The organism is Bifidobacterium sp., assembly GCF_050874245.1.
Classification (GTDB): Bacteria; Actinomycetota; Actinomycetes; order Actinomycetales; family Bifidobacteriaceae; genus Bifidobacterium.
In genome coordinates, this window is the sequence record NZ_JBNMKH010000008.1 from 1 (window position 1) to 46,674 (window position 46,674).

General features: G+C 59.9%; 38 protein-coding genes and 3 tRNA genes. 20 read left to right on the top strand and 21 right to left on the bottom strand.

Annotated features, from left to right (window positions below; all coding sequences use genetic code 11):
* On the top strand, positions 1-240 hold a 240-nt coding region (locus ACR0P8_RS01770; protein WP_432623086.1), incomplete at its 5' end, for a PASTA domain-containing protein.
* 260 nt (positions 241-500) lie between these two features.
* Here ACR0P8_RS01770 and ACR0P8_RS01775 read toward each other — a convergent pair.
* The 3 genes from ACR0P8_RS01775 to ACR0P8_RS01785 form a co-directional block, all read right to left on the bottom strand.
* Positions 501-1,145 (bottom strand): anthranilate synthase component II, encoded by a 645-nt coding sequence (locus ACR0P8_RS01775; RefSeq protein ID WP_026646678.1) that lies wholly within the window; start codon positions 1,143-1,145, stop codon positions 501-503.
* A gap of 87 nt (positions 1,146-1,232) precedes the next feature.
* Positions 1,233-2,330 (bottom strand): class E sortase, encoded by a 1,098-nt coding sequence (locus ACR0P8_RS01780; protein WP_432623089.1) that lies wholly within the window; start codon positions 2,328-2,330, stop codon positions 1,233-1,235.
* 3 nt (positions 2,331-2,333) lie between these two features.
* Positions 2,334-3,116, bottom strand: a complete 783-nt coding sequence (locus tag ACR0P8_RS01785; RefSeq protein WP_432623091.1) for a DUF881 domain-containing protein — start codon at positions 3,114-3,116, stop codon at positions 2,334-2,336.
* 121 nt (positions 3,117-3,237) lie between these two features.
* On the opposite strand from ACR0P8_RS01785, the gene crgA reads away from it, so the two are divergent.
* Positions 3,238-3,696, top strand: coding sequence for a cell division protein CrgA (gene crgA / locus ACR0P8_RS01790; RefSeq protein ID WP_432623093.1), 459 nt, complete (start codon positions 3,238-3,240; stop codon positions 3,694-3,696).
* Between the two features lie 163 nt (positions 3,697-3,859).
* On the opposite strand, the gene ACR0P8_RS01795 is transcribed toward crgA, so the two are convergent.
* On the bottom strand, positions 3,860-5,116 hold the full coding sequence (locus ACR0P8_RS01795) for a THUMP-like domain-containing protein (RefSeq protein WP_432623149.1): 1,257 nt from the start codon (positions 5,114-5,116) through the stop codon (positions 3,860-3,862).
* A 430-nt stretch (positions 5,117-5,546) separates the two neighbouring features.
* The gene (locus ACR0P8_RS01800) at positions 5,547-6,335 is read right to left on the bottom strand and encodes a rhomboid family intramembrane serine protease (RefSeq protein ID WP_432623095.1); all 789 of its coding nucleotides are present in this window, start codon (positions 6,333-6,335) and stop codon (positions 5,547-5,549) included.
* 141 nt (positions 6,336-6,476) lie between these two features.
* Here ACR0P8_RS01800 and ACR0P8_RS01805 point away from each other — a divergent pair, with 141 nt between their 5' ends.
* Positions 6,477-6,704, top strand: a complete 228-nt coding sequence (locus tag ACR0P8_RS01805) for a hypothetical protein (protein ID WP_432623097.1) — start codon at positions 6,477-6,479, stop codon at positions 6,702-6,704.
* Positions 6,705-7,176: 472 nt separating this feature from the next.
* Here ACR0P8_RS01805 and ACR0P8_RS01810 read toward each other — a convergent pair whose 3' ends face one another.
* The gene (locus ACR0P8_RS01810; RefSeq protein WP_432623099.1) at positions 7,177-9,633 is read right to left on the bottom strand and encodes a glycogen/starch/alpha-glucan phosphorylase; all 2,457 of its coding nucleotides are present in this window, start codon (positions 9,631-9,633) and stop codon (positions 7,177-7,179) included.
* A 310-nt stretch (positions 9,634-9,943) separates the two neighbouring features.
* On the opposite strand from ACR0P8_RS01810, the gene ACR0P8_RS01815 reads away from it, so the two are divergent.
* Positions 9,944-10,381, top strand: a complete 438-nt coding sequence (locus tag ACR0P8_RS01815; RefSeq protein ID WP_432623101.1) for a sterol carrier family protein — start codon at positions 9,944-9,946, stop codon at positions 10,379-10,381.
* A gap of 98 nt (positions 10,382-10,479) precedes the next feature.
* Here ACR0P8_RS01815 and ACR0P8_RS01820 read toward each other — a convergent pair whose 3' ends face one another.
* Positions 10,480-10,851 carry a DUF3073 domain-containing protein gene (locus ACR0P8_RS01820; protein WP_432623103.1) on the bottom strand — a complete coding sequence of 124 codons (372 nt, stop codon included), beginning with the start codon at positions 10,849-10,851 and terminating at the stop codon, positions 10,480-10,482.
* 126 nt (positions 10,852-10,977) lie between these two features.
* Between ACR0P8_RS01820 and trpS the strand changes: the two genes are divergently transcribed.
* Positions 10,978-12,078, top strand: a complete 1,101-nt coding sequence (gene trpS / locus ACR0P8_RS01825) for a tryptophan--tRNA ligase (RefSeq protein WP_432623105.1) — start codon at positions 10,978-10,980, stop codon at positions 12,076-12,078.
* 315 nt (positions 12,079-12,393) lie between these two features.
* On the opposite strand, the gene ACR0P8_RS01830 is transcribed toward trpS, so the two are convergent.
* Positions 12,394-13,989, bottom strand: a complete 1,596-nt coding sequence (locus ACR0P8_RS01830) for a sodium/proline symporter (protein ID WP_432623151.1) — start codon at positions 13,987-13,989, stop codon at positions 12,394-12,396.
* A 157-nt stretch (positions 13,990-14,146) separates the two neighbouring features.
* Positions 14,147-15,910: a threonine/serine ThrE exporter family protein gene (locus tag ACR0P8_RS01835; RefSeq protein ID WP_432623153.1), complete on the bottom strand. Its 1,764-nt coding sequence runs from the start codon at positions 15,908-15,910 to the stop codon at positions 14,147-14,149.
* A 357-nt stretch (positions 15,911-16,267) separates the two neighbouring features.
* Between ACR0P8_RS01835 and ACR0P8_RS01840 the strand changes: the two genes are divergently transcribed.
* The 3 genes from ACR0P8_RS01840 (at position 16,268) to ACR0P8_RS01850 (ending at position 21,408) form a co-directional block, all read left to right on the top strand.
* Entirely contained in the window at positions 16,268-19,024 is a 2,757-nt protein-coding gene (locus ACR0P8_RS01840) for a phosphoenolpyruvate carboxylase (RefSeq protein WP_432623107.1), read from the top strand.
* A gap of 171 nt (positions 19,025-19,195) precedes the next feature.
* Entirely contained in the window at positions 19,196-19,897 is a 702-nt protein-coding gene (locus ACR0P8_RS01845; RefSeq protein ID WP_432623109.1) for a carbonic anhydrase, read from the top strand.
* 146 nt (positions 19,898-20,043) lie between these two features.
* Positions 20,044-21,408 (top strand): hemolysin family protein, encoded by a 1,365-nt coding sequence (locus tag ACR0P8_RS01850; protein ID WP_432623111.1) that lies wholly within the window; start codon positions 20,044-20,046, stop codon positions 21,406-21,408.
* On the opposite strand, the gene ACR0P8_RS01855 is transcribed toward ACR0P8_RS01850, so the two are convergent.
* Positions 21,386-22,045 (bottom strand): M48 family metallopeptidase, encoded by a 660-nt coding sequence (locus ACR0P8_RS01855; protein ID WP_432623155.1) that lies wholly within the window; start codon positions 22,043-22,045, stop codon positions 21,386-21,388. The genes ACR0P8_RS01850 and ACR0P8_RS01855 overlap by 23 nt on opposite strands.
* A 218-nt stretch (positions 22,046-22,263) precedes the next feature.
* Here ACR0P8_RS01855 and ACR0P8_RS01860 point away from each other — a divergent pair.
* From ACR0P8_RS01860 to ACR0P8_RS01870, 3 genes are all read left to right on the top strand, one after another.
* A tRNA-Ile gene (locus tag ACR0P8_RS01860) sits at positions 22,264-22,337 on the top strand.
* Positions 22,338-22,379: 42 nt separating this feature from the next.
* Positions 22,380-22,452 (top strand) — tRNA-Ala (locus ACR0P8_RS01865).
* 1 nt (position 22,453) lies between these two features.
* A tRNA-Ala gene (locus ACR0P8_RS01870) sits at positions 22,454-22,526 on the top strand.
* A gap of 130 nt (positions 22,527-22,656) precedes the next feature.
* Here the strand turns inward: ACR0P8_RS01870 and ACR0P8_RS01875 are convergent.
* The gene (locus tag ACR0P8_RS01875; protein WP_432623113.1) at positions 22,657-23,103 is read right to left on the bottom strand and encodes an MscL family protein; all 447 of its coding nucleotides are present in this window, start codon (positions 23,101-23,103) and stop codon (positions 22,657-22,659) included.
* Between the two features lie 379 nt (positions 23,104-23,482).
* Between ACR0P8_RS01875 and gdhA the strand changes: the two genes are divergently transcribed.
* A complete protein-coding gene (gdhA, locus tag ACR0P8_RS01880) occupies positions 23,483-24,829 on the top strand; it encodes an NADP-specific glutamate dehydrogenase (protein ID WP_432623115.1) in 1,347 nt (448 codons plus the stop codon).
* A 277-nt stretch (positions 24,830-25,106) separates the two neighbouring features.
* On the opposite strand, the gene ACR0P8_RS01885 is transcribed toward gdhA, so the two are convergent.
* From ACR0P8_RS01885 to dnaA, 7 genes are all read right to left on the bottom strand, one after another.
* Positions 25,107-25,649 carry a DUF3566 domain-containing protein gene (locus tag ACR0P8_RS01885; RefSeq protein ID WP_432623117.1) on the bottom strand — a complete coding sequence of 181 codons (543 nt, stop codon included), beginning with the start codon at positions 25,647-25,649 and terminating at the stop codon, positions 25,107-25,109.
* 74 nt (positions 25,650-25,723) lie between these two features.
* Complete coding sequence (gyrA, locus tag ACR0P8_RS01890) at positions 25,724-28,402, bottom strand: DNA gyrase subunit A (RefSeq protein WP_432623119.1); 2,679 nt, start codon at positions 28,400-28,402, stop codon at positions 25,724-25,726.
* Between the two features lie 48 nt (positions 28,403-28,450).
* On the bottom strand, positions 28,451-30,577 hold the full coding sequence (gyrB, locus tag ACR0P8_RS01895) for a DNA topoisomerase (ATP-hydrolyzing) subunit B (RefSeq protein ID WP_432623121.1): 2,127 nt from the start codon (positions 30,575-30,577) through the stop codon (positions 28,451-28,453).
* 239 nt (positions 30,578-30,816) lie between these two features.
* Positions 30,817-31,302, bottom strand: a complete 486-nt coding sequence (locus ACR0P8_RS01900) for a DUF721 domain-containing protein (protein ID WP_432623123.1) — start codon at positions 31,300-31,302, stop codon at positions 30,817-30,819.
* Entirely contained in the window at positions 31,302-32,546 is a 1,245-nt protein-coding gene (gene recF, locus ACR0P8_RS01905) for a DNA replication/repair protein RecF (RefSeq protein WP_432623125.1), read from the bottom strand. Before recF ends, ACR0P8_RS01900 begins: the two co-directional genes overlap by 1 nt.
* A 138-nt stretch (positions 32,547-32,684) precedes the next feature.
* The gene (gene dnaN, locus ACR0P8_RS01910) at positions 32,685-33,809 is read right to left on the bottom strand and encodes a DNA polymerase III subunit beta (RefSeq protein WP_432623127.1); all 1,125 of its coding nucleotides are present in this window, start codon (positions 33,807-33,809) and stop codon (positions 32,685-32,687) included.
* Between the two features lie 523 nt (positions 33,810-34,332).
* Positions 34,333-35,859 (bottom strand): chromosomal replication initiator protein DnaA, encoded by a 1,527-nt coding sequence (gene dnaA, locus ACR0P8_RS01915; protein WP_432623129.1) that lies wholly within the window; start codon positions 35,857-35,859, stop codon positions 34,333-34,335.
* A gap of 317 nt (positions 35,860-36,176) precedes the next feature.
* On the opposite strand from dnaA, the gene rpmH reads away from it, so the two are divergent.
* From rpmH to ACR0P8_RS01955, 8 genes are all read left to right on the top strand, one after another.
* A complete protein-coding gene (gene rpmH, locus ACR0P8_RS01920; RefSeq protein ID WP_003807168.1) occupies positions 36,177-36,311 on the top strand; it encodes a 50S ribosomal protein L34 in 135 nt (44 codons plus the stop codon).
* Positions 36,312-36,331: 20 nt separating this feature from the next.
* Positions 36,332-36,697: a ribonuclease P protein component gene (gene rnpA / locus ACR0P8_RS01925; protein WP_432623133.1), complete on the top strand. Its 366-nt coding sequence runs from the start codon at positions 36,332-36,334 to the stop codon at positions 36,695-36,697.
* The gene (gene yidD / locus ACR0P8_RS01930) at positions 36,694-37,026 is read left to right on the top strand and encodes a membrane protein insertion efficiency factor YidD (protein ID WP_432623135.1); all 333 of its coding nucleotides are present in this window, start codon (positions 36,694-36,696) and stop codon (positions 37,024-37,026) included. Before rnpA ends, yidD begins: the two co-directional genes overlap by 4 nt.
* Complete coding sequence (yidC, locus tag ACR0P8_RS01935; protein WP_432623137.1) at positions 37,026-38,063, top strand: membrane protein insertase YidC; 1,038 nt, start codon at positions 37,026-37,028, stop codon at positions 38,061-38,063. Before yidD ends, yidC begins: the two co-directional genes overlap by 1 nt.
* Before the next feature lie 126 nt (positions 38,064-38,189).
* On the top strand, positions 38,190-38,720 hold the full coding sequence (locus tag ACR0P8_RS01940; RefSeq protein ID WP_026646651.1) for a protein jag: 531 nt from the start codon (positions 38,190-38,192) through the stop codon (positions 38,718-38,720).
* Between the two features lie 524 nt (positions 38,721-39,244).
* Positions 39,245-39,979 carry a 16S rRNA (guanine(527)-N(7))-methyltransferase RsmG gene (gene rsmG, locus ACR0P8_RS01945; RefSeq protein WP_432623139.1) on the top strand — a complete coding sequence of 245 codons (735 nt, stop codon included), beginning with the start codon at positions 39,245-39,247 and terminating at the stop codon, positions 39,977-39,979.
* 277 nt (positions 39,980-40,256) lie between these two features.
* Positions 40,257-41,201, top strand: coding sequence for a ParA family protein (locus tag ACR0P8_RS01950; RefSeq protein ID WP_432623157.1), 945 nt, complete (start codon positions 40,257-40,259; stop codon positions 41,199-41,201).
* Between the two features lie 2 nt (positions 41,202-41,203).
* Positions 41,204-42,556, top strand: coding sequence for a ParB/RepB/Spo0J family partition protein (locus tag ACR0P8_RS01955; protein WP_432623141.1), 1,353 nt, complete (start codon positions 41,204-41,206; stop codon positions 42,554-42,556).
* On the opposite strand, the gene trxB is transcribed toward ACR0P8_RS01955, so the two are convergent.
* The 3 genes from trxB to ACR0P8_RS01970 all read right to left on the bottom strand — a co-directional run.
* Positions 42,537-43,481, bottom strand: a complete 945-nt coding sequence (gene trxB, locus ACR0P8_RS01960) for a thioredoxin-disulfide reductase (RefSeq protein ID WP_432623143.1) — start codon at positions 43,479-43,481, stop codon at positions 42,537-42,539. The genes ACR0P8_RS01955 and trxB overlap by 20 nt on opposite strands.
* A gap of 208 nt (positions 43,482-43,689) precedes the next feature.
* Positions 43,690-45,624 carry a hypothetical protein gene (locus ACR0P8_RS01965; RefSeq protein ID WP_432623145.1) on the bottom strand — a complete coding sequence of 645 codons (1,935 nt, stop codon included), beginning with the start codon at positions 45,622-45,624 and terminating at the stop codon, positions 43,690-43,692.
* A gap of 33 nt (positions 45,625-45,657) precedes the next feature.
* On the bottom strand, positions 45,658-46,674 hold a 1,017-nt coding region (locus ACR0P8_RS01970; protein WP_432623147.1), incomplete at its 5' end, for a lipid II flippase MurJ.

Here is a 46,674-nt window from a genome sequence, read left to right on the forward strand (position 1 = left end):
CTGGAAAGCGTCGGCCTGAAGGTGTCCGTTTCCGGCCCTACGGACGGCCTGGTGACCGGCATGAGCCCGAACGGCGGTAGCAAGGCCGACGCCGGCACCACCATCACGCTGACCACCAAGAGCCAGTCCACCGGCAGCGATACCGACAACGACGACAATGGCGGCAACAGTGGAAACACCGATAACAACGGCAGCGGCAACAGTGGAAACACCGATAACAACGGCAGCAACGGCAATTAGCCAGCCAGCTGACCAGTGATATGAATAAGGGAGCGGCCCAAACACCGCTCCCTTTTCCGTATGCTCTCCCGCAAATCCACGAATCGTCACCAATGAGAATCCATGGATGGCCGGATAGGAAAGGAGCCGGCATATTCCGTTCGAGACCGTAAGCTTGGCCGAACGGCCTTGAGTGTGTCGCAAATGGAATATGCCGGCTCCTTTACGGACCTATTGCCACAGATCTACTGCCGTCCGTACCGTCGCCGAATCGGCGGAAACTACTTGATCACCTTCGGCTGCAATCCGATCGACCGCTCCACCGCCGAGTCCTGTCCGCACACCTTCAGCCAATTCGCCAGCAGACGGTAGCCGTCCTGCGTCATCACGGATTCCGGATGGAACTGGACTGCATACATCGGCTTGCTGCGGTGCTTGATGCCCTGCACGATGTGATCGCCCTGCGTCCACGCGGTCACCACCAACTCGTCCGGCACGGAATCCGGTTCCACGGCCAGGGAATGGTAGCGCGTGGCGGTCATCGGATTGGCCACGCCTTCGAAGATCTCGTCGTCGATATGCTCCACCTGGCTGGTCTTGCCATGCATGATGGTCGGCGCATGGCTCACGGTGGCGCCAAACACCTCGGCGAGCGCCTGCATGCCGAGGCACACGCCGAACATCGGCTTGTTCAGCTTCGCGCACAGACGGATCATGTCCTCGCTGGCGCCCGATTCGGACGGGGCTCCGGGGCCCGGGGAGATCAGCACGCCGTCGTAGTCGTCGATCACGCCCGGCTGGGACGGGTCTATCGCATCGTTGCGTACCACGGTCACGGTGGCGCCGAGCGTCTTCACATAGCCGACGATCGTATAGACGAACGAATCGTAATTGTCTACCACCAAAATGCGTGCGGAATCGGTCATCTTGCTCCAATCAACGTTTGAACAGCAGTGTACGTGCGTGGCGGGGCGCCGCGCCGGCCGCGTCTCACGCAGCAGGCGCGTGCCGGATCACACCGCCGTGTAGTTCGACATCTCCCGCAGCATCGGAATGGTCGACGCGGCCCACGGGAACAGCCATTCGAAGCAGGATGCGGCGGCGGCGAACAGCAGTAGCGTCAGCAGTAGCAGGCGAATCGGCAATACGCCCGGCTGCAGTCGCATAAGGCTGCCGTACAGGCTGAAATCGGGCTTCTTGCGGCATCCTTCGCGCACGTCGGCGATGTACGGCCACCGCCATGCCACGGCAGCGGAGATGAAGATGATCACGTAGGCGGCGAGCACGCCCAGGATCCATGGTTTCAGCGTGCCGATGGACGAGGCGAACGATGGATGCTCGTTGTTGACGAATTTGACTTTGCCGTTCGCGTCCATGGAGGCCAGTTCTTGGGGAATGCCGTCGGACACTTTCGCCCAGTAGGAGAATTCGGCGTAGCTGATCCAGCGATGCGTCGGAGTGGAGTATTTCGGCTCGCACGTGGTCATGGTCAGCATGCGTTTGGTCGGCGTCGCGCCCGGGTTCTCAGGGTTGGGCGCCACGACTTCTATCTGTGTCGGCAGCACGATTTTGTAGCTGGTGTAGCGGTATACGTACCAGTAGTCCTGCGTACGGATGATGATCGGGTCGCCTTCCTGCAGCTTGTCTACGTCGCCGAGCGGCTGTCCGTAGCCGTTGCGGTGTCCGGCGAAAGCGAAGTTGCCGATTTGCCCGGGCATCTGCGAGGTCGTGTAGTGGCCGAGACCGTGCTTGTTGAGCTGGGTCAGGTCCGTGCCTTCCACGAGGTTGCGTTCCCATTGGCCGCCGAATCGCGGTATGTAGACTTGGGCGATGAGTTCGCCTTCCGTGGCGCTTTGCGGCTGCACGGGCGGGTCACCCTCCTGGGCCTTGGCCACGGTGACGTTGCCGGATTGCGACGGATCGGACCATGATACGGATTGGCGGGCTTCGATCTGGTTGTGTTCGGCCTGCACGCCCGTCCACCACATCTGCCATGCGATGTACAGCGCGCACACCACGGCTGCGGTCAGCATGAGTTCGGCGAGGATGCCAAGGACCGTCCACAGCACGCCTTTGGCACGTCCGCCGCTTTTCTGGGCCACATGTTTCATCTGTTATTGTTTCCCCTCTTGCGATTCGTCGCTTGTGCCGTCGTCCATCGCTTTCGCATACTGCAACGGTTGTTGCAAGGCGTCGGTCGCTTCGAAATGCAGCTTGTCCTTCTCCTCGACCTGCCATCCCAGGCCGAACGCGCTGACATACTGCCGGTATATGGACACTTCCGTGGAATCGTCGAGTGCCTTCCTCATCTCGTCCACCGGTCCGATCGCCGAAATCTTGAACGGCGGCGAATACTTCTTGCCTTGCAGCAGCAGCACGTTGCCGGAGCAGCGTACGGCGGAGTTGAACAGCACGCGCTGGTCCATAATCTTCATGGATTCGGCACCGCCCGCCCATAACGCGTTGACCACGGCCTCGACGTCCTGCTGGTGCACCACGTAATCGTTGATGTTGGCGTTGGAGCCATTGGAATCGACCATATTCTCCCATAACGGGGAATCGTCGAGCGTCACCACCAGTCCCGGACCTTCCACTTCGGGAAGCATGGTGCCGTTGCCGGCATTCTCGCTGTCCTGCGAGCCATCGGAGTTCTGGCTGTCGAGCGTTTTGCTCAGATCGTTCACTCTGGAGCTGAGGGCGTCGACTTCGGAACGCAGCGAGTTCACTTTTTTCACGCGTTGTTCCACGAGTTCGGCGGTGTCGTTGCTCACCACCACGGAACGGTTGACGCGCAGATTGGTGGCGAGTAGGAATCCCGAGAACAGCAGTACGAGGAAAGCCGCGACGCCGGCCGCCTTGGACCGTTTCACGCTGTGTTTCCCGGTGTGCTTCGCCATGATGCCTTTCTGGACGATTACGGACGGTTGTCCCGATTGTGAACAGTTTCACGCCGTAGGTTCGCCGCTTTCGCGGCCACCCACTATTATATCTTTTAGCCGATTTAAGGAGACTATGCTGATGGCTGACGAAGAGCTGCACGAAACCACCGCGGACGACCAGAAGGACTGGCAGGCCGAGGCCGAAGCCGAAGCTGGCACGGGTGCGGAAGAGACCACTGGCGACGAGGCTGCCGCCAAGTCCGACGAAAACGATGACGATCTCGACATCCCCATGGACCGCGTGGAAGCGGTGCTGAACGCCACCGCCGACAAGGATTCCCTGTCGCCGCAGATGCAGCGCATGATGAACCGTCAGGCGGAGAACACCCGCCGTGTTGAGGAGACCATCAAGGGCACCAAGTCCAATCCGCGTTGGTTCGTGCCGCTGTTCTGCGCGCTGATGATCATCGGTCTGGTGTGGGCCGTGGTCTACTACCTGACCTCCGACTATCCGATTCCGCACATCGGTGCTTGGAATTTGGCCATCGCGTTCGCGATCATCATGGTCGGTTTCATCATGACCATGTGGTGGCGCTGAGCCGTCTAATGGGTTCTGGATCCGATAGACCAATCCACCCGAACTAAACCCTTCGAAAAAGACGCCCAGGATTTCCTCGGCGTCTTTTTCATTTCCGTTCTGTCTTACTTCTTCTCCGCTCCATCCGGCCGTCTTCGCTCCCTCTGCCGGATGGCCCCATCCGCTAACGGCCGGCGTCGATTTTCGTCGTACGGAACAGCACATGCGCGCCGCCCTGCATGGTGGTGCCGAACAGATAGGCGTCCCCGCCGTCGGCCAGCTTGAGCTTCCGACGCAACTGCGGCGCGTTAAGCGGAAAATTGCGCACGGCGATATTGGCACGGTCCAAGCCGGCAAGCAATCGCCGCAACTCCTTCTTGCCCATGCCGCCGACCGACTCAATCGCAAAACCTCGCCCCGGAAAGCCGGACACGGGCTTGTCCGAAACGAACAGGTGGCTGCCCGGCCCGATCTGCGTCACGCCGTACCGCTCCTCGATCGCGTCGAAACAGCCGGCCTTCATGATCGACGCGTTCGGCTCGTACAGATAATGCGGATGCTCCGGCAGCGGTGTCTCCCCGATGCGCAGACCGCGCGTGTAGGCCGCGGCATCGTAGTCGAGCCGCTGGTCGTCGTTCACGCAGTAGACGTGCGGCGCGCGCGGCCCATCGCTGCCATCCAGCACCAGCAGCAGCTCCTTGCATTCGTTGCCGGTGGACACGATGTGCACTTCCGCCACCGCGCCCGCGAAATCGTCCACCGCCTTGCGCCAATCGAGCATCGGCGACAGTTTGACCATCACGTACCGTGCCTTCGTCAGCAGCTCGTCGCGCAACGCCAGCACGTCGGGCGTGCAGTCCTCGATCGCGTAGGTGCGCGCGCCATGCTCGTCCCGTCGCGCGGGATCGATGTAGATCAGCCACGCGGGCTCCATGGAATGGAGGTATTCCACGCCATCCCCGCATACCACACGCACGTGCGCAAGCCCCAAGGCCGCCATATTGTGCGCCGCGAGCCCGCACAGATGCGGCTGCCGCTCGACGTACGTGGCCTGGCCGAATTCGCGTGCGATATACGAGCAATCGACGCCGAATCCGCCCGTCAAGTCCACCATGCTTGCTTCAGAGACCGCACTTCCTGTCGATTGCTGCGTCGGCTGCGGTGTCGACCGCAGCGTCGATTGCAGCAGACGCCGTGCGATTTCGGCCTTATATCGCGCTGTGAACTGCGATGAGCACTGTTCCATGGAAATATGCGCGGGATAGATGATATCCGCGCACGCGGCCCATTCCGGCAGTTTTTTGCGTGCGATCTGCCAGCCGGCGATCTGGTCGAGCGCCATCGGCAGGTCGAGGCCTTCCTTCCGTTTCGCTTTGAGCGCCAGATCGCGCACATCCTCGTCGCGATGCGTCTCGACGAAGGCGCGCGTCACCTCATTCATCAACGGGTTTTCCAGGATTCCGTCGTCATATCCGTCCTGCGGCCGTTCCTGCGATGGACCATGCGATTCGTCGCGCACCATTCCGCACCACCTTTCGTCCTTTTGATTCAGCTTTTTCGTCATACACCCCAATCAATCCATTCGTCTGTGGATAACAAGTGGACAAATGTGGATGAATGTGGACAACGTCTATATCTCGTGTCCGCAATAACTTCGTGCCACGAAATATCGGCGGCGATTTTCCCCATTTTTGTGGGGAGTGGATAATGGTTATCCACATTTCCCACCCATGAAATTCCATGCATTCCGCCATTTTGTGAATATCCATGTGGACAATTCACCACGTTATCCCCGAGTTACCCACAGCTTTTACCCCAGTTATCCACACAGTTATCCACGATTGTGGATAACTGTGCAATCCGAATACCCCCTAATATTGCCATGCCATCATCTGCAACAACGGATTACACATGTCACAGCACACGACGACCACGGCTATCGCAAGAAACACGGCAACGCCGTACACCGCTGCACGCCAGCCCAGACCCTTGCCACGGAACGCACGCAGACCCGAGACCAGCAGCCACGCGAACAGGCCGCCGATGATGAAACCGCCGATATGCGCCTGCCATGCGATGCCCGGCGTAATCACCGGCATCAGGAAATTGACCAGCATCCAGATCAACATCGACCGGATATCCATGCCGATGCGGCGGTATACCACCAGAATCGCGGCGAACAGGCCAAACAGGGCGCCGGAGGCACCGTATGCCGCGGTCATCCAGCCCGACGGCGAACACACGGCCCAGACCATCAATCCGGCGCCGCCGCCGAGGCCGGACAGCACGTACAGCGCAAGATATGGCCAATGCCCCATCATCCGTTCCAGAACCGGTCCCACGCACCACAGCGTCAGCATGTTGAACAGAATGTGCCACAGCGAGTTCGGCTGATGCAGGAACATCGATGTGATAAAGGTCCACGGATGGCGTACGGCCGTGGCGGGCATCAGCATGCCGGCGCTCACGAACGCATTGCCCGCGGATGGCCAGACCGCGTACAGCACCGCTTCCACGAGCCACACGACGACGCATGCCGCGATGATGATCATGGTGATGACGGGATCGCCGTTGCGCCAGCGGTATCTCAGCGAACGCGCGGAAAACAGGTCCCTGAACGAAGGGGAATCGGGGAACAGACTGAATCGTTGATATGCCATAGCTCAAACACTACCGGCATGCGCCGGAATTCCCGGCGCGTAAATCCACCCAATCGACACATTCCGCGAATTAAAATGGGAAGCGCAGTTGGTTTGAACGAACAGGCCAACCAATGTTTGGAAACCTTGAAAGGAGCCGTCATGGAGAACAAGTCTTCTAACGGTTGGAAGTTCTTCGCGCTGCTCTTCGGAGCTTTGCTTGCCGGCGTCGTCGGTCTGTACATCTACAAGCAGCAGAATCCTGATTACGACCCATGGGAGGAACCGTGGGAGAACAGCTCCTCTCCGGTCGACCTTGGTCTGAACAAGGATGCCGAGCCTGAAACCGAAGCGGCCGAAGCACCTGCGGCCGAGCCTGAAGCCGCCTGATCTTCCTTTTCCTGTCGTACGTTTTCAACAGACGCTGTCGACAGATCAGAAGAAGCCCCGTATCGTGTGATGCGGGGCTTTTTCGTGCGATTCAAGGCTTTTCCCTTGATGGCATGCTGCATCCGTGGCGCACTGCATCCGACCGGGCATGCGAAAGGGCCTCCGGGATTTCCCGGAGGCCCTTCGTCATCACATGTTCGCCCGTCGCGCAATGTGCGGAACCGTCAGGCGGCCACGTGGACCATCAGGCGAGCGGAGCGAAAGCGATCATGCGTGTGTCACCAAGGCGTCCGGGACGAAGGCGTACGAAGGTACGTCGAGTCCCGAACAACGCAGGTGACACTCCATAATCACTTGAGCGGACCGCGGAGCCGTCAAGCGGACAGCCCAGTGGGCTGTCCGTAGGCGACGCCGAACGGCTATGCCGTGAGGCAGAAACCAGCGCGCAGCTGGCATACCGGGACGCGAGCCGTCAGGCGAGCGGACCGGTGTGCCAGATGCGCTCCAAATAATCCTCGATGGAGCGGTCGGAGCTGAAGTAGCCGGAGTTGGCCACATTGAGCACGGCCATGCGGCTCCACTTCATCGGATCGCGGTAGGTCTCCTCGATCTGGGCCTGGATGTCCATGTACGCACGGAAGTCGGCGAGCGTCATGAAGTAATCCTTGTTCAGCCAGTCGTTGACGAGGTCCTTGTAGGTGTCCTTGTCGCCGTTGGAGAAGGTGCCGTCCGCAACCATGTCGATCGCGGCCTTGAGCTGCGGGTCCTTCTCGTAGTATTCGCGGGACAGGCCCTTGGTGTCGTAGCCCTTGGCGTACAGAGCGGAGACTTCCGGCTCGGTCATGCCGAACAGGAAGAAGTTCTCGGCGCCCACGCGCTCACGGATCTCGACGTTGGCGCCATCGAGGGTGCCAACGGTCAGAGCGCCGTTGAGGGCGAACTTCATGTTGCCGGTGCCGGAGGCTTCCTTGCCGGCCTGGGAGATCTGCTCGTCGAGGTCGGTGGCCGGGATGAGGTTCTGGGCCAGCTCGATGTTGTAGTTCCACGGGAAGTAGACGTTCAGCTTGCCCTTGACGTCCGGATCGTTGTTGATGACGCGGGCGACGTTGTTGATCAGCTGGATGGTCTGCTTGGCCAGGTAGTAGCCCGGGGCGGCCTTGGCGCCGAATACGATGGTGCGCGGCATGACGTCGTCGGCGGAGACCTTGCCGGACTTGATGTCGGCGTAGTCGGCGATGACGGACAGGATCTTCAGGGCCTGGCGCTTGTACTCGTGCAGACGCTTGACCATGGTGTTGATCATGGTGTTCGGGTCGATGTCGAAGCCGTACTTGCGCTTGGCGAAGTTGGAGAAGTCGACCTTGTTGGCCTGCTTGACGGCTGCGAACTTCTTGACGAACTCGTCGTCATCGGCCAGCGGGACGAGGCCCTTGAGCAGCTCGAGGTCGCTCAGCCACTTGTCGGTGCCCAGGCCCTCGGTGATGAGGTCGGACAGACGCGGGTTGGCCAGCTTGATGAAGCGGCGAGGGGTCACGCCGTTGGTCACGTTGGTGAACTTGTCCGGATACACGTCGGAGAAGTTCTTCAGGGTGACGTCCTTGAGCAGCTCGGAGTGCAGCTCGGCCACGCCGTTGACGTGAGAGCCGCCGTAGGAGGCCAGGAAGGCCATACGCACGGAGTCGCCGGTGTAGATGGCCATGTCCTTGATGGTAGCGTCGTCGACGCCCTTGGCCTTGAGCTCGGCCTCGAACTGCTCGTTGATCTTCTTGATGATCTCGAGGTGACGCGGCAGCAGCTCGCCGATGAGCTTGGACGGCCACACTTCCAGGGCTTCCGGAAGCAGGGTGTGGCAGGTGTAGTTGAAGGTCTTGTTGGTGATCTTCCAAGCGGTGTCCCAATCGTAGCCGTACTCGTCCATGAGGACGCGCATGAGCTCCGGGATGCCGATGACCGGGTGGGTGTCGTTGAGCTGGAAGGTGATCTTGTCCGCGAAGGTGGTCAGATCCGGCTTGTCCTGGCCCGGGTAGAAGACGCGGATGGCGTCGTGGATGGAGGCGGACACGAAGAAGTACTGCTGCTCGAGACGCAGAGCCTTGCCCTGCGGGGTGGAGTCCTCCGGGTACAGGATCTTGGAGATGTTCTCGGCCTCGACCTGCGGCTTGACGGCGTCGAGGTACTCGGACTTGTTGAAGGTGAGCAGATCGAACTCGTCATAGCTCTTGGCGGTCCACAGACGCAGGGTGTTCACACGGCCGGAGGCGTAGCCCGGAACCATGTAGTCGACCGGGACGGCGCGCACGGACCAAGCCGGCTTCCAGACCTTCTTGCCGTTCTCTTCGACGACTTCGCCGCCGAAGGAGACCTTCTGGTCGCGGTTGTAGTCGATGTGGCCCCACGGCTCCTCGTTGGCCAGCCAGTAATCCGGGGTTTCGACCTGCTTGCCGTCCTTATCGAATTCCTGCTTGAAGATGCCGTACTTGTACTGGATGCCATAGCCGAACGCCGGCACGCCAAGGGAGGCGAGGGAGTCGATGAAGCAGGCGGCCAGACGACCCAGGCCACCATTGCCCAGACCCGGCTCGTATTCGGCGTCGATGACTTCCTGGGCGGAGAATCCGAGGTCCTTGACGGCCTTGTTGAACTGGTCGGTCAGACCGGCGTTGAGCAGCGCGTTCTCCAGCTGCTTGCCCATAAGGAATTCGGCGGACAGGTAGCCGACGGCCTTGGTGTTGCCGTTGACCATGTCGGCCTGGGTCTTCATCCAGGAATCCACGAGATGGCGACGCACTGCGGCGGACGCGGCGACGTACACATCGGCCGGCTTGGCCTGCTCGACGGTGACGCCCTGGGTGTACTTCAGCTGCTCACGGATCTCGTCAGCGAACTGTTCCGCGGTGACCGCGGACTTCGGTGCGGTAATTTCAGTCATTGATTGACTCCCTTTGACGGATACTCTCCAGGAACATTATGCCTTACTCCAGCGTCCTTGCATTTGCGGCCGCATGAACACCAAGTAACATCATGCATACGTTCTCATGTACAGCATACTACGCAATCGCAAAAAGACGAAATCCCAAGTAATCACTTGTCGGCACTCGTTTGCAAAAATTTGCAAAACAATGCAAAAGGCGGTGCAACGGGATGCAGCCGCTCATCGTACGGTCGAAAGAAATCGGCACGAGCACGCCGATAACGTCCTATCGAACAGCGTAGTCGTTTGTGCGCGGCACAATACGGGTATGGCTGTCATACGAGAACAGGACTTGGGTAGGGGGCGCGCCGCCTTCAAGCAATGGCGGGAAGCGGCACACGACATTTTCGAGGAACATATGCCGGCCGACGATGCCGCCGCCCGCGATTTCCGGCTTGACTTCTTTCCGCGGCTGCCGCGCCAGCTATGGGCGATGGCGGTGCGGTATTCGTTGTATCTGCTTGAGAAGAAGGCGCCCGGCGAAGGCGTGGAGGTGCGCGTCGCGCCATGGGGGGCGATCAAGATACTCGACGGGCCAGCGTCCGACCCGCACAATCTCACGCCACCCGACGTCATCGAGCTCGATCCGGACGTGTGGATGCGGCTTGCCACCGGCATCACCAGTTGGCAGGAGGAGAAGGATGCCGGACGTATCACCGCCGTCGGCGAGCGCGACGACCTGAGCGATTTGCTGCCGTTGGCGTGACCGCCACAACACAACATGGCACAACGCGACATAACACGACACAAAAAAATGACCCGCGGCTTGAGCCACGGGTCATTCATGTAAAGATTCATGCAGAACTAGTCCTGCTTCTTCGGCTTCAGCGCGCTGGGCACCGGCATCGGGATGGGCTTGTGCGGCTTCGGCGCGGCCTTCGCTGCCGGAAACTCACCACTGGTGGCCTTCGCAGCGGCTTCCGCGGCCCACTTGGCGTACTCATCGAGGTCGTCAACGGAATCGGAAGATGCCTGACCATCCCCAGTGGTCTCATCTTCGGCGTCCACATCGTGGGCATACTTGGCTTCGATATCGGCAAACGGGTCGAAGGAACCAGAACCAGGCTCCTGCGCACCGAGCTCCTTGGCAAGCTCATCGTAATCGGTGTCGGTGGTCAGGTACTTGAGCTTTCGGGCTATTTTCTGCTGTTTGGCTTTCTGACGTCCGCGGCCCATCTGACCCCCTGAGATTACTGTGCTATCAATTCATCAAACAAGAGAGTACCACTTATTGAGCATTATTTCGTTGTCGGCTCAGACTTTTACGATAAAATCGTTGATTTTCTTAAGAAAAGGACACATATGACGGACGAAACCCAGGAGCAGCAGATCACCGCTGTCGGCAACGAAATGAGCGCCAGCTTCCTCGCCGCAAAGAAGCGTTCGGATGCAACGCTGGCCAAGCTGGAGGAGCATCCGGACAAGTTCACCATGCTCACCGGCGATCGTCCGACCGGTCGTCTGCATCTTGGCCACTACTTCGGCTCCATCCGCGAGCGCGTGGCCATGCAGAACCGCGGCGTGAACTCGAACATCATCATCGCCGACTATCAGGTGATCACCGACCGCGACACCACCGAGCACATCGAGGACAACGTGCTCAACCTGGTGCTCGACTACATGGCTGCCGGCATCGATCCGAACAAGACCATGATCTTCACTCATTCCGCCGTTCCGGCCGAGAACCAGCTCATGCTGCCGTTCCTGTCCCTGGTCACGGAGGCCGAGTTGCACCGCAACCCGACCGTGAAGTCCGAGATGGAGGCCTCCGGCCATGCGCTGACCGGCCTGCTGCTCACCTACCCGGTGCACCAGGCGTGCGACATCCTGTTCTGCAAGGCCAATGTGGTGCCGATCGGTAAGGACAACCTGCCGCACGTGGAGATCACCCGTACCATCGCCCGCCGTTTCAACGAGCGCTACGCGAAGAAGAACCCGGTGTTCCCGGAGCCGAGCGCCATCCTGTCCGAGGCGCCGGAGATTCCGGGCCTTGACGGCCGCAAGATGAGCAAGTCCTACGGCAACTCCATCATGCTGGGCGCCACCGCGGAGGAGACCGCCAAGCTCATCAAGAAGAGCCCGACCGATTCCGAACGCCGCATCACCTTCGATCCGATCGCTCGCCCGCAGGTTTCCGCGCTGCTGACCACCGCCGGTTTGGTGACCGGCCGCGATCCGAAGGACATCGCCGAGGAGATCGGCGACTCCGGCGCAGGCGCGCTGAAGAAGTACGTGATCGAATCCGTGAACGAGTTCCTGGCGCCGCACCGCGAGCGCCGTGCCGAACTGGCCAAGGACATGGATTACATCCGCGACGTGCTGCACGACGGCAACAAGCGCGCGAATGCAATCGCCAACGAGACGCTGGAGCAGGTGCGCGAGGCCATGGGCATGCGCTACTGAGCCGGGGTGCCGGCAGCAGTCGGCACCCCCCGTGGCTTATATGGGCGGGTATCGGAGCAGTTATCTCGCTTACGTGTGGCAGATTTCGACTGCCGGCCATGTCTATTTCGCTTACGTGTGGCACCTCAATCTGAAAAAGCCTGGGGATGGACGTTGGAATTTCAACGTCCATCCCCAGGCTTTCGCATATCACATGCCACACGTAAGCGAAATGCATGCGGTCATGATCGAGATTCTGCCACACGTAAGCGAGATACAGGCTTTCCTCTGCATGCAACGGCATGCAGAGGATCATGCAGCAGCCAATTCACTGGGTCAGATCTGCGCGCGCTTCTCCCCTGCCGCGATTTCGGCGGCGACCAGATCGTCGTCGACGTGGCGGTCGTCTGGGTCGTCGAGGTAATGGTCGAACTCGTGCAGCACCTCGGCGCTCGGCTCCGGCGTGAGCAGCGAGACCACCACGATGAACAGCAGCGAGATGATGAACGCCGGCAGCAGTTCGTAGATGGCGAACACGCCGCCCAGCGGCTTGATGAAGTTGTGCCAGATGAGCACGGTGGCGGTGCCGGACAGCATGCCTGCGATGGCGCCGTACTTGTTGGTCCGTCTCCAATACAGCGAAGTGAGCATCAACGGACCGAAGGACGCGCCAAGGCCCGCCCACGCGTACGAGACGACCTGGAAGATGGAGGAGTTCTGGTCGAAGGCGATCACGATGCCGAACACGAACATGACGAGCAGCGTGATGCGGGCCACCATCATCACCTGACGGTCGGTGGCCTTGCGGTGCAGCAGTCCGTGGAAGATGTTCTCAGCCACGGCCGAGGCGCCGATGATCATGTACGAGGACGAGGAGCTCATGGACGCGGCGAAGATGCCGGATACCACGATGCCGCACATGAAGCTCGGCAGCAACGCCTGCGCGACCACGATGAAGATGTTCTCGGCGGCCGCCTGGGTGGCGAACTGGGTAGGCATCATGGCACGGCCTACCAGACCGATGCACACGCCGCACGCCAGCGAGATCACGCACCACGTGGTGGCGATGATGCGGGACTTCTTGATCTCCTCGGAGCTGCGGATGGACAGGAAGCGCACGAGCACCTGCGGCATGCCGAAGTAGCCGAGGCCCCACGCGAGCATGGAGATGATGGTGATGATGCCGTAATCGGCGGGGGCGCCGAACATGGCCTGTCCGGCCTGAACGATCTGCTCGCCGGCCGCGTTGAGCACCGGAGCCGCCGTATGCGTGCCATCGAGGAAGCCTGGAATGCCTTTGAGGAAGGCCACGGTGTTGTCGATGCCGCCGGCGGACGCGACGGAGCCGACGAATACCACGGCGAGCGCGAAGAACATGAGCAGGCCCTGAATGAAGTCGGTCACGACCACGGACAGGTAGCCGCCGATGATGGTGTAGGCGAACACGATGGCCGCGCCGACCACCATGGTCAGGTGGTAGTCCCAGCCGAAGAGCGTGGAGAACAGCTTGCCCACCGTCACGAAGCAGCTGCCGACGTACACGCAGAAGAACACGAGGATGATGAGCGCGGCGATGGTGGAGACTATGTTCTTCTTGTCATGGAAGCGCTTGGAGAAGAAGTCGGGGATGGTGATGGCGTCGCCGGCGACTACGGAGTAGCGGCGCAGGCGGCGTGCGACGAGTTTCCAGTTGAGGTAGGTGCCGAGGGCCAGGCCGATGGCCGTCCACATCGGGTCGGCGGCACCGGTGAAGTAGGCGACGCCGGGCAGGCCCATGAGCAGCCAGCCGCTCATGTCGGATGCCTCGGCGCTTAACGCCGTCAGCCATGGGCCGACGCCGCGACCACCGGCGAAATACTGTCTCGTGGACGAGTTCGAGCGCTTGGAGTAGATGAATCCAATGGTCAGCATGGCCACGAAGTAGATGACCATGGCCACGAGGACCCAGATGTCTTTGGAAACCACGTCCCATTCCCTCTCTTCAAAAAACGATGATTTGACCCAATGTAACCGTTCGGGATCACGTCGATCCCGAACGTCTCACGTTGAGAGCCGAAATATGGACCGTCAAATGCCGAACGTCAAGACGTCACACGTCGTAACGCCAGGACTTGTCGGTGATCACGCGGGCCATCGCAAGTCCGATGGGCAGGCAGATGATCACCATGAAAGCGCGGAACGCCCAGTCCAAAGCGTTCAGCGTATCGAACTGGCCGAGGTGGAACATGGCCTGGTACATATACAGACCGGGAACCATGATCACAATGGACGGCACGGTCAGGCAGATACGCGGATAGCCCAGATGCGGCGGAAGCCATCCATGACGCACCGCGGAGCGCCAGGCGGAGGCGAGCAGACCGGCAAGCAACGCGCCGATGAACGCACCGGCTTCGGCGGGAACGCCCATGTCGACGATTTCAAGACGCAAGGTGTCGGTGATCAGGCCGATGGTGGCCGCCACCAGGCACATGCGCTGCGGCGAGTTGAACATCACGGAGAAGCCCCACACGCCGATGAACGCGAAGAGCATGCGCAGCAGGCAGTTGACGACGGGATTCAGGCCCAAAGGCTCGAAGCCTTCCGGATTCAGATGCACGACGGACGCCACCATCCATCCGGCCAGCGTGGCCATCAGGATGATGCACAGCACGTAACAGACGCGTTGGATGCCCGACGGGAAGTCGATCTTCGCCATGTCAAGACCGCCCGTGATGAGCGGGAATCCCGGGATGACGAAAAGCATGGCGCCGATGTAGGCAGTGTCGTGCTGCAACGCGACCGGGTTGAACAGGCCGATGAGTCGCAGCGTGCCGGTGCAGGCCAGGGCCGCGACGGCGACGCACACGAAGGTGACGAAGAACTGGTTGAGATGGTGGGCAAACAGCTTGCGGCGCAGCCAATGGCCGAGACCAGCGCCGACGAAGGCTCCGATCATATCGAAGGGGCCGCCGCCCAGCAGGAACACGAAGGATGCGCAGGCACAGGCGGAGGCGAATCCGGCGAACAGCGGCGAGTACAGCGGCTTTCTGCGTTCGATCATGTCGAGCCGCTCATGCGCCTGACGCACGGTGATGCCGGGCTGGTCGCCACGGGTCTTGCCGATGTGGTCGAAATGTTCGGCGTATTCCTTCGGAGGCTTGCCCGCACGCTCCCTAACGAACCTGCGCGCCTGTCCACGACGGCTACGCTTGGCATCGGAGCCCGATACTTCCGCTGTCCGGCCGGAAGCCTTGGAATCGGAAGCCGAATCGGCCTCCACGTCGGAAACCGCGTAATCGGCGCGATACTGCGCTTCTTCAATGTCGCGCAGGTGCAGCGGACGCGCGGTGGAATCATCGTCCTTGGCACGCTCCGTCACCATTTCCAACGCGTCGAGAACGGGATCGTCGGAGCCTTCCTGGTTCTGTTCGACCTTCTGCCGTTCGCGCAGCTGCTTGGACAGGTCGGCGGAGACCTGCGAGGCGTCTTTTTTGTCAAGATGCTGCATCAGCCCTTCGGAAACCTCGGACTGATGGTGGTACATCGAGCCCTTGCCCAGGTTCACGTTGAACCAGTCCGCGAAATGCTCGAGCAGCCAGATGCGCTCGGTGTTCACGCCGGTGGTCGGCAGGTCGATGACTTCGGTGATGCGGTCCTTGCCGTCGGTGCAGGACGCCTCGATATCGGTGAGGTTCACATCGGCACGCACGTGCACGCCCAGCGGATAGGCGATGCGGTGCATCATCTCACGGACGCGGAAGCTTCCCGTTCCGGCGCCGAGGTCGAGCATGCCGACACGTACGATCACACTGGCTTTCGCCGCGATTCCTGCATCGGTGACCGGCTTGTCCCAATCTCGCTCGATGTCTTCCATGTCGAGCGGGATGGAGTGGGTGTGGAATTTGCTGACTGCCTTCGCGCTGCTATTGACGCTTTCAGCATGTTCATCATGTTCATGTAGTGCGCTCACGCTATTCAGGTCTAACGTGTGGGCTGGTCGGGAAATTTTATGGCATTCGATCGATTCCATTTTACGGACATACGATGTCCACGATTCGAACTTTTCCGGTATTTCCGTAACCAAACTGTCGATTTGCCGCGCATACAATGGTCGAGCATTTACCCACCAGACTTAGGGCTGTGGGCTCGCAACAGATGGCCAAAACAATCGCGGAGGTGCCGCGAAGGACCGACAGACCGAGCAACCCGATGGTTTGGAGAAGGAGGTCTGATGACAACTGAAAACGAACAGATCACGCCTGCCGACGCGGCCATAGTCTCGTCCGGCACCGGCACCAAAGGCCCCGAGGAGCGTGATCTTCCCGCTTCCCTCAAAGAGGAAATGGACCTGTGTCTGCAGATCCTTCGTGAGGTGCTCGGCGAATTCGACGAAAAGCTGCTGGCCAAGTTCGATGAGGTGCGCGAGCACGCGCTGAACGCCAGCGCCGAACGTTTCTCCGGCATTCTTTCTGATACGAATCCCGACCAGGACGACCTGCAGAAGGTGGTCGACATCGTCGACAAGATGGATGTCCACGACGCCCAGCTGCTGGCCCGCGCCTTCACCACCTACTTCCATCTGGCCAACCTGTGCGAGGAGAACTACCGCGTCTCCGTGCTGCACCAGCGCGAGGCCGCAGTGGATGAGAACCAGGCCGTCGACCCGGTGAACGAAATGACCTGCGCCTACCACCAGCTCATCAACGAGATGGGTCCGGCCAAGGCCCAGGAACTGCTCAACAAGCTCGAGTTCCATCCGGTGTTCACCGCGCATCCGACCGAAGCCCGCCGCAAGGCCGTGGAAGGCAAGATCCGCCGCATCTCCCAGCTGCTCGAAGCGCACAAGCTGCTCGGCGGCTCGGACAAGAAGGAAAACTCCCGCCGTCTCTTCAACGAGATCGACGCCCTGTTCCGCACCTCCCCGATCGCGCTGAAGAAGCCGACACCGGTCGAGGAAGCGGACACCATCCTCGATATCTTCGACAACACGCTGTTCTACACCATTCCGCAGGTATACCGTCGTTTCGACGACTGGGTCCTCGGAGACAAGGCCGGCCTCGTGCCGCCGGTGTGCCCGGCGTTCTTCCATCCGGGAAGCTGGATCGGCTCCGACCGCGACGGCAACCCGAACGTCACCGCCAAGGTGAGCCGCCAGGTGGCCCGCAAGTTCAGCGACCACGTGCTGGGCGCGCTGGAGATCGAGACCCGCCGCGTCGGCAAGAACCTGACGATGGAAGCCGAGACCACCCCGCCGAGCGCCGAGCTCAAGGCCCTCTGGAGCCATCAGAAGGAAATGAGCGAGCGGCTGACCGACAAGGCCGCCCTAATCTCCACCAAGGAGCTGCATCGCGCCGTCATGCTGGTCATGGCCGATCGTCTGAAGGCCACCATCGAACGCGACGCCGACCTGATGTACCATTCCTGCGACGACTTCATCGCCGATCTGAAGGTGGTGCAGCGTTCCCTCGCTGAAGCCAACGCCAAGCGTTCCGCCTACGGCCCGCTGCAGGACCTGATCTGGCAGGCCGAGACCTTCGGCTTCCACATGGTCGAGATGGAGTTCCGTCAGCACTCCGTCGTGCATTCCCGCGCTCTGGAGGACATCCGCGAGCATGGCCTGCACGGTGAGCGCGGCGAGCTGCAGCCGATGACCCACGAGGTGCTCGACACCTTCCGTGCGCTCGGCGCCATCCAGAAGCGCAACGGCATCAAGGCCGCGCGCCGCTACATCATCTCCTTCACCAAGAGCGCCCAGAACATCAAGGACGTATACGAGCTGAACCGTCTGGCATTCGCCCATCCGGAGGACGTGCCGACCATCGACGTGATCCCGCTGTTCGAACAGCTTGAGGATCTGCAGAACTCAGTGGACGTGCTCGAAGACATGATCAAGATCCCGGAGGTGCAGGCTCGTCTGAAGGCCACCGGCGGCAAGCTCGAGGTCATGCTCGGCTACTCCGATTCCTCGAAGGACGCCGGCCCGACCTCCGCCACCCTGGCCCTGCATTCCGCCCAGGAGCGCATCGCCAAGTGGGCCGAATCGCACAACATCGACCTGACCCTGTTCCATGGCCGTGGCGGCGCCGTCGGTCGTGGCGGCGGCCCGGCCAACCGTGCGGTGCTCGCGCAGCCGGTCGGTTCCGTCAAATGCCGCTTCAAGCTCACCGAGCAGGGCGAGGTCATCTTCGCCCGCTACGGCAACCCGGCGCTGGCCATCCGCCATGTGGAGTCCGTCGCGGCCGCCACGTTGCTGCAGTCCGCACCGAGCGTTGAGAAGCGCAACACGGACATGACCAAGAAGTACGCCGACATGGCCAGCAAGCTCGACGAAGCCGCGCACAACCGCTTCCTCGATCTGCTGAACACCGACGGCTTCGCCCCGTGGTTCTCCACCGTCACGCCGCTGACCGAAATCGGCCTGCTGCCGATTGGCTCCCGCCCGGCCAAGCGTGGTCTCGGCGCCAAGTCCCTTGATGATTTGCGCACGATTCCGTGGATCTTCTCCTGGGCCCAGGCGCGCATCAACCTGGCCGCATGGTACGGTCTCGGCACCGCATGCGAAAAGTTCGGCGACCTCGCCACCCTGCGTCAGGCGTATGAGGAGTGGCCGCTGTTCTCCACGTTCATCGACAACATCGAGATGTCGCTGGCCAAGACCGACGAGCGCATCGCCAAGATGTACCTCGCTCTCGGCGACCGTGAGGACCTCAACAAGAAGGTCCTCGACGAGATGGAGCTCACCCGCAAGTGGGTGCTCAAGATCGTTGGTGATGAATGGCCGCTGCAGCACCGCCACGTGCTCGGCCAGGCCATCCGCATCCGCTCGCCGTATGTGGACGCGCTGTCCGTCACCCAGGTGCTCGCCCTTGGCTCGCTGCGCAAGCGCGTGGACAAGGAAGAGCTCACCCACGGTCAGAAGGAGAATTACACCTATCTGATCCTGTGCACCGTTTCGGGTGTTGCGGCAGGCCTGCAGAACACGGGCTGATTTTTCGGCTGATTGCTTAATAACGTGAACGGGGAGGTCCGTGCCTGCGAACGGCGCGGCCTCCCCGTTCGCGTACTATCTGACCAGATCGCACATCAAACCACGCGTCCAGCAAACGTGCAGACTGAACCGTATGATGAGCGGTAGCCGACACAGCGGAGGGAATTGGCAATGACAGACGATGACGAACTGTTTGTGAACCAGGACGAGGTCGAAGGCACCGCCAGCGGCGTATGGAGCCGTATGCTGGCCGGCAATCGCAGATTCGCGGAAGGCAAGCCGGAACACCCGAACCGTGGCGTGGAGGCCCGGGAAGCGGCCGTCGACATGCATGATCCGGACGCGGCCGTGCTGAGCTGTTCCGACGCGCGCGTCAGCCCCGACATCATCTTCGATTCGGGCATCGGCGACCTGTTCACCGTGCGCACGGCCGGACAGGTCATCGACGACGCCGTGATCGCCAGCTTGGAATACGCGGTGGACGTGCTTGGCGTGCGGCTTCTGGTGGTGCTTGGGCACCAGAATTGCGGTGCGATCAAGCAGGCAAGCAAGGAATACGAGGCGCTGCTTCACGAGCTGACGGCCGACGCGGAGGATTCCCTGATGGCGGCCGACAGCATCGCCGATCTCGACGAACATATCCTCAACGCGGAATCGTTGATGCTGCGCACCGTCGGCTTGTCGATTTGGCAGGCGCATGAATCGGAACTTGAATCGGCGGAGGATTTCGAACGCGTGCACATCGCGCGCACCATCGAAGAGCTGGTGGATCGTTCCGACGTGATCCGCAAGGCGCTGGCCGAGGACCGGCTAATGATCACCGGCGCGCGCTACCAGCTTGATTCCGGCAAGGTCGAGGTCCTGAGCTTCTGACGATTGGCGGTTGGTTGCCGACGCTTGTCAGTTGGTTGCCGACGATTGGCGGTCCGCCGGCAACCGTCGGCCGTACACGCCATCCACACGTCCGCCGTCCGTGGCCTCTCCCCCGCTTTGACATGCCGTTGCCTTAGATTGGAACCATGTCACTTGGTTTGAACATCCTCCTGATTTTCGTATTCCTGCTGCTCGGCTCCGTGTTCGCCGGAACCGAGCTGGCACTGGTCAGCCTGCGCGGATCGCAAATCGACCAGATGGAGCAGGAGGATGCCCGCGGCAAGCGTGTGGCGCAGATCGCCCGCGACCCGAACACCTTCCTGTCCACCGTGCAGATCGGCGTGACGCTGTCCGGCTTCCTGTCCGCATCGTTCGGCGAATCGTCGATCGCACCGTACGTCGTGCCGGTCGTCGAAAGCTGGGGGGTGCCGCGTTCCGTGGCCGCCCCGCTGACCACCATCGCACTGACGCTGATCATCTCGTATTGCTCGATCGTCATCTCCGAACTTGTGCCGAAGCGCATCGCCATGCAGCGCAACGAGCAGATCGCGCGCGCCGTGGTGCCGGCCATTCATGTGTTCGCCAAGGTTTGCAAGCCGATCATCTGGCTGATCGGCAAGAACACCAACGGCATCGTGCGCCTGCTCGGCTTCGATCCGAACGAGACCGACAGCGAGGTGTCCGACGACGAGCTGCGCGTGCTGGTCAACACCAACACCAACCTGAGCAAGGACGAACGTACCATCCTCGACGACGTGTTCGACGCGTCCGAGACCATCGTGGCGGAAGTCATGCGCCCGCGTGCCGACGTCGCGTTCCTGGACGGCTCCATGCCGCTCGCGGAGGCCGCTGAATACGTACGTGAGATGCCGTATTCCCGCTACCCCGTCACCGGCAAGGACTTCGACGACGTGCTCGGCTTCGTGCATGTGCGCGACCTGCTCGATATCCGCGATCCGAAGGCGAAGACCGTCGCCGACGTGACGCGCGAAGGCATCTCCCTGCCGGGCACGTCCAAGCTGCTGCCAAGCCTCGAACTACTGCGCAAGCGCGGCATCCATCTGGCCGTGGTCATCGACGAGTACGGCGGCACCGACGGCATCGTCACATTGGAGGACATGACCGAGGAATTGGTCGGCGATATCCGCGACGAATACGATCTGCCAGAGGAGAAAGGCGGCGAACGCACCGAGCGCACCGCTTTCGTGAATGGCGTGGCCACCATCGAAGGCGGCATGACGATTGAGGATTTCGCGGATTTGACGGGCATCGAGTTGGAGGATGGCCCGTACGAGACCGTCGCCGGCTACTTCCTGGCGCACACCGGCAAGATGGGCGAGGTCGGCGACGTGCTGCCGTCCGATGACGGTTACGACATGATCGTCACCAAGGTGGACGGCCGACGCATCGAGACGTTGGAGGTGCGCCGGCACCAGTCCGGACAGCCTGACGAGACCGATGAGACCGGTCAGTCCGGCAAATCCTCCCCTACAGCACCACGTGCCGATTGATATCCCGACGCAACTGTCTCCATTGCGGCAGATAGGCGCTCATACGCCTCTGGAAGCCCTCTCCGTGCCCGTTCTCCCACAAGTGGGTCATCTCATGCACAAGCACGTATTCAAGGAATCTGGGGGCCATTAAACCAAGCTGCAAGTTGAGCCTGATTCGTCCAGTCCGCGGCGTGCACGATCCCCAACGCGACGTCATGACGCGCAGCGTGATATGCGTCGGCCCACGCCCGATGATCGGCTGCCATTTCGCGAGCAAAGTCGGCAATTGCGATTCGATGTTGCGTCTGGCCCGCGCCTTGTTCGCATCCGTCCAGACGAACGTATGCGGATACGTGCGTGGATCGTCGGACGGGCCATGGAAGCCGGAATCGCCCGTTCCTGCCATTCCAGTACCAGCGGAGCCATCCACGCGCTGGAAGCCGTCTTCTGACGCGTTCTGCGCCGCGATCTGCGCATCCCTGGCCTGCAGCATGGCGCGTCGCGCCCGTTCGATCCATGGCTTGCGTTCCGTCACGAATCGTTCGATGGCGCTCTCCGCCATCCGCTGCGGCGCGGAAACGACGATATTCGCGTTCGGCGGCTTGATGCGCAGATACATGTTTTTGATGGGTTTTCTTACGATGGTCACGCGCATTCCGGCGATGTCCGTCACCGTTGTGGAGATCACGCGATTGCGGCCGTTTCCGCGATGTTCCGCTCCCCTGCCGTTGCGGCCGATTGTTTTTCCGCTGCCGCGCTGTCCGTTCGTCATGCCTCGCATTATGTCACGACACGCCGAAAAACGAGTCGCATTTGACTTTCCATACAGTTCAAGTATTATTTCAATTCGTTGTGTTCAAGACACAGCAAGTTGGGCCCGTAGCTCAGGTGGTTAGAGCGCATCCCTGATAAGGATGAGGTCGGAGGTTCAAGTCCTCCCGGGCCCACGTAGATGGTAAGGAAGCGGCGAGGCCGCTTTTTTCACCTATGGGGCTATAGCGCAGCTGGTAGCGCATCTGCTTTGCAAGCAGAGGGTCGCCGGTTCGAACCCGGCTAGCTCCACGGGGCTATGGCGCAGCTGGTAGCGCATCTCCATGGCATGGAGAGGGTCAGGGGTTCGAATCCCCTTAGCTCCACAGATAAAGGCTTCCGATGATTCGGAAGCCTTTTTTCATACCTGCCAACAAACGTCAACAAGTGCCGGCGAAGCCGGCGGGGGAGAGGCGCCGCTTGATTGCGAGCGCCGCTCCAGACTCTCCAGATTTTCTAGGCGTTCTGAGCGTTCTGTTTGGCAAGCTCGTCCCGAATCTGCTGCAGCAGTATCACGGTCTGCTCTTCGGCGGTGGGCTCCGCCGTCGCGGCCTCCTCATCGGCCTTCTTCTGCTCGGCAAGCTTGGTCTTGGCAAGCAGCGCCTCGGTCATGTCACGGAATTTGTTGATCGGCACCAGAATACAGAAATAGACGGCGACGGCAATGATGAGAAAATTCAGAACCGCACCCAGCACCGCGCCGAACGAGACGGTCGCGCCGTTGAACGTGATCGCCAGCAGTCCATCCATGTTCGGCTTGCCGAAGATCATGGCGATGAATGGGTTGATGACGTTGTTGACGATCGCGTTGACCACGGTGGTAACGGCACCGCCCATGACGACGCCGACGGCCATATCGATCATATTGCCGCGTGCGATGAATTTCTTGAATCCTTCAAACATGGTTTGCTCCTGTTCTGTATTCGCGATTCCGTGAATCGCGTCAATGGACAAGTCTCTCCTTCTTCCGAATCCATCCTATATCCGCCATAACCCGCCCGAATCCATACGCCCAGTGTCCGATTCTGGAGAATCGGACACTCAGGGCTCCTCCGCATACCTCCATATGTCCGATTCTGGAGAAACGGACACTCAAAGCCCCTCCGCGCGCTTCCACGTGTCCGATTCTCCAGAATCGGACGTTCCAAGTGCGGATATTTCCACGGACACGGGTGCCGGCATGCTCCAGCCAAATCCTGAGCAATATCTTGTGTGTCCCTCGACCATGCACATAGAATGAAATCGCCTTATTGATAACCCAACTATCCCGAAGGGGAAAAATATGCTCACTGATGAGTACGTCAAGCGCGTGTATGCGCAGGTCGAAAAGCGCGATGGCGATCAGCCGGAATTCCTGCAGGCCGTTCGCGAAGTCTTCGAAAGCCTTCAGCCCGTGGTTGAGAAGCACCCGGAGTATGAGAAGGCGGGCGTGCTCGAGCGCCTCGTCGAGCCGGAGCGCGTGGTGAAGTTCCGCGTCGCATGGACCGATGACGAGGGCAAGGTCCAGGTGAACCGCGGCTACCGTATCCAGTTCAACTCCGCGATCGGACCGTACAAGGGCGGTCTGCGCTTCCACCCGACCGTGAACGAGGGCGTCATCAAGTTCCTCGGTTTCGAGCAGATTCTCAAGAACTCCCTGACCACGCTGCCGATGGGCGGCGGCAAGGGCGGTTCCGACTTCGATCCGAAGGGCAAGTCCGACGCCGAGGTCATGCGCTTCTGCCAAGCCTTCATGACCGAGCTGTGCCGTCACATCGGCCAGTTCACCGACGTTCCCGCAGGCGACATCAACGTCGGCGCCCGTGAGATCGGCTACTTGTTCGGCCAGTACAAGCGCATCCGCGACGAGTATTCCGGCGTGCTGACCGGCAAGGGCCTTGAATTCGGCGGCTCTCTGGCCCGTACCGAGGCCACCGGCTACGGCCTGTGCTACTACACCCAGGAGGCTCTGCGCGTCCTGAAGAACGATTCCTTCGAAGGCAAGACCGTGGTCATCTCCGGCTCCGGCAACGTGGCCATCTTCGCCACTGAGAAGGCCCAGGCCCTCGGCGCGAAGGTCGTCACCGCCTCCGACTCCAACGGTTACGTCTACGATCCGGACGGCATCAAGCTCGATATCGTCAAGGACATCAAGCTGGGTCACCGCGGACGCATCAAGGAATACGCCGAGCGTGTTCCGGGCGCCGAATATCACGAGGGCTGCAAGGGCGTGTGGACCGTGCCGTGCGACATCGCGCTGCCGTGCGCCACGCAGAACGAGATCGACGGCGAATCCGCCAAGGCTCTGGTCGCCAACGGCTGCAAGGTCGTGTGCGAAGGCGCCAACATGCCGTCCACTCCGGAAGCCATCGCCGTATACCAGGAGAACGGCCTGCTGTACGGCCCGGCGAAGGCTGCCAACGCCGGTGGCGTGGCCGTGTCTGGTCTGGAGATGAGCCAGAACAGCTACCGCCTGAGCTGGACCTTCGAAGAGGTGGACAACAAGCTCAAGTCCATCATGGAGACCATCGTCGCCAACTCCCTGGCAGCGGCCAAGGAATACGGCCATGAGGGCGATCTGATGCTCGGCGCCAATGCCGCCGGCTTCGTCAAGGTCGCCAACGCCATGGTCGCCCAGGGCGTGCTGTGATCGCCGTGATTCGCTGAGCACCGTTTCGGCTTTCCAAGCCGGTTCGCATCGATTCGGGTATCCAGAGTATTCCGATACCCGATTGATGCGGACCGGCTTTTTGCTGCCCGTTATGGCCCGCTGCCGTCCTTTTGCTGCCGTCCTTTTGCCATCCCCAGTGTCCGATTCTGCAGAAACGGACATTCGAGCCACATAAAAACCTGCCCGCGCATACAAAAAACGGCCCGTACCATACCGGTACGGGCCGTTTGCGTCGCAGATTGTGTGGTCAGCCGAATCAGTCGTCGCCGAGCGTCACATGCACGCCGCCGACCAACGTGCTCACCACGTTGTACAGCAACGTCACAATGACCGCCAGCAGGGTAATCAGCACCACTTCGACGATCGAGAAAATGGTGACCGCGCTCAGCACGGTGCTCAGCGAAAGCACGTTGGCAAGATCGAATCCACCCGCGTCAAGGCCGGTAGAGGAGACGATCTGCGTCACCTGGTCGAACACGCCGGCCACGTCCAGAACCGTCCACAGCAAAGCCGCTGCAACGACCTGGATGATGCCGACCGCTATGGACAGCATGAACGCCACCTTGGCTGCGGACCAGGCGTCGATACGGGTCAGGGACAGGCTCATGCGACGGGCACGCGGCGCGCTACGACGAGCCACCTTGTCACGGACCTTCACACCACTGGTCGAAGCCGCAGAAACGCCTTCATGCGCCTTGATCTGCTCTTTGCCGATCAATGGCTGGCTGGAAGCGGAACGAGCCACGCGCGGGGCGCTCTGGCCCTCCTGCGACTGCTCTCTGTTGTTGTTCTCGCTCATCGTTGCTCCTTGCAAAATCTTGCCTGTTTCTAGCTGAGGCTATCAGTTTTCACAGACGATTGGCCGCGTGGCTTTCACGCCGTCGCCGTCTCGCCATCGCCCGGCTCGGCAGCGGCTTGCGCGGCGGCTCCGTCCTGCGATTCCTGCGATTCGGCGACCGCGGTTTCCTGGGATTCCGCGGTTTCGTCCTCGTCCGTCTCCTCGTTGCGTGCGATGGAGATGATCTCGTCGTTCTTGTCCGGCTTGGCGAGCGTCACACCCTGGGTGGTACGTCCGGTGCGCTTGACTTCGGCCACGTTGGAACGGATGACCTTGCCGGACTTCATGATGGCCATGATCTGGTCTTCTTCCTCCACGATCACGGCGCCCACCAGGGAGCCACGGCCTTCGGCGAGCTGCACGGCCTTGACGCCGTAACCGTTACGGCCCTGCAGGCGGTATTCGCTGATGGCGGTGCGCTTGGCGAAGCCCTCGTTGGTGACCACGAGCAGGTCCTTGTCGGAGTCGCCCCACACCACGTCCATGGCCAGCAGTTCGTCGCCGTCGCGGAACTTCATGCCCTGCACGCCGGCGGTCTGACGGCCCATCGGGCGCAGCTGCTCGTCGTTGGCTTCGAACTTCAGGCTCATGCCCTGCTTGGAGACGAGGATGATGTCGTCATCCGCGTTGCACAGCGCGGCGCCGATGAGCTCGTCTGCGTTCTCGCCGTTCTCGTCGGTCATGAGGCGCACAGCGATGAGGCCGCCCTGGCGCGGGGAGTCGTATTCGGCCAGCGCGGTCTTCTTGACCTTGCCGGAACGGGTGGCGAGCACCAGATACTTGGCCACGTCGTAGTTCGGAATCGACAGCACGGTCTGAATGGTCTCATCCGGGCCGAATTGCAGCAGGTTGGCCACATGCTGGCCCTTGGAGTCGCGGGAGCCTTCCGGCAGCTCGTACGCCTTCAGGCGGTACACGCGTCCCTTGTTGGTGAAGAACAGCAGCCAGTTGTGCGTGCTGGTCAGGAAGAAGTGATCGACCACGTCGTCCTCACGCAGCTTGGCGCCCTTGATGCCCTTGCCACCGCGGTGCTGGGCGCGGTATTCGTCGGCCTTGGTGCGCTTGATGAAGCCGGAGTGGGTCACGGTGACCACCACGTTCTCTTCGGCGATCAGGTCTTCGACGTTCATCTCGCCGGAGTACGGCAGGATCTTGGTGCGGCGTTCGTCGCCGTACTTGGCGACGATTTCGTCAAGCTCGTCACCGACGATCTTGCGCTGACGTTCCGGCTTGGCGAGGATGTCGTTGTAGTCGGCGATCTTGCGCATGAGCTCGTTGTGCTCGTCGAGGATCTTCTGGCGTTCCAAGGCGGCCAGGCGGCGCAGCTGCATGGCCAGGATGGCGTCAGCCTGCACCTCGTCCACGTCAAGCAGGTCCATAAGGCCCGTACGGGCGGTCTCAGCGGACTCGGAGGCACGGATGAGGGCGATGACCTCATCGATCATGTCAAGGGCCTTCAGATAGCCCTGCAGGATGTGGTCGCGCTCCTCGGCCTCGCGCTTGAGGTATGCGGTACGGCGTGCGATGACCTCGAGCTGGTGGTTGATCCAATGGCGGATGAACGCGTCGAGGCTCAGCGTGCGCGGCACACCGTCGACCAGAGCCAGCATATTGGCTCCGAAGGTCTGCTGCAGCTGGGAATGCTTGTACAGGTTGTTGAGCACGACCTTCGGCACGGCGTCGCGCTTGAGCACCAGCACGAGGCGCTGGCCGGTACGGCCGGAGGTCTCGTCGCGCATGTCGGCGATGCCCTGGATCTTGCCGTCGCGCACCGCTTCGCGGATGGATACGACCAGACGATCGGGGTTCACCTGGTACGGCAGCTCGGTGATCACCAGGCACATGCGGCCCTTGATCTCCTCGGTGTTCACGACGGCGCGCATGGTGATCAGGCCACGGCCGGTGCGGTAGGCCTGTTCGATGCCCTTGTGGCCGAGGATGGTCGCGCCGGTAGGGAAGTCCGGTCCCTTGATGATGCGGATCAGGTTGTCGAGCAGCTCCTCACGGCTGACGTCCGGATGGTCGAGGGCCCAGTGCACGCCTTCGGCCACCTCGCGCATGTTGTGCGGCGGGATGTTGGTGGCCATGCCGACGGCGATGCCGGACGAGCCGTTGCACAGCAGATTCGGGAAACGGGCCGGCAGCACGGTCGGCTCCTGGGTCTTGCCGTCGTAGTTCGGCAGGAAATCGACGGTGTCCTTGTCGATGTCGCGCACCATTTCCATGGCGAGCGGCGCCATACGGCATTCCGTGTAACGCATTGCAGCTGCCGGATCGTCGCCGGGGGAGCCGAAGTTGCCCTGTCCGTCGACCAGCGTGTACCGCATCGACCACGACTGCGCCATACGCACCAAAGTGCCGTAGATGGCGGAATCGCCGTGCGGATGGTACTTGCCCATGACCTCGCCGACCACGCGAGCGCACTTGGAATAGCCGCGGTCGGGACGATAGCCGCCGTCGTACATCGCGTAGATCACACGGCGATGCACCGGCTTCATGCCGTCGCGCACGTCGGGGAGCGCGCGATCGACGATCACGGACATGGCGTATGCCAGATAGGATTCGCGCATCTCCTGCTGCAGATCCTTCTTCTGGACACGTTCGCCCACCATCAGGCCGTAATCGGTGTTATCGGCCTCCTGCGGGCTCAGCGGCTCCATGGAGCCGTCCGGCACAAACTGGCCGTCTTCGTTGTTGTTGTTTTCGTCTGCCAATTTCTTAATCCTTGCCTAGAAGTCCTCGAAAGAAGTCCTTGGAAGCCCTTACGCGTCGATCCAGCTGACGTTGCGCGCGTTGCGCTGGATGAACAGACGGCGGGGTTCGACTTCGTCGCCCATGAGCATGGAGAAGGTCTCATCAGCCGCCGCGGCGTCCTCGATCTGCACCTGCTTCAGAATGCGGTGATCGGGGTCCATGGTGGTCTCCCACAGCTCCTGGTAGCTCATCTCGCCCAGACCCTTGTACCGCTGGATGCCTTCGCCCTTCGGCAGCTGACGTCCGGCCGCCTTGCCTTCGGCGAGCACGCGGTCGCGTTCGGCGTCGGTGTAGACGAAGTCGTGCGGGCCCTTGGTCCACTTGAGGCGGTACAGCGGCGGCATGGCCACGTACACGTAGCCGGCGGTGATCATCGGACGCATGTAGCGGAAGAACAGCGTCAGGTTCAGGGTTGCGATATGGGCGCCGTCGACATCGGCATCGGCCATGATGATGACTTTGTGGTAGCGCACCTTGTTGAGGTCGAAATCCTCGCCGTAGCCGCCGCCGACGGCGGTGATCAGCGATTCGATGGTGTCGGACTTCATCATGCGGTCGAGGCTTGCGCGTTCGGTGTTGAGGATCTTGCCTCGCAGCGGCAGGATGGCCTGCGTGATCGGGTTGCGTCCCTGGATGGCGGAGCCGCCTGCGGAATCACCCTCCACGATGAACAGCTCGCATTCCTCCGGATTGTTGGACTGGCAGTCCTTCAGCTTGTCCGGCATGCCAGCCGATTCGAAGATCGACTTGCGGCGGGTGTTCTCACGCGCCTTCTTGGCGGCGAGACGCGCGCGAGAGGCTTCGATGGCCTTCTGGATGATGTTCTTGGCCTCGCTCGGGTGGGCGTCGAACCAGTCGCCGAGCTTGTCGGTCATGACGCGCTGCACGAAGGTCTTCGCCTCGGAGTTGCCGAGCTTGGTCTTCGTCTGGCCTTCGAACTGCGGGTTGGTGAGCTTGACGGACACCACTGCGGTCAGACCTTCGCGCACATCGTCGCCGGAGAGGTTCTCGTCCTTGTCCTTGAGGATGTTCTTCTCGCGTGCGTAGCGGTTGACCAGGGAGGTCAGCGCAGCGCGGAAGCCTTCCTCGTGGGTGCCGCCTTCGGTGGTGGAGATGGTGTTGGCGAAGGTGTGCACGGCTTCGGAGTACGCGGTGGTCCACTGCATGGCGATTTCCGCGGAGATGCCGATTTTGAGGTCCTCGGCTTCGAAATCGATGACGTCCGGTTCCACCGGAGTGGCCTTGCGCGACTTCACCAGGTAGTCGACGTAGTCCTTGATGCCGTCGTTGTACTGGTAGGTGACGGTCTGGAACTTGTCCTCGCCGTCGTTGTCCTCGCCGGACACCTCGTCGCCGGCCTGATCGGGTTCGCGCAGGTCGGTGAGTGAGATCTTCAGTCCCTTGTTCAGGAACGCCATCTGCTGGAAACGGTTACGCAGAATCTCGAAATCGTACGTGGTGGTTTCGAAGATCTTGCCGTCCGCCCAGAACGTCACGGAAGTGCCGGTGGATTCGCCTTCCTCCATCGGACGGCCCTTGGCCAGATGCGCTGTCGGCTTCTGGTTGATGTAGGTCTGGGTCCAGTGGAAGCCCTGGCGGCGCACTTCGATGTCCACGCGGGTGGACAGTGCGTTCACCACGGAGATGCCCACGCCGTGCAGACCACCGGAGACCGCGTATCCGCCGCCACCGAACTTGCCGCCGGCGTGAAGCTTGGTCATCACGGTTTCGACGCCGGAGATGCCTTCTCCCGGCACCTCATCGACCGGAATGCCTCGGCCATCGTCCACCACACGCACGCCGCCGTCCGGCAGAATCGTCACTTCGATATGCGAAGCGTAGCCGGCCAGCGCCTCGTCGACGGAATTGTCGACGATCTCGTACACCAGATGGTGCAGGCCGCGGGGACCGGTGGAGCCGATGTACATGCCCGGGCGGATGCGCACCGCCTCAAGGCCTTCCAGAACCCTCAGATCGGATGCGTCGTAATGCTCCGGCGACAACGAGTCGTCGAGCTGCGCGTCTTCGAGCTGATCGTTCTGGATTTGATCCTGAATCTGATCTTCCTGCGTGTTTTCAGCTGATTCGTTCAGCGAATCCGCGTCAAGGTCTGCCACAGAGATTCCTTCCTGCATTTACCCCGCCGTCAGGGTCATTTACGCAGGTGATACCACCTAGAACGCAAATAAAGGCCCCTTCTAGGCGTTTACATACACTGCTTGATATTCTACTCATGGAGGGGGACAGCGGGCGAGAGACTTTATCCTCGGAATATCGCCGTTTTACGCTCCGAAATATCCGGAACGACCATCCGGCGCACGCCGGAAAAGGCACCTATGAAAAGGTGTCTATAAGGCCTATACGAAGGTGCCTGTCAGTACCGAATCTTCTTGGAGATATGCCCACGGCTGAATCCCTGCTGTTGCGGGCCGGTGACCTTCACCTCGTTGATGGTCAGCCCCTCGAGATTCTTGCGGATGGTATCGGTCAGCTCCGGCACCATATATGACAACGTGGTGGTCCATGCGGGACTGTCGCAACGGATCGTCAGCACGCCGTCACGCAGGCTGACGGGGTAGGAGTGCAGCGCGTTCGCATCGCCCACGACCTTATCCCAATGGTTCCGCATCTGGGCCATCTTCAGATGCGGGATCCAGGCGCCGTTCTGCGCCAGAATGTTGAAAAGGCTCCCCATCGTCACCGGATCGCGTCCGGGTTTGCCGAAGCTTTCCCATGCCTTGCGTGCGTTCTCCTCACGCTGTTTGAGGAGTCCGGCGCGCTTGCTGACGTGCTCGAACACCTCGGCCGGCAGCTTGCGTTGGTCGAGTTTCAGGATCTCGCAAATCGGCGGTTCCGGCATCAGTCCTCACCATCCTTGCCCTGCGATTGCTCCGTCCGCGACTGCGCAGCCTGTGTACGTCCTCCACGTCCGGCGGCAAGCAGCGCCGCCATCGCGGCCACATCGCCGTCCATTTCCTGCGATTGCGCGCGCCGCAACGAGGCGACGTCGATGATATGCGCCCCGCTTTGGGGAATGTCGCTCGCCGCGGCGACGGTGATGAGCACCTGATCCTGCCGCTCGGCGAAATCGAGTATCTGCCCGCGTCGGGATTCGTCGAGCTGGGCGAACACATCGTCGAGAATCACGATCGGTTTGGTTTCCCACTGTGCGGAAACCATCTCGTACAGCGCCATTTTCAAAGCCAGAGCCATCGTCCACATCTCGCCGTTCGAGGCGAATTCGCGGGCCGGCATATCGTTGAGCAGCAAGGTCAGGTCGTCCCGCTGCGGGCCGATCAGATTCTGCCCTCGGGCCACTTCGCCGGGGTAGATCCGCTGGAAATGACGGCTGATTTCCGCCGCGGGCTCGTCGTACAGCATCACTTCGTCGAAGGATGGTTCGTATGACAGGTCGGCCACTTCGCCGGCCCCTGCCAGTGCCTCGTAAATCCGTGAGAAGGGCTCGCGTAGCCGTCCGATCACTTCGTTGCGGTCCCGCGTCACCTGCATGCCGATTTCGATGAATTGCCCGGTCCACACCTCCAGGCCGCTCAGCACGGCCTGGCGCCCGTATTCGGGATCGAGTCCGGAACCATCCGAAAGCTGTTTGAGCAGCGCGGCGCGCTGTTTGGCGATATGCGTGAACTGCTGCAACGACTGCATATAGCGGGGGAGCAGCAGCGATGCCGCCTGGTTGAGAAAGTTCCGTCTGGTGGCGGGGTCGCCCGACACCAGACGCTGGTCTTCGGGGGTAAAGGACACGGATGGCACCGTTCCTACGATGTCCCGCATGTACTGCGATTTTCCGCCATCCACACGCGCCCTGTTGGCCCCACGCGCGGCGATGGTGATTTCGTACGAACGCCGTCCGTCCGTGCCTTCCACATTGGCTCGGATAGTGGCGGAGGGGTGTCCCTTTTCGATAAGCGGCAACGACGATGAGGTGCGATGGCTGGATCCGGTGGAAAGCACTTCCACGGCTTCCACGATATTGGTCTTTCCCAGACCGTTGGATCCCTGAAGAATGTTGATTCCCGGCTCGAAATCGATTACGCAATGCTCCCAGGACCGGTAGTGGTCAAGCGCGAGACGGGAAATATGCATGGAACGTCAAAACCTTTGGAGGATTTGGAGATGAAAGTATAAAAGTTCAGTTTGGAGGGGGCAGGATGCGGCGATTGGACTGCCGTTGGTTGGTTGCAAAAACAGTGGACTTTCGCAGCCAACCAACGGGGAACGGACTCAGCTGTTGAAGCGCATCGGCACCAGCAGATACCGGTAGTCCATGGATTCGTCGGAGTCGGCTTCCTTCTGTCCGTTGAATTCCACGGGCTTGACCGCGGTGGTCATCTTCATGCGCACGAACGGTTCGCTGATGGCGCTCAGGCCTTCGACCAGGTAGGACGGGTTGAAGGCCACGGTGATGTCCTCGCCGTCCATGTCGATGTCGAGGACTTCCTTGGCTTGGGCCTCGTCAGCAGCACCTGCGGCCAAAGTCAGCTCCTGGCCGGTGAACATCATGCGAATCGGGGCATTGCGCTCGGCCACCAAGGACACACGTTTGATGGCGTCGACAAGGGCCTGCTTGCTGATGACCGCCTGAATCGGGTATTCGTCGGCATACAGGCGATCCACGGCCGGGAATTCGCCGTCGATGAGCTGCGATGTCGATACGCGGCCGGCGTTTTCGAAACCAAGCAGAGACGGATTTTCGGCATCGAAATCGATGATGACGTCCTGATGCTCGTCCAGGGAGCGGGCCACGTCGCGAAGCAGGGAGCCGCGGACCAAAGCCGTGGTGCTGATGGTTGGATCGGCCGGATTCCAGGCAAAGCTCGAACGGGCCAGACGGAAGCGGTCCGTGGAGCTCATGATGACCTTGTCGCCTTGGAATTGGACGCGGATGCCGGTGAGAACGGGACGATTCTCTTCACGGGAGACGGCGACGGAAGCCTGATTGACGGCCTGCGCGAAGGCGGCGGAGTCGGCCTGTCCAAGCGTCGGCGGAACCACAGGCAGATCCGGATATTCGCTTTCCGGCATGAGCTGCATGGTGAAGGTCGATTTGCCCGAAGTGATGGTCATGGTCGAGCCGTCGGTGGAGAGATAGGCTTTGGCGGCTGGCAGGGATTTGGTGATGTCGGCGAGCAGTTTGCCCAGAACCAGAACGCTTCCGGCTTCGTCGATGCCGGCTTCGATGTGATGGCGGGCGGAGATGGCGTAGTTGAAAGCGGAAAGCTGGAGGGTGCCGTCAATGGCTTCCAGACGGATGCCCGCGAGAATTGGCGCTGCTGGACGGGCATCGATGACGCGTGTGGTCCATGCCACGGCGTCGGCAAGGGCTTGGGAATTGACTTCGACTTTCATGGGGTATTCCTCGTTTCGTTCGTTCCACATGCCATTCTAGCGAAGCGGCATACGGGAGAAAAAGCGTGGGGAATTCCCCGCTTTATGGTTTTGATGATTAGCTTAAGAAAAATCCTACTTCCGTAATAATAAGCCCTGTGGATAGTGTGGATAACCGCTGTTACCCCAGATTCCACAACGGTTCATTGCCAGTAGCTTTCTGTGGATAACTTCGGAACAGAGTGTGGACAAACATGGTACTTATCCACAGGCAAAAGTGCGACGAAAAGTTATCCACATTTTGCGGTGAATAGTCCACGATTTGCCCACCGGCTCCGGCGGCGTTTCCAACGCGTTTTCCACAGATTTTTCCGCGGAAAGTGGATATCCCTGTGGATAACTCGAAATAAAATGCTTCACACGCCGGCGTGTCAAGCGTTAAGTAAAAAGGTTGGTAAATTATTTACTAACCATGAGAAAAACGTTACGGGACAACGCCTGAACGGCTATAAATAGCTATCGATGACTATGCGCAATTACGCGATTACTTGTCGTTCGACCTCTGCTTGAGCTGCAGGGTCAACTCGGTCACGTAGTTGTAGATCTCCTGCTTTTCCTGCATCTCATCGTTGATGCGGGTGTACGCGTGCATCACGGTGGTGTGATCCTTGCCCCCGAACACCAACCCGATGTCGTTGAGGCTCATGCTGGTCAGCTCTCTCACCAGATACATGGCGATCTGACGTGCCAACGCGATCTTCTTGGTGCGGGACCGGCCCACGATGTCATCGAAGGTCAGATAGAAGTACTTCGCCACCTGACTGATGATGTCCGCGGGCTTGATCTCCACATCGGTGGTGAAGAAGTCCTGCAAAGTCTGCTCAGCCAACGCCCGGGTGACCGGCTGGTTGCTCAGCGAGGCCATGGCCGTCACACGATTCAGAGCGCCTTCAAGCTCTCGGATGTTCTCGGTGAAGCGTTCCGCGATGAGATTGAGCACGTCATTGGGGATATCGGACGCGTTCATGGTCGCGATCATGCGCAGAATGGCGATTCGTGTCTCCAAATCCGGCGGTTTAACGTCGACGGTCAGACCGGATTCGAAGCGGGAGATCAGACGTTCGTTGAATCCCTGCAGGTCCTTCGGTGGCACATCGGAGGCGATCACGATGCGCTTGTTGGCCTGGTGCAGGGTATTGAACGTATGGAAGAACTGCTCAAGCGTCGCGTCCTTGCCGCTCAGGAACTGGATGTCGTCGATGAGCAGCACGTCCACCTCACGGTAGCGGCGGTTGAATTCCTTGATCTGTCCGGAGCTCTGGTTGGTGTCCGCCAGGGCCTCGATGAACTCGTTGGTGAACTCCTCGCTGGTCACATAGCGTACCTTGAGGTTGGGGTCCTTGACCAGCGCGTAGTTGCCGATGGCGTTCAGCAGGTGGGTCTTGCCCAGGCCGGAGCCGCCGTAGATACACAAAGGATTGAAATCATGCCCCGATCCTTCGGCCACGGCCAGCGCCACGGTACGCGCGAAACGATTGGAATCGCCTGGCACGAAGGTGTCGAAGGTGGCGTTCTTGTTCAGATGGGTCTCAGGGTCGAGTAAAGGCCTGTTCTGGCCGCTTTGGAAGTTGTTGTGATGTTCCGGCGGCATGGTCGTCGGAATCGGCAGCTGGCCCTGCGTAGTCTCGTTTGCGGGTGCCTTCGTGGGCGTCTTCACCGGCGTTTTTGCCGGAGATTTCACGGGGGAGAAGCGCGGATAGTTTTCGATGGGCGCCGGTTCGGGCTTCGCGGGCTTTTCCACGATTTTGAATGCGGGGAAGATGTCCTGTTCGGCCGATTCGCGCAGCGCCTCCATCAGCGGCTGGTTCAGTTCGGTCTGGAGCGCCTGCTGGGCTGCGGCGGAGGGGACGCACAACATGATGGTGGGACCCCACATGCCTTCCGGATAGACGTTTTCCAGCCAGCTTCTGTCCCGCACGGACAGCGATGGATTCTGATGCAGCAACGCCAGAGCGTCGGACCATACCCCACGAGCCTGTTCGAGAGGGTCTGTTGTCGTATTTTCGGCCACGGATAACCCCTTTCTCGATAGACGTGCCATTACGGTGCAACTGTATATTTGTACTCTTTTTTCCCCAGGTTATCCACCGGGGCGCGTGTTGAAAAACCTGAATTGTGAATAACGTTGATGTGATTTGTGGATAACTTTTGTGGGGAATTCGGCGGAATAGCAACGATTCTGTGGATTATTCTTCGTGGGGAATCCCCATAAAAATGTGAAGGAAACGGTTGGGAATTTCATTCTGTTCAGGGGTCAGAGTAATTTAGTAGAGCTTGACTCATGAGGAGCCGTGCCTTGGCATGGCTAAAACACCGGGAGCATTAATTATGAAGAGGACATTCCAGCCGAACAACCGCCGTCGTCACATGAAGCACGGTTTCCGTCAGCGTATGCGCACCCGCGCGGGCCGCGCTCTGATCAACCGTCGTCGCGCCAAGGGCCGCAAGTCCCTCGCTGCCTGATTTTTTAGTGGCATAGAGCGGTGGAACGGCTGAAAAGCCATCGCGATTTCGTTGCGGTGCTCAAACGCCGTCGTAGGGTATCGCGTGAGGACATCGTCGTGCATTATCTGATGCGCGACGATGCCGTAACGGGCGATACCACGACGGTGCATGGTCGTCGTATAGGCCTGGCCGTTTCCAAAGCCGTTGGCAACGCGGTCACGCGTAATGCTGTGAAAAGGCGTTTCCGCGTGCTTGCGCGGAAATACGAATCTCTATTACCTGAATCCTGCGATATCGTGTTGCGCGCCAAGCCAAGTGCCGCACGTGCCGATTTTTTGTCGCTCGAGCAGCAGATAGCGGCATGTTTTGAAGCGGTGAAGCGTAAAACCGCCCAGCATCAATGAGCGAACATCGCCGTCGTCATTGGACGGTGCAGCTCATCCGCTGGTATCAAAAGCATATTTCCGCCCGTACCGCACCCCGATGCCGGTATTATCCAAGCTGCTCGAATTATGCGATTCAGGCGATTGAACGATTTGGCTGCCTTAAGGGTGGCCTTCTTGCGTTATTGCGCCTTCTTCGCTGCAATCAATGGAACCGTGGTGGGATCGACGATGTTCCGCAGCTCTATTCCTTGTTTTACAGATGTTCGTGGTCGAAGGCACACGAGGAGCCTCGACTCACGCCTCTGGACGTAGAAAAACCTATAGGCGATAAGGAGAATGGCCTGTAATGAATCAAGATCAATTCCTCCTCGACAGTGGTTTCTGGGGCTGGCTGTATAAGCTCCTGTACCCTGTCGAGTGGCTTATGACGCAGATCATGGCCGTATTCCACAAGTTCCTGGTGATGCTGGGCATGAACGAGATCGGTTTCTCGTGGGTCATGTCCATCGTGTTCCTGGTGATTGTGGTCCAGGCGTGCGTGTTCCCGCTCTTCTATAAGTCCATGAAGGGCATGCGCAAGATGCAGTCCCAGATGGCTGTCATGCAGCCCAAGATGCAGCGCATCCAGAACAAGTACAAGGGCAAGAACGATCCGGCCAGCAAAGAGGCCATGCAGCGCGAGCTCATGAAGCTGTATGAGGACAACGACGCGAATCCGATGGGTGGCTGCACATCCATGCTGCCTATGTTCGTGCAGGGCCCCGTGTTCATGTGCATGTTCTACACACTGTCGGCCATCCCGTACATCGCACGCGGCAAATTCAGGAACGGACAGGGCCTTGGCGCCTTCGACATCGCCACGGCCAAGGAATTCACCTCCACCACGGTGTTCGGCGTGAACGTGGCCGAGAACTTCACCACGGCAGCCGTGTACGGCAAGGTGGTCATCGCCATCTTCGTCGCGTTGATGTGCTTCTGCCTGTGGTTCATGCAGTACAACAGCATGAAGCGCAATATGGCGCAGACCGCTGCGAACAAGCAGACCGAAATGATGCAGAAGATGATGCTGTGGCTGTTCCCGATCATGTACATCTTCTCGGGTATCACCATGCCGTTCGCCGTGCTGGTCTACTGGCTCACCAACAACATCTGCAACCTGTTGCGTTCCATCTGGCAGATCCACGTCTTCCCGACCCCGGGCTCGCCCGCGGCCGAAGCGAAGGAGAAGCGCGACCATGCCCATGAGAACGCCCGCCGCGCCAAGGCCGGCCTGCCGTCCCTCGAGGAGGAGGAGCTGCAGAAGGCCAAGGAAGCCGCCGAGAACAAGGAAAAGAACGGCTACCAGCGCGTGCAGCCGAGTCGCAAGAAAAAGAAGAAGAAATAAGTATTGGGTGTGTCCTGTGTTCCACGTGAAACACAGGACACACCGCTTTATATGCGGTCACCAACGTGATACACAACAATCGCTAGACTTGAATAACAAGAACCCCGCTCAAAGGAGTACAGAACCATGGCGCAAGATGATGAGAAGACCATCGATCAGCTCAATGAGGAAGCTGATATCGCTGCCGATTATCTCGAAGGATTGCTCGACATCGCCGATTACGAAGGCGATATAGAAATGGGCGTGCGCAACAATCGTCCGATGGTGCAGATCGTCGCCGACGACGATACCGACATCAAGCATCTGATCGGACGCAACGGGGAAGTGGTCGACGCGTTGCAGCAGCTGACCCGCCTTGCCGTGCAGCAGAAGACCGGCGAACGCTCCCACCTCATCGTGGACGTCGACGGCTTCCTGAAGCGCAAGCGCCAGCGTCTGCACGACCTCGCCTTGGATGCCATCGACGAGGCCCGTGAGACCGGCGAACCGGTGGATTTGAAGCCGATGAATTCCTTCGAGCGCAAGATCGTCCATGATGTCGTGCGCGAAGAGGGTATGAAGTCGCGTTCCCACGGTGAGGAGCCGCATCGTTACGTCACGGTGTACGTCAAGGCCTCCGCGGTCGATGACATCGATGATATTGATGACGAAGGCTGAAAAGCCGCACTGGTTTCACGTGAAACACACTTAAGCGCTGCTCGTTTGAGTGGCGCTTTTTTGTTGGATTTTCCCAGGAAAAGTAAATCTGGCATGTCGGGCTTTTCTGTGGATTCTTTTCCAGGCCGCAATTATTATTTGCTGTTTTAAGTGCGCTGCGGCCGCCATATTTCGTTCCCGACACACTCAAGGCCGTTCGGCCAAGCTTACGGTCGGGAACGGAATATGGCGGCCTTCGCTTTGGGTGGCGATTGACTTGGGGCTTGTAAGCGTTCTTATGGCCGGAGGTATTACAGCTTCGCAACCCTGTTTCTATAAGCGCCTTTGGCTGGAGGTACAAGCTTTCGCTTTGGGAGAGACGTTTACCTGGGGGATCGTAAGTGCCTTTGAGGTTGGAGACATCTTTCTAGACTTTGGGCCTTCGCCGTGTGACGTGGGGCGAGGAGGGAAGGGAATGCAAATAATGGGGCTGGGGTTGTGTGTCACGTGGTGGGAGGGAGGGAATGGGATATAGGATGGTGACCATGAGTGATGTGCATGACGAATTGGACGGATCGCCTATTCTTGAGGAAGTGCTTGGCGATGCGTTGGACAAGCTTAAGGTGTTTCACGTGAAACTCGCCACGGAAGGCGAGCCGCGTGGATTGATTGGGCCGAGGGACGTCGGCATCATCTGGGAGCGTCATATCCTGAATTCCGCCGCCATTGTGCCCTTTGTGCGTGAGGCCACGGCGAAAAGACAGTTCAAGACGGTTGCGGATATCGGCAGCGGTGGTGGTTTCCCAGGCATCGTGGCTGCCGCCTGCCTTCCGGACCATCGATTCACCTTGGTGGAGCCGATGGAGCGCCGTGTCGAATGGCTCCATGAATGCGTCGAGGAGATGGGCTTGGAGAACGTCTCCATCGTGCGTTCCCGTGCCGACGCGGTGATCGATGCCGTCCGAGGTCCGAAGGGAGGACGAAAGGGCAGGGGAGTGGAAGCCGTTGATCTTGACGGCAATCCCATCCACATGACCCATCCTTTCGCCGTGGTGACCTGCCGTGCCGTCGCTCCGATGACCAAGCTGTCCGGATGGACGCTTCCGCTGCTGGACAAAGGCGGACGTCTGGTCGCGTTGAAAGGACGCTCCGCGCAGGATGAGATCGTCAAGGCGGCCAAGGAGATTTCGAAGAACGGCGGAATCCATTCGCGTGTGGTGGATGCTGAAGTCGGGCCCGGACTTGAATCGACGCATGTCCTGATGGTGGATAAGCGATAAGTTATCCACAAAACGGCGCAAGTTATCCACACTATCCACAATCGTTGGAACGCTTCGAAAATGCTTTTAAAAAAGCTTGAATTTGCAACGATTGTTCGGTGGATAACTTTTGGGTGATTGGATGGGTTATCCACCAACTATCCACCATTGTCCACAATGGTGCGAGGGGCTGCGCTCGGACGGGAATCTGTCCACACGAATGATGAAACTTGAGTTTGAATATGCATAGGAAGGCTAGTTCATGACTGGACCTGGTGAACCAGATAATCTGACTTCGATGGAATCCGCAACGGATACCATCAAGCGAATCTTCAAGGGATCGAATTCCCCGGTTGGCGCGCAGATCGCGGATGAATCATCGCGGTACAAGGCGCTGGAACATGCCGTCTGCCCGAAACCGGCGCAGACGCGACTGATTGCCGTGGCCAATCAGAAGGGTGGCGTCGGCAAAACCACATCCGCAGTGAATCTGTCCGCGGCCCTGGCTCATTTCGGCTGCAGGGTGCTGCTCATCGACATGGATCCTCAGGGCAATGCCTCCACCGCCCTGGGCGCTCCGCACGCTTCCGGACAGCCTTCCGTATATGACGTCATCGAAGGACGCAAGCGCATTGCGGAAGTCAAAACCACATGTCCCGACTTTGAGAACCTCGATGTGGTTCCCGCTTCCATCGATCTGAGTGGTGCGGAATTGGAGGTCGCCGATATGGCGGACCGCAATTCTCTGCTGAAGAACGCGGTGGACGAGTTCCTTGAAACCAGCGAGGATCATTATGATTACGTGATCATCGACTGCCCGCCCAGCCTGGGCCTGTTGGTGATCAACGCCATGTGCGCCGTGCATGAGATGCTGATTCCGATCCAGGCCGAATACTATGCGCTGGAAGGTTTGGGGCAGCTCATCAACACCATTGGCCTGGTGCAAGAGCATTACAACCCGTCGTTGCTGGTCTCCACGATGCTCATCACCATGTACGACAAGCGCACGTTGCTGAGCCGCGAGGTGCATGGCGAGGTGAAGAAGCATTATCCGACGATCGTGCTTGACACCACCATTCCGCGTACGGTGAAGATCTCCGAAGCGCCGAGCTTCAATCAGAGCGTTATCGCATACGATCCCAAGGGAATGGGAGCGATTGCGTATTGCGAGGCCGCGTTGGAGCTTTCGCGTCGTTCCGAGACGGTATTGCAGGCGATTGACGCAAGAAGGAATGAGAACTGATTATGACTACGAAGTCTCGTCTTGGCAAAGGTCTCGGCGCACTGTTTCCTTCTCTTCCGGGGGAGCCCGTCTCCACGAAGCAACCCGCAAAGCAGCCCGTGGAGCGAGCCGAGGAGCCGGCGAAAGCCATTTCCAAGAATGTTCCGGATGTCGCCAAAGGCAATGCCAAGAGCGGCACCAAAGTCGATGCGAAGAACGATAGGAACGGTGCTGCCACTGCGCGTGCGTCAGTGGACGCCGTTCGGGATATGAAGAAGAGCGTTTCACGTGAAACGAAGAAGAACGCGCATCACCGTGCCAGCATGCCGTCCATCTCACTGAACGAAAGCGCCCATCCCGCCGATATGTTCTTCGGTGCCACGACCGAACCGGTTTCCGAACACAACAATTCGAAGAGTGTTTCACGTGAAACCGAATCGTCGGTAAAATCGTCCGAACGGAAGAAGAAGGACGACGAACCGGAACTGCTGCCGGTGCAGGGCGGCTATCTGGTGGAACTGCATGTGAGCGATGTCGGCCCGAATCTGCATCAGCCCCGTACCATATTCGACGAGGATGATTTGCGTGAGCTGGCGGAATCCATCAAGGAAGTCGGCGTCCTACAGCCTATCGTCGTGCGTAAGCGTCCGCAATCGCAAATCGAGGCCGCCCGTAAGGAAGCTGCCGAAAATCCGGCCGAACCGCACAATATGTTCGACGGACGCATGGATAGCATGTACGAGCTCATCATGGGCGAGCGTCGTTGGCGTGCGTCGCAAATCGCCGGTTTGAAGACGATTCCGGCGATCGTCAAAACCACCGCCGATGACGACATGCTACGTGACGCATTGCTTGAGAATCTGCATCGCGTGGCGCTGAATCCGTTGGAAGAGGCGGCCGCTTATCAGCAGATGATCGACGATTTCGGACTGACCCAGTCGCAGCTGTCGAAATCCGTTTCGAAGTCGCGTCCGCAAATCGCCAATACCTTGCGATTGCTCAATCTGCCGGCCGCCGTGCAGAAGAAGGTCGCTTCCGGTCTGCTGTCGGCCGGCCATGCGCGTGCGCTGCTTGGATTGCCGACGGAAGAGGATATGGAGCAGCTGGCCACGCGCATCATCGCCGAGGGGCTGTCCGTGCGTAGCACCGAGGAGATCGTCTCCATGAAGGTGGCTGAAAGCAACCAGGAGAAGAAGCCGAAGGCCAGCAAGCTCAACCCGTGGGCCGGCACTCCTGTCCAGGTTGGTCTGGAGAAGCGCTTCGGCACCAAGGTATCCATCAAAGGATCAAAGAAGCATGGGCGCATCGAAATAGTGTTCACGTCGGAAGACGACATGGACCGGATCGTCGATTTGCTTATGCAGCAGCAGAAGTGAGATATGCCTGGGCATCCAGCGCGGCTCGGCATCCCATGCCCGCCGCGCTGATGGCCTGACGGTACACGCTGTCCACGCAATCGCCCGCGGCGAAGATGCCGGGCATGCTGGTACGCGTGCTGGCGCCTTCAACATCGATATAACCGGCCTTATCGGTGCGTACGAGCCCGTTGAGAAAGCCAGTTGTGGGAGTGTGCCCAATCGCTACGAAAACACCATTGGCGGAGATTGTGGAGCTCTTTCCGGTGGCGGTGTCGCGTACCTCCACCTCCCGCACGCCATCGTCGTCACCGCGGATTTCCTGGACCACGGCGTTAAGTATGAAATCGATTTTCGGATTGCTCCGCGCCCGTTCAACCATGATGTGCGATGCTCGGAACGTGGAACGACGGTGAATCAGGGTTACGGATGATCCGAAGCGGGACAGAAAATCCGCTTCCTCGAAGGCGCTGTCGCCTCCGCCGACCACCACAATCGGCTTGCCGCGGAAGAAGAAGCCATCGCACGTCGCACAGTAGGAGACGCCTTTTCCAGCATATTCCGCCTCGCCTGGCACGCCCAGCTTGCGATAGTCGGATCCTGTGGCGATGATCAACGCGCGTGCGTCATGCCGTTCGCCGCCGTCGAGAACGACGGTCGTGATGCCGGACGCTTCGTCACGAGAGATTGACACGGCATCGTCCTGGATGATGTCGGCACCATATTTTTCCGCCTGCCTGCGCATGTTGTCCATCAGGTCGGGGCCCATGATGCCGTCAGGGAAGCCTGGGAAATTCTCCACTTCGGTGGTGTTGACCAACTGTCCGCCCGGCGTCAGCGCGCCTGCCACGACCAACGGCTTGAAGCCGGCGCGGCCCAGATAGATCGCCGCGGTGTATCCCGCGGGGCCAGAACCGATAATCACAACATCATGCACGTCACTCATGATAGCCACTGTAATGCAAGGTCGGACGTGGCAACAATGTTTCACGTGAAACAGAAGGGCACATTGCAATGGAAGAACACGTGAAACCGAGAAGATGCGCGTGGCTGAAGAAAAAACGAAACTAAACAAACGAAACAAAAAGAGGACGTGCGGAACAATCTCCACACGTCCTCTTTTACCGTGTCGCGCGATTGCGGCGAATCAGGAATCAGAACACCTGAATCGATTCGATGTACAGCTGGCTGCCGGGAAGGCTGTTCAGCGGCACCCACAGCAGGATATCCTGCGTTTCCACGGTCTTGTCGAACTTGACATCGGTGGTTCCGCTGGCGTCGAACTCGAATTGGGCCACCTGCTCGCCCTGGGTCGGGTTCGACGTGGTGTTCACGCGGATATAGCCCTGGCCTCCGGAGGAGCGGATCTTGATCGTCATGCGGGACACCTTCTGCGACTGGCTGAGGTGCAGATAATAGCCGTATCCCTGCTGTCCATCCGGATTCGACAGGAACTGACGGTTGTCGATTTCGTACGCGGTGGTGTTCTCCGGAGCCTTCGGATCGGGGACCTGCTTGGCCTCCTTGTCGGGGCTTTTCTCGGTGGTGCCGTTCGACTGCGCGGAATCATCAGTGTCGGAGGAATCCGCATCGGCGGCGGTTCCATCCGGTCCGAAGGGGACTTTGTCGAGATTCATTTCCGGCCACGGATCTCCGGAAGTGCTGGTATCCGAAGAGGAGGAGTTCTGGAACAGCCCGTGCAGAGCGAATCCCAAGGCCACGGCCACCACGACGACCGCCACGATGATGGCCGCCACCTTGGTCTTCATGTTGCCGAACAGCTTGGCATCGGCGACTTCGGTTGAAGTGGAGGAAGAGCCTCCGTTCGGCGCGAAGCTTGGCGGAGTGGGGGCTGTTACCGAATTCTGGTACGCCTCCTCGATCGCGTCCTGCTCCGCCTTCAACGCACGCGCGGACTCCTCTCCGGGCTGGATGACGCGTCCATCGGGCCCGATCACCGGAATGCGTCCAGTCTTCTCCAGCTGCGAATCGTCGGTCTGCTTATCCGACGAAGGCGCGGAGACGCGGATGGGGAAGGAGAAGGGGTAGTCGTCGGTCGCTTCGTCGGCACCGTCGATATCCTCCTCGGTCAGGATTTCACGACCGTTCTTCCACAGCGATTTCACGGCACCGCTCGTCGCCGCCACGCCCTTGGCCAGTGCCTCCTTGCTGTCGGACAGATCGGTGTGTGGAACGGGGGCTTCAAACGTCATTTCGGGGATACTGCCGGATTCGCTAAGCGTTTCCGGAAGCGGGAAAGTGTCCTGTTCGAGAGCCTGCAATAGGGGGACGTTGACAATCGAGCATTCCGAGTTCGCGGAAGGCAGAATCACGTCGGTGCCGTGCAGTTGCGCAAGCGGCTGGTAATCACCCAGCAACGCCTCCAATTCGGCGACGGTCGCCATCGGCACGGTCGGGAAGCCATCCTTCTCCTTGAGGTTCAGACCACGCTTGCAGATCACGCGGAATTCCATTGGAACGTTCGGTGCGATCGCATCAAGATGGAAATCCGTGGACAAGGTTGACGGCTGCCGCGTCAGCAGCGAATACAGTAAAGCGGCTACCTGCCGAATCGCAAGCTGTTCCTTGCTTTCCGTGACCTGCGCGCGCGATGTGTCGGCGAGCATGACGCTGATGGGGGCGTCGGCGATCTCCACGCCGTTGCGGGTCAGACGTACGGTATCCGTATTGATCGAGAAATGGGTGAGGCTGTCCTTCTGCAGCACATGGAAGGCTTCGACGACCTCGCCGAGGATGGAGCGTATCGCAGTGAAGCTCAGCGGCTTGTCGCGCGACGTGAGGTATTCGGTCAGCGGCATGCCGGCATCGAGCTGCGTGACGACCAGAGCCACCTCGCCGACGTGCTGGAGCTGAAGGACCTGGGTGAAGTGGGAGTCGTGGGAGATCGCCAGCATGGATGCCGTGGCGTTGACGTCCTGCAGCGCCTTGCGATTGTTGACGATGAAAAGCTGGCAATCCCTGGCGAGCACATGGTCGCTCGCCTTCCAGACCTGCAGGCCGGTTTCCTCACGCAATGGCGAAACCAGCACATAGCGGTTGCTGATGGTATCTCCCAGTTGAGGTTTCATGGTTTCCTTCAACTTCTGTAACGATGGATGATTCTACTTGTGGTTCTGTTCCTGTTCGCCGTTTTCGGCGTCGCTTCGCCCCAGTTTACCGTTGGGGCTGGTCGGCTTGACGGGTCTGCTGGCAAGCCCTGGGATACGTGAAACGATCATGGTTTTCACGGAAACGAGTTCCTCGGAACGCAGCGCCCACAGGCATGCCAGATAGACGATGGCGATGATGATGGCCAGGATCATCGCGGACAGAACGGCCTGCCCCCAATTCATGACGCCGTCGTCGCGTCCGATACGCGCTCCGACCAGTCGATAGACGCCGTCGCGGCAGAACAGGCCCACGACGATCGCAGCGATTTCCGCGATGATGGATTTCGTATAGGAAAGGAAGATGCGTCGTCCGTCCACGTTGCCGTTGAATCGCTTGCGCAGCATGACGAAGAGGATCGGGAACGGTAGCATGAAGCTCAATGTGCCGGATACGCCAATCAACGTGACCCATTCGGTCGGCGGCAATACCGCCTCGCCGACCAGCAGGACGATCACCTGCGTTCCGATGGCCATGACGGTGAACAGGAACGGATTCCTGCCGTCCTCGAACGAATAGAAGGTTCGTTGGATGATCAGGTAGGAGCTGGCGAACGGAATGCCGAGACCAAGTGCGACCAATGGTCCGCACATGAGCAGCGCCTCGCGTACGGTCACGGACGGCAGCAGCGACAGGATGATCGGCAACGGAAGCACCACGAACGCGGCTCCGAAGAAGCACATGATCAGGCCCATGACCCGCAACGATTGGCTTAGATCGTCGCGCGCCTCGGCGAGGTTGCGTTCGGCGATCGCCCGGGAGATTTTCGGGAAGATGGCGGTGGCCACGGACACCGCGATCAGCGAATAGGGGAGCATGTAGATGGTGTACGCGTTCTGGTAGGTCGCGTTGCCGGCCACGTCGAGCGGGTTGATGTGGAACGCCAGTTGTGCCGTGCGTGGCGCGCTGGTGGCGATGCGGGTGATCAGGATGTTGCCGATCTGGTCGACGATGACGATGCCGACGCTCCA

Coding starts and splice junctions, on each gene's coding strand:
- ACR0P8_RS01775 (WP_026646678.1), bottom strand. CDS start 1,145: ATGACCGATTCCGCACGCATTTTGGTGGTAGACAATTACGATTCGTTC.
- ACR0P8_RS01780 (WP_432623089.1), bottom strand. CDS start 2,330: ATGAAACATGTGGCCCAGAAAAGCGGCGGACGTGCCAAAGGCGTGCTG.
- ACR0P8_RS01785 (WP_432623091.1), bottom strand. CDS start 3,116: ATGGCGAAGCACACCGGGAAACACAGCGTGAAACGGTCCAAGGCGGCC.
- crgA (WP_432623093.1), top strand. CDS start 3,238: ATGGCTGACGAAGAGCTGCACGAAACCACCGCGGACGACCAGAAGGAC.
- ACR0P8_RS01795 (WP_432623149.1), bottom strand. CDS start 5,116: ATGAATGAGGTGACGCGCGCCTTCGTCGAGACGCATCGCGACGAGGAT.
- ACR0P8_RS01800 (WP_432623095.1), bottom strand. CDS start 6,335: ATGGCATATCAACGATTCAGTCTGTTCCCCGATTCCCCTTCGTTCAGG.
- ACR0P8_RS01805 (WP_432623097.1), top strand. CDS start 6,477: ATGGAGAACAAGTCTTCTAACGGTTGGAAGTTCTTCGCGCTGCTCTTC.
- ACR0P8_RS01810 (WP_432623099.1), bottom strand. CDS start 9,633: ATGACTGAAATTACCGCACCGAAGTCCGCGGTCACCGCGGAACAGTTC.
- ACR0P8_RS01815 (WP_432623101.1), top strand. CDS start 9,944: ATGGCTGTCATACGAGAACAGGACTTGGGTAGGGGGCGCGCCGCCTTC.
- ACR0P8_RS01820 (WP_432623103.1), bottom strand. CDS start 10,851: ATGGGCCGCGGACGTCAGAAAGCCAAACAGCAGAAAATAGCCCGAAAG.
- trpS (WP_432623105.1), top strand. CDS start 10,978: ATGACGGACGAAACCCAGGAGCAGCAGATCACCGCTGTCGGCAACGAA.
- ACR0P8_RS01830 (WP_432623151.1), bottom strand. CDS start 13,989: ATGGTCATCTACTTCGTGGCCATGCTGACCATTGGATTCATCTACTCC.
- ACR0P8_RS01835 (WP_432623153.1), bottom strand. CDS start 15,910: ATGGAAGACATCGAGCGAGATTGGGACAAGCCGGTCACCGATGCAGGA.
- ACR0P8_RS01840 (WP_432623107.1), top strand. CDS start 16,268: ATGACAACTGAAAACGAACAGATCACGCCTGCCGACGCGGCCATAGTC.
- ACR0P8_RS01845 (WP_432623109.1), top strand. CDS start 19,196: ATGACAGACGATGACGAACTGTTTGTGAACCAGGACGAGGTCGAAGGC.
- ACR0P8_RS01850 (WP_432623111.1), top strand. CDS start 20,044: ATGTCACTTGGTTTGAACATCCTCCTGATTTTCGTATTCCTGCTGCTC.
- ACR0P8_RS01855 (WP_432623155.1), bottom strand. CDS start 22,045: ATGCGCGTGACCATCGTAAGAAAACCCATCAAAAACATGTATCTGCGC.
- ACR0P8_RS01875 (WP_432623113.1), bottom strand. CDS start 23,103: ATGTTTGAAGGATTCAAGAAATTCATCGCACGCGGCAATATGATCGAT.
- gdhA (WP_432623115.1), top strand. CDS start 23,483: ATGCTCACTGATGAGTACGTCAAGCGCGTGTATGCGCAGGTCGAAAAG.
- ACR0P8_RS01885 (WP_432623117.1), bottom strand. CDS start 25,649: ATGAGCGAGAACAACAACAGAGAGCAGTCGCAGGAGGGCCAGAGCGCC.
- gyrB (WP_432623121.1), bottom strand. CDS start 30,577: ATGCAGGAAGGAATCTCTGTGGCAGACCTTGACGCGGATTCGCTGAAC.
- ACR0P8_RS01900 (WP_432623123.1), bottom strand. CDS start 31,302: ATGCCGGAACCGCCGATTTGCGAGATCCTGAAACTCGACCAACGCAAG.
- recF (WP_432623125.1), bottom strand. CDS start 32,546: ATGCATATTTCCCGTCTCGCGCTTGACCACTACCGGTCCTGGGAGCAT.
- dnaN (WP_432623127.1), bottom strand. CDS start 33,809: ATGAAAGTCGAAGTCAATTCCCAAGCCCTTGCCGACGCCGTGGCATGG.
- rpmH (WP_003807168.1), top strand. CDS start 36,177: ATGAAGAGGACATTCCAGCCGAACAACCGCCGTCGTCACATGAAGCAC.
- yidD (WP_432623135.1), top strand. CDS start 36,694: ATGAGCGAACATCGCCGTCGTCATTGGACGGTGCAGCTCATCCGCTGG.
- yidC (WP_432623137.1), top strand. CDS start 37,026: ATGAATCAAGATCAATTCCTCCTCGACAGTGGTTTCTGGGGCTGGCTG.
- ACR0P8_RS01940 (WP_026646651.1), top strand. CDS start 38,190: ATGGCGCAAGATGATGAGAAGACCATCGATCAGCTCAATGAGGAAGCT.
- rsmG (WP_432623139.1), top strand. CDS start 39,245: ATGAGTGATGTGCATGACGAATTGGACGGATCGCCTATTCTTGAGGAA.
- ACR0P8_RS01950 (WP_432623157.1), top strand. CDS start 40,257: ATGGAATCCGCAACGGATACCATCAAGCGAATCTTCAAGGGATCGAAT.
- ACR0P8_RS01955 (WP_432623141.1), top strand. CDS start 41,204: ATGACTACGAAGTCTCGTCTTGGCAAAGGTCTCGGCGCACTGTTTCCT.
- trxB (WP_432623143.1), bottom strand. CDS start 43,481: ATGAGTGACGTGCATGATGTTGTGATTATCGGTTCTGGCCCCGCGGGA.
- ACR0P8_RS01965 (WP_432623145.1), bottom strand. CDS start 45,624: ATGAAACCTCAACTGGGAGATACCATCAGCAACCGCTATGTGCTGGTT.